This is a genomic window from Bartonella birtlesii IBS 325, from assembly GCF_000273375.1.
Classification (GTDB): Bacteria; Pseudomonadota; Alphaproteobacteria; order Rhizobiales; family Rhizobiaceae; genus Bartonella; species Bartonella birtlesii.
This window is the reverse complement of record NZ_CM001557.1, coordinates 1327687-1375288: the sequence shown is the minus strand read 5'-3', so window position 1 is coordinate 1375288 and position 47602 is coordinate 1327687. Positions and strand designations below refer to the sequence as shown.

Annotated in this window: 37 protein-coding genes, 1 tRNA gene and 9 pseudogenes (1 of these 47 cut by a window edge); 23 read left to right on the top strand and 24 right to left on the bottom strand. The window is 35.7% G+C overall.

All coding sequences use genetic code 11. The features are described from left to right. The first annotated feature begins 64 nt into the window (after positions 1-64). Together QWU_RS10025 and QWU_RS10390 are read left to right on the top strand one after the other, a co-directional pair. The gene (locus QWU_RS10025) at positions 65-238 is read left to right on the top strand and encodes a hypothetical protein (protein ID WP_017196445.1); all 174 of its coding nucleotides are present in this window, start codon (positions 65-67) and stop codon (positions 236-238) included. Between the two features lie 71 nt (positions 239-309). Further along, positions 310-610: pseudogene (locus QWU_RS10390) on the top strand (XRE family transcriptional regulator). Positions 611-717: 107 nt separating this feature from the next. Here the strand turns inward: QWU_RS10390 and accC are convergent. From accC to QWU_RS06620, 3 genes are all read right to left on the bottom strand, one after another. Beyond that, entirely contained in the window at positions 718-2076 is a 1359-nt protein-coding gene (gene accC / locus QWU_RS06630) for an acetyl-CoA carboxylase biotin carboxylase subunit (protein ID WP_017196444.1), read from the bottom strand. 14 nt (positions 2077-2090) lie between these two features. Continuing rightward, complete coding sequence (accB, locus tag QWU_RS06625; protein WP_006589607.1) at positions 2091-2579, bottom strand: acetyl-CoA carboxylase biotin carboxyl carrier protein; 489 nt, start codon at positions 2577-2579, stop codon at positions 2091-2093. A gap of 253 nt (positions 2580-2832) precedes the next feature. Beyond that, positions 2833-3702, bottom strand: coding sequence for a DsbA family protein (locus QWU_RS06620; RefSeq protein ID WP_017196443.1), 870 nt, complete (start codon positions 3700-3702; stop codon positions 2833-2835). 348 nt (positions 3703-4050) lie between these two features. On the opposite strand from QWU_RS06620, the gene glpD reads away from it, so the two are divergent. The 3 genes from glpD to cobT all read left to right on the top strand — a co-directional run bounded on the left by glpD (position 4051) and on the right by cobT (position 8553). Next, positions 4051-5583 (top strand): glycerol-3-phosphate dehydrogenase, encoded by a 1533-nt coding sequence (gene glpD / locus QWU_RS06615; RefSeq protein ID WP_017196442.1) that lies wholly within the window; start codon positions 4051-4053, stop codon positions 5581-5583. 589 nt (positions 5584-6172) lie between these two features. Further along, positions 6173-7153 (top strand): tRNA dihydrouridine(20/20a) synthase DusA, encoded by a 981-nt coding sequence (gene dusA, locus QWU_RS06610; RefSeq protein ID WP_006589610.1) that lies wholly within the window; start codon positions 6173-6175, stop codon positions 7151-7153. A gap of 392 nt (positions 7154-7545) precedes the next feature. Further along, entirely contained in the window at positions 7546-8553 is a 1008-nt protein-coding gene (gene cobT / locus QWU_RS06605; RefSeq protein ID WP_006589611.1) for a nicotinate-nucleotide--dimethylbenzimidazole phosphoribosyltransferase, read from the top strand. Positions 8554-8587: 34 nt separating this feature from the next. Here cobT and QWU_RS06600 read toward each other — a convergent pair whose 3' ends face one another. The 6 genes and pseudogenes from QWU_RS06600 to topA all read right to left on the bottom strand — a co-directional run bounded on the left by QWU_RS06600 (position 8588) and on the right by topA (position 16600). Next, entirely contained in the window at positions 8588-9070 is a 483-nt protein-coding gene (locus QWU_RS06600; RefSeq protein ID WP_006589612.1) for an Lrp/AsnC family transcriptional regulator, read from the bottom strand. A gap of 20 nt (positions 9071-9090) precedes the next feature. Next, positions 9091-9726 carry a uracil-DNA glycosylase family protein gene (locus QWU_RS06595; protein ID WP_006589613.1) on the bottom strand — a complete coding sequence of 212 codons (636 nt, stop codon included), beginning with the start codon at positions 9724-9726 and terminating at the stop codon, positions 9091-9093. A gap of 26 nt (positions 9727-9752) precedes the next feature. Next, positions 9753-10309 (bottom strand): annotated as a pseudogene (locus QWU_RS09310) (thermonuclease family protein). A 340-nt stretch (positions 10310-10649) separates the two neighbouring features. After that, the gene (gene rpmG / locus QWU_RS06585) at positions 10650-10817 is read right to left on the bottom strand and encodes a 50S ribosomal protein L33 (protein WP_006589615.1); all 168 of its coding nucleotides are present in this window, start codon (positions 10815-10817) and stop codon (positions 10650-10652) included. 903 nt (positions 10818-11720) lie between these two features. After that, complete coding sequence (gene rnr, locus QWU_RS06580) at positions 11721-13964, bottom strand: ribonuclease R (RefSeq protein ID WP_006589616.1); 2244 nt, start codon at positions 13962-13964, stop codon at positions 11721-11723. 47 nt (positions 13965-14011) lie between these two features. Further along, entirely contained in the window at positions 14012-16600 is a 2589-nt protein-coding gene (gene topA, locus QWU_RS06575; RefSeq protein WP_017196441.1) for a type I DNA topoisomerase, read from the bottom strand. Positions 16601-16865: 265 nt separating this feature from the next. On the opposite strand from topA, the gene QWU_RS10385 reads away from it, so the two are divergent. Continuing rightward, positions 16866-17072, top strand: a complete 207-nt coding sequence (locus QWU_RS10385) for a hypothetical protein (protein WP_006589618.1) — start codon at positions 16866-16868, stop codon at positions 17070-17072. Here QWU_RS10385 and dprA read toward each other — a convergent pair. The 4 genes and pseudogenes from dprA to QWU_RS09305 all read right to left on the bottom strand — a co-directional run bounded on the left by dprA (position 17002) and on the right by QWU_RS09305 (position 21093). Further along, positions 17002-18204, bottom strand: a complete 1203-nt coding sequence (gene dprA, locus QWU_RS06570) for a DNA-processing protein DprA (protein ID WP_017196440.1) — start codon at positions 18202-18204, stop codon at positions 17002-17004. The two genes, QWU_RS10385 and dprA, sit on opposite strands and share 71 nt — an antisense overlap. Further along, positions 18197-18832 carry a glycerol-3-phosphate 1-O-acyltransferase PlsY gene (gene plsY, locus QWU_RS06565; RefSeq protein WP_006589620.1) on the bottom strand — a complete coding sequence of 212 codons (636 nt, stop codon included), beginning with the start codon at positions 18830-18832 and terminating at the stop codon, positions 18197-18199. Before plsY ends, dprA begins: the two co-directional genes overlap by 8 nt. Next, on the bottom strand, positions 18825-20132 hold the full coding sequence (locus tag QWU_RS06560) for a dihydroorotase (RefSeq protein ID WP_006589621.1): 1308 nt from the start codon (positions 20130-20132) through the stop codon (positions 18825-18827). Before QWU_RS06560 ends, plsY begins: the two co-directional genes overlap by 8 nt. Further along, positions 20129-21093: pseudogene (locus tag QWU_RS09305) on the bottom strand (aspartate carbamoyltransferase catalytic subunit). Before QWU_RS09305 ends, QWU_RS06560 begins: the two are co-directional and overlap by 4 nt. Before the next feature lie 129 nt (positions 21094-21222). Between QWU_RS09305 and QWU_RS06550 the strand changes: the two are divergent. Further along, the gene (locus QWU_RS06550) at positions 21223-22851 is read left to right on the top strand and encodes an acyl-CoA dehydrogenase family protein (RefSeq protein ID WP_006589623.1); all 1629 of its coding nucleotides are present in this window, start codon (positions 21223-21225) and stop codon (positions 22849-22851) included. Here the strand turns inward: QWU_RS06550 and ruvX are convergent. Then, positions 22836-23315: a Holliday junction resolvase RuvX gene (gene ruvX, locus QWU_RS06545; RefSeq protein ID WP_017196438.1), complete on the bottom strand. Its 480-nt coding sequence runs from the start codon at positions 23313-23315 to the stop codon at positions 22836-22838. The genes QWU_RS06550 and ruvX overlap by 16 nt on opposite strands. A gap of 135 nt (positions 23316-23450) precedes the next feature. Between ruvX and gatC the strand changes: the two genes are divergently transcribed. Together gatC and gatA are read left to right on the top strand one after the other, a co-directional pair. After that, a complete protein-coding gene (gene gatC, locus QWU_RS06540) occupies positions 23451-23738 on the top strand; it encodes an Asp-tRNA(Asn)/Glu-tRNA(Gln) amidotransferase subunit GatC (protein ID WP_006589625.1) in 288 nt (95 codons plus the stop codon). Between the two features lie 31 nt (positions 23739-23769). Next, positions 23770-25254: an Asp-tRNA(Asn)/Glu-tRNA(Gln) amidotransferase subunit GatA gene (gene gatA, locus QWU_RS06535; RefSeq protein WP_017196437.1), complete on the top strand. Its 1485-nt coding sequence runs from the start codon at positions 23770-23772 to the stop codon at positions 25252-25254. A gap of 78 nt (positions 25255-25332) precedes the next feature. Here the strand turns inward: gatA and QWU_RS06530 are convergent, their stop codons facing one another. From QWU_RS06530 to QWU_RS06510, 5 genes and pseudogenes are all read right to left on the bottom strand, one after another. Beyond that, positions 25333-26043, bottom strand: a complete 711-nt coding sequence (locus QWU_RS06530) for an ABC transporter ATP-binding protein (RefSeq protein WP_017196436.1) — start codon at positions 26041-26043, stop codon at positions 25333-25335. Continuing rightward, positions 26030-26811, bottom strand: a pseudogene (locus QWU_RS09300) (ABC transporter ATP-binding protein). Before QWU_RS09300 ends, QWU_RS06530 begins: the two are co-directional and overlap by 14 nt. Further along, on the bottom strand, positions 26808-27866 hold the full coding sequence (locus tag QWU_RS06520; protein WP_006589629.1) for a branched-chain amino acid ABC transporter permease: 1059 nt from the start codon (positions 27864-27866) through the stop codon (positions 26808-26810). Before QWU_RS06520 ends, QWU_RS09300 begins: the two are co-directional and overlap by 4 nt. Then, a pseudogene (locus tag QWU_RS09295) lies at positions 27866-28943 on the bottom strand (branched-chain amino acid ABC transporter permease). The gene QWU_RS06520 and the pseudogene QWU_RS09295 overlap by 1 nt, the downstream one beginning before the upstream one ends. A 116-nt stretch (positions 28944-29059) precedes the next feature. After that, complete coding sequence (locus tag QWU_RS06510; protein ID WP_006589631.1) at positions 29060-30193, bottom strand: ABC transporter substrate-binding protein; 1134 nt, start codon at positions 30191-30193, stop codon at positions 29060-29062. A 310-nt stretch (positions 30194-30503) separates the two neighbouring features. Here QWU_RS06510 and QWU_RS06505 point away from each other — a divergent pair, with 310 nt between their 5' ends. From QWU_RS06505 to QWU_RS06490, 4 genes and pseudogenes are all read left to right on the top strand, one after another. Further along, positions 30504-31079 (top strand): cold-shock protein, encoded by a 576-nt coding sequence (locus tag QWU_RS06505; protein ID WP_006589632.1) that lies wholly within the window; start codon positions 30504-30506, stop codon positions 31077-31079. 250 nt (positions 31080-31329) lie between these two features. Further along, a pseudogene (locus QWU_RS09290) lies at positions 31330-31847 on the top strand (DUF192 domain-containing protein). Next, the gene (locus tag QWU_RS06495) at positions 31844-32629 is read left to right on the top strand and encodes an alpha/beta fold hydrolase (protein WP_006589634.1); all 786 of its coding nucleotides are present in this window, start codon (positions 31844-31846) and stop codon (positions 32627-32629) included. Before QWU_RS09290 ends, QWU_RS06495 begins: the two are co-directional and overlap by 4 nt. 650 nt (positions 32630-33279) lie before the next feature. After that, positions 33280-33486, top strand: a complete 207-nt coding sequence (locus tag QWU_RS06490; protein WP_006589635.1) for a DUF3126 family protein — start codon at positions 33280-33282, stop codon at positions 33484-33486. Between the two features lie 48 nt (positions 33487-33534). Here QWU_RS06490 and radC read toward each other — a convergent pair whose 3' ends face one another. Genes radC through sfsA form a run of 3 tightly spaced genes read right to left on the bottom strand, consistent with a single transcriptional unit; the run spans position 33535 to position 35886 of the window. Next, positions 33535-34329: a RadC family protein gene (gene radC, locus QWU_RS06485; protein WP_006589636.1), complete on the bottom strand. Its 795-nt coding sequence runs from the start codon at positions 34327-34329 to the stop codon at positions 33535-33537. 17 nt (positions 34330-34346) lie between these two features. Beyond that, the gene (gene map, locus QWU_RS06480) at positions 34347-35177 is read right to left on the bottom strand and encodes a type I methionyl aminopeptidase (RefSeq protein WP_006589637.1); all 831 of its coding nucleotides are present in this window, start codon (positions 35175-35177) and stop codon (positions 34347-34349) included. Continuing rightward, a complete protein-coding gene (gene sfsA / locus QWU_RS06475) occupies positions 35170-35886 on the bottom strand; it encodes a DNA/RNA nuclease SfsA (RefSeq protein ID WP_006589638.1) in 717 nt (238 codons plus the stop codon). Before sfsA ends, map begins: the two co-directional genes overlap by 8 nt. A gap of 303 nt (positions 35887-36189) precedes the next feature. Between sfsA and QWU_RS06470 the strand changes: the two genes are divergently transcribed. The 4 genes and pseudogenes from QWU_RS06470 to ttcA all read left to right on the top strand — a co-directional run bounded on the left by QWU_RS06470 (position 36190) and on the right by ttcA (position 39781). Beyond that, positions 36190-37026: an RNA methyltransferase gene (locus QWU_RS06470; protein WP_006589639.1), complete on the top strand. Its 837-nt coding sequence runs from the start codon at positions 36190-36192 to the stop codon at positions 37024-37026. Further along, positions 37019-37833: pseudogene (murI, locus tag QWU_RS09285) on the top strand (glutamate racemase). Before QWU_RS06470 ends, murI begins: the two are co-directional and overlap by 8 nt. Before the next feature lie 175 nt (positions 37834-38008). Next, positions 38009-38626 carry a 30S ribosomal protein S4 gene (gene rpsD, locus QWU_RS06460; RefSeq protein WP_006589641.1) on the top strand — a complete coding sequence of 206 codons (618 nt, stop codon included), beginning with the start codon at positions 38009-38011 and terminating at the stop codon, positions 38624-38626. A gap of 276 nt (positions 38627-38902) precedes the next feature. Next, on the top strand, positions 38903-39781 hold the full coding sequence (gene ttcA / locus QWU_RS06455; RefSeq protein ID WP_017196432.1) for a tRNA 2-thiocytidine(32) synthetase TtcA: 879 nt from the start codon (positions 38903-38905) through the stop codon (positions 39779-39781). Between the two features lie 38 nt (positions 39782-39819). Here the strand turns inward: ttcA and rimO are convergent, their stop codons facing one another. After that, entirely contained in the window at positions 39820-41133 is a 1314-nt protein-coding gene (gene rimO / locus QWU_RS06450) for a 30S ribosomal protein S12 methylthiotransferase RimO (protein WP_017196431.1), read from the bottom strand. 236 nt (positions 41134-41369) lie between these two features. Then, positions 41370-42082: pseudogene (gene lexA, locus QWU_RS09280) on the bottom strand (transcriptional repressor LexA). A gap of 534 nt (positions 42083-42616) precedes the next feature. On the opposite strand from lexA, the gene QWU_RS06440 reads away from it, so the two are divergent. From QWU_RS06440 to metG, 6 genes and pseudogenes are all read left to right on the top strand, one after another. Then, positions 42617-42692, top strand: a tRNA-Lys gene (locus QWU_RS06440). 475 nt (positions 42693-43167) lie between these two features. Next, the gene (locus QWU_RS06435; protein ID WP_017196430.1) at positions 43168-43977 is read left to right on the top strand and encodes a septal ring lytic transglycosylase RlpA family protein; all 810 of its coding nucleotides are present in this window, start codon (positions 43168-43170) and stop codon (positions 43975-43977) included. A 331-nt stretch (positions 43978-44308) separates the two neighbouring features. Next, positions 44309-45472, top strand: coding sequence for a D-alanyl-D-alanine carboxypeptidase family protein (locus tag QWU_RS06430; protein ID WP_026017322.1), 1164 nt, complete (start codon positions 44309-44311; stop codon positions 45470-45472). 30 nt (positions 45473-45502) lie between these two features. Further along, the gene (gene tmk, locus QWU_RS06425; RefSeq protein WP_006589647.1) at positions 45503-46150 is read left to right on the top strand and encodes a dTMP kinase; all 648 of its coding nucleotides are present in this window, start codon (positions 45503-45505) and stop codon (positions 46148-46150) included. Continuing rightward, positions 46143-47186 carry a DNA polymerase III subunit delta' gene (locus tag QWU_RS06420; RefSeq protein WP_006589648.1) on the top strand — a complete coding sequence of 348 codons (1044 nt, stop codon included), beginning with the start codon at positions 46143-46145 and terminating at the stop codon, positions 47184-47186. The genes tmk and QWU_RS06420 overlap by 8 nt, the downstream gene beginning before the upstream one ends. Positions 47187-47260: 74 nt before the next feature. Further along, a pseudogene (metG, locus tag QWU_RS09275) lies at positions 47261-47602 on the top strand (methionine--tRNA ligase); it runs 1219 nt beyond the window's last position.

The following is a 47602-nucleotide window of genomic DNA, read 5'->3' as shown; positions in this document are numbered from 1 at the left end:
TCCCAAGCTTTAGAAGCGTTAACGAAATCTGGAGAAGCAAAGGCACTAGCAGAAGAGGCAATATATGGGTATAAAAAGTGAACTTATAGTAGCTAAAGTAAATATAAATTTAAAAAGCGTGTTTATGGCTATAGCTGAAAAAAAACACCGTCCAGCATCTCAAATTTTACGTGATCTTATTCGTGCTTACGTTGATAATAACAGATTATGCCTTTTAAAAAGAACTTTTGATTCGTAATAATTGAGGAAAATCATAAAAAGATTTGTTAGAATCAGAAGAAATGTTTCTTCTCTAACGGGTCTTTTTTGATGCTTACATCTTTTGGTAAAATTTTACATAAACTTCGTATTGATGACTCCAAACGCCTCTTAGATATGGCTAAGAAGTTAGACATATCTGTATCATTTTTATCTTCTGCTGAGATTGGCAGAAAGTCTATACCGGTTCACAATAAAGCCTTCTAATCCGTTGAGTCGTGAAATTGTTGGCATATTTGTTAGAAATTTACATAATCTTTCATAAGAGGATTTAGAAGCATTCAAAAAATTATTAGAGATGATTAGTGAAGCGCAAAGAAAAGAAAATGCTACTGTCGTAGAGAAATGTTAAAAATCTTATTCCCTTACTTTTATTTACGCATCCCTCACCTTAAAAAAGATATATAATATTAATATGTTATATGAATAAAAAAGAAAGTTTATCACTCTGTTATCGGGTTATAAATCTGAAGAAGTTGGTTGCTGGGAAAGATATTTTTCTAGCCAGTGAATATTATAGTTACCGTCTGCAATCTCTTTATTGTTAATGAGATCACGAAAAAGAGGCAATGTGGTTTTGACTCCATCAACTACAAATTCATCCAAAGCACGCCGTAAACGCATCATGCATTCCAAACGAGTTCGTCCATGAACAATCAGTTTGCCAATCATGCTATCATAATAAGGAGGAATTCGATAACCTGAATAAGCACCTGAATCAACACGAATTCCTAAACCTCCAGGTGTATGAAAATGTGTAATAATTCCCGGTGATGGTGTAAAGGTAAGAGGATCTTCTGCATTAATACGACATTCTATAGCGTGACCAGAAAAGCAGATATCCTCTTGTGCAATCGAAAGTTTGTTACCTGATGCAATATAAATTTGTTCATGAACTAAATCTATACCTGTAATTGCTTCAGTTACAGGATGCTCTACTTGTAAACGTGTATTCATTTCAATAAAATAGAATTCACCATCCTCATAAAGAAACTCAACGGTACCCGCTCCACGATATCCAAGTTGTGCACAGGCATTTGCAACAATATTACCAATTTTTTTTCGTTCAGTTTCATTAAGTGCAGGTGATGTTGCTTCTTCCCATATTTTTTGATGACGCCGTTGAAGAGAACAATCGCGTTCTCCTAAATGAATGGCATTTCCTATACCATCACCTATAATTTGAATTTCAATATGACGGGGCTTTTCCAAATATTTTTCAATATAAACTGCATCATCACCAAAAGCGGCCTTTGCTTCAGAACGAGTCGTTTTGAGAGCTATGGCAAACTCTTGTTCAGAATGAACAACTCTCATACCGCGCCCACCACCACCAGCAGAAGCCTTAATAATAACTGGATAACCAATTTCATGGGCGATGCGCAAAGCATCTGTTTCTTCACTGACAGCACCATCTGAACCAGGAACAACAGGAATTCCAAGTGTTTTAGCAGTTTTTTTTGCTTCGATTTTATCGCCCATGGTTCGGATATGTGTCGCCGTTGGACCAATGAAGGTAATATTATGGGCTTCTAAAACATCTGCAAATTTGGCATTTTCAGAAAGGAAACCATATCCTGGATGAACAGCATCAGCTCCTGTAATCTCGCATGCAGCAATAATTTGATGGATACTTAAATAAGAATCGCGTGCTGGGGGAGGGCCAATGCAAACACTTTCGTCAGCTAATCGAACATGCATTGCATCAGCATCGGCAGTGGAGTGAACGGCTACCGTTTTTATACCTAGTTCTTTACAAGCTCGCAAAACACGAAGAGCAATTTCTCCCCGATTGGCGGTAAGAATTTTTTGAATCATAGCTACCCCTCACCTCATTCAACGACAATAAGTGGTTCACCAAACTCAACGGGTTGGCCATCTTTAACAAGAATAGTGCTTACCTTACCTGAGCGTGGTGATGGAATTTGATTCATTGTTTTCATTGCTTCAATGATAAGCAAAGTTTGTCCTTCTATGACATTTTGTCCTATTTCTACAAAAGGTTGTGCACCTGGCGAAGGTGCAAGATAAGCTGTTCCAACCATTGGAGATGTTATCGCATTTTTTGATTTATCTTCTTGTATAGAAGTTGCAGTTGTTAGGGCAGGGGAAGAAGATATAGCAACAGTAGGAGAAATGGGGGCATAAACTGCTTGTTTAGGAGTAACAGAGATATTTTGACGTGACACACAAATACGAAGTTCACCTTGTTCAAGTTCAATGTTCGTTAAATTTGTATCATTTAAAATTTCAGCAAGGTCACGGATAATTTTTGTATTAATTGCGGTATGTTTTGCCGCATCTACTTTTTTTGTTGTCATTTTATTTCTAACTCCTTGATCAATGAAGGTCGTCATTATTTAATTTTTATGCCCTGAATATTTTTAGACTAGGAATGACCTTTATGAGCTTTTTAAAAAAGCCTTTTACTTTTTTAGAATTATACTTTGCAATTTAAAATCATTATCCACTATGCGAGATTGTATTTATAAACCTGTTATCAAAAAAGAGAAAGCGTAAAATTATTTCATTTACGGGATTCTGCGCAAAATTGATGAGGTCAGGAAAAGATATTTATTGTATATTTTCCAAAGCTTCTTCCAAAATATCTTGATCCACTCCGGTCAATACTTTATCACCAATGATATAAGAAGGTGTTCCTGTAATATTGAGTTGAGAAGCAACTTGAATATTCTCTTTGAAGAAATTTCTAAGATTAGGATCTTTTATTGCATTGCGTAGTTTTTTTTCATCTACTCCTAATGAAATTGCTATTTTTATGGCTTTAGCTTCATTTATGCGGCTTTTACTCGCTAAAAGAGCTTTATGAAACTGAAGGTATTTTTCTGGAAATTGTTTGCGAAAAGCATAAGAAACAGTGTGCGCCGCTATAGAATCAGATCCTAAGATTGGTAAATCTTTTATAATCACTCGGAGGTCTGAGTGTTTTTTAATTAAGTTTTCTATGTACGGATAGGACATTTTACAATAGCCACAATTGTAATCAAAGAAACTAACCAACACTTTTTTACCATTTGGATTTCCTAAAACAGCATCGTAAGGGGAGTGGAAAATTCCCTGTTTCAACAAATTGATAATTAAGGCTTGTTTTTGAGCTTTTTGTTCACTTTTCTTTTCCAACTTTTCTTGAAGAACTAACTGCATTTCTATCATAATTTCCGGATGAGTGAGTAAATAGTCTCTTACAATCCTTTGAAGATCATAATCATCAATGGGTGGTACAATCTTTTTTTTGAGTTCAGATAAAAAAGTAGGATCTTCTAAAAGTTGTATTTTAAGTTTTTCTATACTTAAATAGTTTGCTGTTTTGGTATTTGACTGTGCGTTTGATGAAGAAAATGAAAAGGTTAAAATTCCCAACATAATCGTTGTTAAAAATTTTATAATGAATGTTACTTTTGAGTGTTGAGACTGATGGATCATTTATATGCCTTCATATTTCTATTGTTATGTTGGGTAAACTATATGAAAACTATTTCTTATGTGCAATAAAACATTTAACTATAGTCTACATCCAGTAGGTTGCAGGAAAACATAAATTTTTTCTCTAAGAAAATATTATATAATGCATATTTGCTATAATTGTGTTCTTTAATGGTGGAGAATTTTCTCTCTGTTTTATAAAATGTTATTTGCATCTATGATAGTATCATAATTTTTTTGATGCATATTTTTTATTGTGGAAAAAAGCACGGCGATAATCTAACTGGGAGTATTTTTATTGACTTTTTACTGTTGCTTTATTGATCACAGTAGAACAAATTAAATTTAATGATGAAAAGTAAAATTATGAAAACCACAACGCATTATGACCTGTTTATCATTGGTGGAGGGATAAACGGATGTGGACTAGCGAGAGATGCATCTGGACGCGGATTTAAAGTGGGATTGGCGGAAATGAATGATCTTGCCTCGGGGACATCAAGTGCATCGACAAAGCTTATTCACGGCGGTCTTCGTTATCTTGAACACTATGAATTCAGATTGGTTCGAGAAGCGTTAAAAGAACGTGAGATCATTTGGCGTATGGCTCCCCACATTGTGCGTCCTTTGCGTTTTCTTCTCCCTTATCATAAAAATTTACGTCCTGCTTGGATGTTACGTTTTGGACTTTTCATTTATGATTATCTAGGGAACTGGAATCAAAAACTGTGGCGCAGTAAAACGGTTAATTTTTCAAAAAATTTTTGCTCTACACTTAAGGAAGAGTATCAAAAAGGTTTTGAATATTCTGATGCAAGAGTAGATGATGCGCGTCTAGTCATTGCTAATGCTCGTGATGCAGAAAAATATGGTGCCCATATAAAAGTACGGACAGAAGTTCTCTCTTTAAAAAGAAAAGAAAAAAAATGGCTTATAATGCTCCGAAATAAATTAAGCGGAAAAGAATATTGTGTTACGGCTCTTTATGTTGCGAATATGACGGGGCCTTGGATTAATCATATTCTGGCAAATGTATTAGACTGTAAAGAGAGTCCACCCATACGACTTGTTAGAGGGTCTCATATTCTGGTTCCTAAGCTATATGCCCATAATCGTGCTTATATTTTTCAAAACAGCGATGGGCGTATTATATTTTCCATTCCGTATCAAGAAGAGTTTACATTGCTTGGAACAACAGATTGTGATTACCAGGGAGATCCTGCCCATGTTCATATTACAGATGCAGAAATTGACTATATCTGTTCAGCAGCAAGTCAGTATTTCATACAACCCGTATTGCGTGAAAATATTGTCTGGACTTATTCTGGAGTTCGTCCGCTTTATGATGATGGAACTTCAAAAGCGCAAGAAATCACACGTGATTACGTTTTGAAAGAAATGGGATCAGAAAGTGTGCCACGGATTCTTAATCTTTATGGCGGCAAGATTACAACTTATCGCAAATTGGCAGAAGATGCGATGAAATTTGTTGAAAAAGCACTTGGAAAAAAGAGAGCCCCTTGGACAGAAAACTCAACGCTTCCAGGGGGTGATTTTCCATATAATAGGCTAGATATAATCGAAAATAAAATCGCTCTTTTAATTCCAGATTTAGATGCTTTTACATACCGCAGACTTGTACGGTCTTATGGTTCTGAGGCACTAGTGATATTTGCAAATGGTAAAGCAGATAAAGGAAAAGATTTTGGGCATGGGCTCTACGAAATAGAAGTTAAATGGTTATTGGAAAAGGAATGGGCTAAAACATGTGAAGATGTGTTATGGCGCCGTTCAAAACTTGGGCTTTTTTTTAATAAGAAAGAAATTAATGCTCTTTCTGCCTATATGCAAAGTCAAAAAGAGATCAAACAAGATTTATAATAATATCAATTTACTGTAAAGTTTATCTGTAATCCTCTAAACATTCTCTTTGAAGATAGTGATATAAAAAACATTTATATATATAAAAAGAGAATTCTTGTCTATTTGTTTTCTTTTACATTACTTAAATATAAAATACTAAAGCTAAGTGAAAGTTTCAGAACAAAACTTGCCTGTAAATTTTACAAAATAAAATACATAAGAATGGCTAGTAGGAAAAAGCAATTTGATAAAGAGCTAATCTGATTAGAAAATGTATAGAGAAGAAGCCTTTCTTTCTCTTTAGGATGAGGATGCATAAGTATCTTAAACCGCATTTTTTTGTGCAAAAATTGAAAAATATTAAAGGAAAACAAATTATAATGATGCAACTCGTGTAAAGATTTCTGCTTATCAGCTATATGGATATAATATATGAAAATCAGTGTATTAGAAGAAATACATTATGCTTATTTTATATGATTTTGATAAATTTTAGATCAATTGAAAAAAACGGAGAAAGAGAATAAAATTTTCTGTAGGTAAAAGAAGATAGAGATTTTGTATTATGAATGAGAGGCGCTTAATGGAAATGAGAAAGTAATTTTTTATGATATTATATGGTCCTCCATCATCAATAAAATTTGCAGTTGCTCCAATGTTGGGCTGGACAGATCGGCATTGTAGATTTTTGTATCGTCTTCTAACAAAAAAGGCACTTCTTTATACCGAAATGATTGTCGCTGATGCTGTAATCCATGGTGTTCGCGAACAAATGTTGGCTTTAAATGATAAAGAACATCCAATTGCATTGCAATTAGGGGGAGCAGATCCCCAAAAATTAGCAGAGGCTGCGCAAATTGCTGAAGAATTTGGTTATGATGAAATAAATCTTAATGTTGGTTGCCCATCAAATCGTGTTCAAGCGGGTGTATTCGGTGCTTGTTTGATGTTGCATCCTGATATTGTGGCAAGTGCTGTGGAAGCGATGAAAAAAGTGGTTAGCATACCTGTTACCGTCAAATGTCGTGTTGGTGTGGATGAGCAGGATGAAGAATTAACTTTAGATCTTTTTGCTGATCAAGTTTGGAATGCTGGGTGTGATGCATTCTGGGTTCATGCACGCAAAGCATGGTTGAAAGGATTAAGTCCGAAAGAAAATCGTAATATTCCTCCACTTAATTATGAAAGAGTTTATAAATTAAAACGTAAATATTCTCATAAATTCATTGGGATAAATGGTGGAATTAAATTGATTGATGAAATAAAAGAGCATTTAATTTTGTGTGATGCTACTATGGTTGGTCGACAAGTGTATCATGATCCGATGTTGTTAAAGCATATTGATTTTGAAATATATGGTGAACCGCAGAGTGGACTGAGTGATAGTGAGCTTATTGAGGTCATGTGTGATTATGCTGCTCGGCATATTGCATTAGGAGGGCGGCTTTCTCATGTAACGCGTCACATGATTGGTTTATTTCATGGCCGAGACGGGGCACGTCAATGGCGGCAAATATTATCAAATGATGCAATAAAAGCTAATGCGGGTGTGCACGTTTTGAAAGAAGCTTTTTCTGCCCTCATTTAAAAATAATTTATAGATTAATCTCTGTTAAAGTTTAAATTTTTAAGAAGTTTTTCTTTTTTATAAAGATCTAAAAAAAATCCAGATTATTAACTTCAGCAAGCCATCCTCTTTGTTAAAAAGATAGATGCACCATGTTAAACAATATGCTCATCATATGTTATTCAATGATGAAAATATTTTAAGAAAATAATATTAAAAATATATTGATGATTTTTTATAATTGGCCAGCTACCTAAAATAACCACTTTGTTAGAAAATTAAAGTACAAAATAATTTAGCAAACAATATCTAATATTTTAAAAATACTTTTTAAAAAAGCCAACAAACTATTCATATCTTGTATATATGACGAGATTCTCATGAAACATTATAGATTTTAATAAGGTATCTTCATGACTGTTAGTCCATTTGATGATTTTCGCGCTTTACTCGCAAATTTACCTACTGCTGATGCATTTTCTATAACTTTGGCAAAAAGACGGCAAGAAAAATTAACAAAAGCTCAAGGAGCTTTAGGAAAGTTAGGAGATATTGCAGTTTGGTATGCAGGATGGAGAGGAGCAGAGAAGCCTACTGTAAAACGGCCTTTAGTTGCTATTTTTTCTGGTAATCATGGGATTACAGAAGAAAATATTACACCATTTCCGCAATCTATGACACAAAAGATGGTGGAAAATTTTGCAACTGGTGGTGCTGCTATTAATCAAATTTGCATAGCTTATGATCTTGGATTGAAGATATTTGATTTAGCACTAGAATACCCCACAATAAATATTACCAAAGATGCAGCAATGGATGAGCGTAGTGCAGCAGCTACAATGGCATTTGGGATGGAATCCATTGCTGGTGGAACAGATCTCTTATGTATTGGTGAAATGGGTATTGGAAATACAGCGATCGCTTCAGCTTTGTGTTTAGCGTTGTTTGGTGGTGATGTTGAGGAATGGACAGGAAGCGGTATGGGCTCGGAGGGAGAATTTTATCAGCGTAAAATAGCCGCCGTTAAGACAGCAATTTCTTTACATAAAGATCATTTTCATGATCCCTTTGAAATAATGCGACGCCTTGGAGGCCGTGAAATTGCTGCTATGGTTGGTGCTATTTTGGCAGCAAGAATGGAAAAAGTGCCGGTTATCTTAGATGGTTTTGTAACAACAGCAGCAGCTGCAATTCTTTATAAAATGCATCCAAGAGCACTTGATCATATCCTTGTTGGACATGTTTCATCTGAGAAAGCACATCGTAAACTTTTAAAAAAGATTGATAAAGAACCAATTTTAGATCTACAAATACGCCTTGGTGAAGGAGCAGGAGCAGCTATTGCAGCTGGTATCGTCAAAGCTGCTGTTTTAACACATGCACAAATGGCGCTTTTTGAGCAAGAAAACTTAATCGCTTAAAGCGATAATAATATGTTAGAAAGTTTTAAGAATTTTATTCGCTCGTTTTGTCTTGCAATTTTATATAATTGAGTGGAAGTTCTGTTGTATATTTAATTTGTTCCATTGCAAAAGAAGATGAAACGTCACAGATATCAATTTTAGCAATTAATTTCTTATAAAAAAGATCATAAGCTTCAATATTGGGAACAACAATACGCAATAAATAATCAATATCTCCACTCATTCGATAGAATTCAATGACTTCGCGGAATTCTTGAACAATTTTTGAAAAACGCTTAAACCATTCATGGCTGTGTGTATTGGTGCGGATAGAAACAAATACAGTAAGATGAGCATTTACTTTTTCTGGGGAAAGAACGGCAACACGACGTTGAATAACACCATCTTCTTCAAGTTTTTGAATTCTGCGCCAGCAAGGAGTGGTTGAAAGCCCAACTTTTTTAGCAATATCAGCAACAGAAAGTGTAGCATTTTCTTGTAAAAGATGTAAAATTTTACGATCAAGACGATCCATATTTTTTCTCAATATTCAGTTTATAAAAATTTACGCACTAAACTGCGCAGATATACAACAAGCTCATCGTTAAACCATGGATTTTTCTGTAACCAAAAAGTATTTCGCCATGACGGATGAGGTAAAGGCATGACATTATAACCTCTAGGTTGATGTATGGAAAGAATATTCCTCCAATCTTTGACGGTTGCTGAAACAGTTTTATGTTTTAATCCTATAATATGCCACTTTTGCGCATAACTTCCAATAGCAAGTACCAGCTTTATTTGTGGCATTGCTTGAAATATTTTTTCATGCCATATTTCTCGACATTCACGTCTTGGCGGCAAATCAGAATTATTTTTATCATAGCCTGGAAAACAAAATCCCATAGGAACAATAGCAAAGAGAGATCTATTATAAAATTCTTCTTCCGTGACATTTAGCCAATCACGCAATCTTTTACCAGAACGGTCATTAAAAGGGATAGAAGTTTCATGAACACGCAACCCTGGTGCTTGTCCTGCGATTGCAATCAAAGCTGTATTGGATAAATAAACTACAGGTTTTGCTTCATGAGAAAGAGGAGGAAGATAAAGTGGCTGTTGGCTGCAAACACGACACGAATAAATTTTTTTTTCAAGTTCGATAATTTGGCTACGGTATGGTTTTTTCATTGGCAAAGAAAATTAAAGAATATTTTCTACTCTGTTCGAGGATGTGCTTTTCTCCATTCTCTTGGACGTTGGAAGTGTGATTGCCACATTCCTTTTTTTTCTCTTTTGCTTCTCGCTCTTCTTTAGTATAATCGTCATAATAGCTTACAGCCCAACCGTTACGTACAAGCGTTGCATTGATATTACTGATTTGTTTTGTTTTACATGTTGCAAGAACACGATGATATTTATCTTTTTTATTCCAATAACACGTAACAGGCTCATTTGCTATGAGTTCTTTTAAATATTTTTTTGCTTCGAGCCCACATGGATAACGAGTTTCATTTTTACCACAAAATTGCTGGAGTTCAGGAGCATCAATTCCTATAAGACGAATCATAACAGAAGAAATTATGATTGAGTCACCATCAATAATTGATGCATGCCCTTTTATCATTGTTTTAGAAGAAAGATCTCCTTTTTGAGGGGATGTTTGGGTGTATTTAAAGCAAACCGTTACAATGGCAATCACAATGAAAATAGCAAAGCCAATAATTTTTAGATTAAAACTTTTTTGATTTAAATAGAGAAAAAAATTTTTCATGAAATTAAAAGAAATACTACTATAATACGTTCAATTTAGCGAAAATTACTTATAATTTTTGTAAAAAACTTCTATTCCCCTCATACCCCCCATTATCATGGGGAAAGCTTCATTATATGCAATTATTTTACATATTAAAATAGGTCACATACACTATTGCAACAAGTTTTATGACCATAATTTAGATAAACAATTAAAAAACAAATCACTCCATTCTATAAACAACGCACAAATTATAAATAGATTGTCTTTTTTACTAAAAAACAAAAAAATTTGAAAAGTAAAAACTCACATTTTTCTAGTTTGTAAAACCACCATGTGAGTCAAATGATATGACCTGTTATTTAATTTTTGTTTCTTTAAATTCGACATGTTTTTTTACGACTGGATCATATTTACGCTTGCTCATTTTATCTGTCATTGTACGACTGTTTTTTCTTGTTACATAGAAAAAGCCAGTATCTGCAGTTGACAGAAGCTTGATCTTAATAGTTGCTGCCTTAGCCATAATTTAAGTTTCCTATTTTTATCGAAAACAACATCATTTTGTTATCAAAATCTATTTTTAATGTAATTAAATTTTGCGGCAACACTAAGGAAGTTATAAAAAAAGTCAAGAGCAGATTAATTTCCTTATAAGTTATACAAACATCAAAATCACATATAAGCCAAAAAATAAATCGTAGCGGTTAAAAATCAAAGAGTTTGAAGACATCCATGTTTTGAGCAATAAAAGCTTGTCCAATACGTATTTGATTTCATAACAAAAAGTGAAAGCAAAATTAGCGTGAGCAAGTTCATGTTCTTTAAAATGTGCATCTAGGTGTGTGAGTCAAATTGTATAAAGACCGAAAGATACACTTCTAAGAAGAAAGAGAGCAAATATCAAAAAACATTGCTGTTTTGTTATTCATGATATCATAAAAGTTTCAACAAAACCTAAGAGAGCGCAACTCACAAGAAGAAAATATTACCCAGTGCGAATGTTGTCATAAATTGTGCAGATTTATTTTCATTTCATCCAATGTATAAATCCTCGTGTTCCTGCATAGCATAAATGGAAAGTATTAAACCACGCTTTTTAGGTGGAGTATAACTGTTTATCCAAAACTCTACAGAATAAACAGAACTGTCATAGTGAAATGTAATATAAATTTTAAAATAACCAAATCTACAGGGGGGGGGAAATTGAAATACCTTTTTCTTTCATGAGAAGTGAAACAAGTTGTTGTCCCATTTTCGAGGCTATTTAAACTGTACCAATAATTGTAATTGCTTCTACGATTACACGCAAAGAATTATTGTAAGGATTCAATTTTTTTATTATGATAATAGCTATATTAGTAGAGATCTTCCTAATTATTAATATTTGATTTTATGAGATAAAAAATTATAATAATATTTTTTGGTCTTATTGAAGATTCTTTTTTCTATAAAAAGCGTGTTTTTGTTTTTTTGTTATGAATTTGCTTTTATAATAAAATTTAGATGAAAAGGCTAGTGGTCGAGGTTGTGTTAACAGCTCAAAGCATAACGCACCGGCAAAAGGTTGTACTGTTATAAGTTTTACCTCTACGATATCACTTAATTGATAGCCATTGTGGCTGTGCTTTCCTACAAGAATATGTCGTATTTCATCAAAATAATAATAATCATTTTTAAGTGTAGAAATATGTACGAAACCGTCTGTATTAAATTTATCAAGCGAAATAAAAAGTCCTGCTTTGGTAACGCCAGAAACACGACCTGTAAAAGTATGCCCGATTTTATTCGTTAAATAGTGAGCGACAAGTCGATCTATGGTTTCTCTTTCAGCCGTCATTGCGCGGCGCTCATATAAAGAAATTTCTGTAGCAATCTCTGCAAGATTTTGTTCTTGTTTTTCGGTTAATTGGTCATTTCCTAATTTTAGAGATTTAATGAGTGCACGATGAATAATAAGATCCGCATAACGACGGATTGGTGATGTAAAATGTGTATAGTTATGTAAATTCAAACCAAAATGGCCGATATTTTTAGGATTATATTCTGCTTGAGATTGTGCGCGTAAAATAACCTGATTGATCAATTCTTGTTGCTGACTATTCATAACTTTTGCTAAAATGCCATTAAAGCGTGCTGATGTAAGCTCTGAACTTCGAGAGAGTGCTATCCCAAAACTTTGAAGAAAAGTTCGCAGAACTTCTTGTTTTGCAAGAGAGGGCTTGTCATGGATACGATAGATGAAGGGCTGATGATGTTCTTTTAATGTTTCAGAAGCTGCAATATTCGCTTGTATCATGAATTCTTCAATCAAACGATGTGCTTCTAGATGTGGTTCGCTTACCACATTTTTGATGCCTCCATTTTGATCAAGAATAATCTTTTTTTCTGCTATTTCTAATTCTAGTGGCTGTCGACGATTGCGTGCAATTTTGAGACACTCATAAGCTTGCCATAAGGGCTGCAAAACACTCTTGATAAGAGGAGCACTTTTTTCATTTATTTTTCCTTCAATGGCTTGTTGTACTTCTTGATAAGAAAGTTTAGCTACTACACGCACCATAATACGATGAAAACTATGTTTTCGTTTTTTGCCATTTGCATCAAAAATCATGCGAACGGCTAAAGCAGGTCTTTCTTTTCCTTCACGTAGAGAACATAAATCATTAGAAATGCGTTCTGGCAACATTGGTACAACACGATCAGGAAAATAAACAGAGTTTCCTCGTTTTAATGCTTCTTTATCTAAAGCACTTCCTGTTTTTATATAGTAAGAAACATCTGCAATTGCGACGATAATAATCCAACCGCCACTATTTGCGGGATCTTTATCTTTTGTTGCATAAACGGCATCATCATGGTCTTTGGCATCTGGTGGATCAATTGTAACTAAAGGTAATTGCCGCCAATCTTCGCGATTTTCTATGCTGGCAGGTTTTATATTTTTCACTTGCTCCAAAACATCTTCAGGAAAAATATAAGGAATTCCTTTTGAAAGAAGAGCAATCATTGACAGTGTTTTTTCACTACCAATATGTCCTAAAACATTCTTTATTTGTGCGCTTTTTAGTCCATAACCAGTATTTTTTTTAATTTCAATTTCAACAAGATCTCCAGATTCTATCTTCATTTTTGAAGATAAGTCAGAGATATCAAGAATCAATTCGTTTGTTTTGCGATCTATAGGTTCTAGTCGCCATTGGTTAGTGTTTAATTTTTGTACCACTCCAAATGTGCTTCTTGGAGATATATCAATTTTACGAATGATTCGTCCTGTATAAGGAATGTTTTGAGGAGTTTTATTTCGAAAAATTTTTACAAGAATATGGTCTCCAACACCAATGCTCGCCCCTTTTATAGGATGAAAAGGGCGTATTTCAATATTTGGTTTTGGATCCCCTTCCCATTCAAGAGGTTGTGCAATAAAATTGCCATCTTCATCTCGCCCACTAATTTTGACTAAAACAACCGGCGGTAATTTTGCTTTTTTGATTGCCCTTCTATACTGTTTTGATATGTGGTTTTGGTCCTTTAGCTCACGCAATATATCCCTTAACCAGATACGAGAATTGCCTTTCAAGTTAAATGCTTTAGCGATTTCACGTTTACTTGATCGATCAGGATTTTCATAGATAAAAGAAAGTATTTCCGCTTTGTTAGGCAGTTGTTCCATATTCACTGATTGGAAATATTTTGTTTTTTTTCATCTTTAGCCAAAATTTATGTTTCTTTTCTTTTGGAAGGAGCTCTTTTGGTGGTCACTTTTTTACTGGAAGCTTTACCGGTTATTTTTTTACTAGATGCTTTAGCCGATATAAGTTCTAATGCTTCTGAAAGTGTTACACTAATTGGTTCTTTATCTTTTGGCAATGTTGCATTAATTTTACCCCAATTAACATACGGACCATAACGCCCATCGCGTATAGTTACAGTTCCTCCATCTGGGTGATCTCCTAATGTTGCAAGGGTTGCGGATGCTGTTCTGTTTCGCGTTTTTTTATTTTCTTGTTTTTCGGCAAGCACTGTAACAGCACGATTGATGCCAATATCAAAAACTTCATCTGCATGAAGAAGGGGGGCTGATTTGCTATCATGACTAAGGTAAGGACCATAACGTCCAATTGTGGCTGTAATTATTTTACCTGTTTCAGGATGTGTTCCAATTTCACGGGGAAGTGATAGTAAGGCCAAAGCTTTATCAAGAGTTATATTTGCTGTTTGCCACTCCTTTGGTAGTCCTGCACGCTTCACTTCTTTGCTTTCACCAAGTTGAATATAGGGGCCAAAACGACCATTGCGAAGAGAGATCTCTTTTCCTGTTTTAGGGTCGACACCAAGTATAACAGGTTCATCATTACGCATGGCTTCATTCTCTTCTCCTGTATCTGTTCCAAGTTGGTGTGTGTATTTGCATTCGGGATAATTAGAACAGCCAACAAATGCACCATAACGCCCAAGTTTTAAGGACAATCGACCGTTTGTACAGAGAGGACAAGAGCGGATATCACTTCCATCTTCACGTACAGGGAAAGCGAGAGGCGCTAATGTCACGTTTAAAACGTCAAGGACATTGGTGATACGTAGTTCTTTGGTATTGGTAATAGATGCGTTAAACCCATCCCAAAAATCGCGCATTACATCTTTCCAAAAAAGTTTTCCATCCGATATAAGATCCAGCTTTTCCTCAAGATCAGCTGTGAAACCATATTCTACATAGCGATTAAAAAAATTTTCAAGAAAGGCTGTAACAATACGTCCTTTAGCATCAGGAATAAGCTTTCGTTTATCAATTACAATATATCCACGATCGCAAAGTGTAGCCAATGTCGATGCATAAGTTGAAGGACGCCCAATTCCTAATTCTTCAAGCTTTTTAATTAAGGAAGCTTCAGAATAACGGGGAGGTGGCTCTGTGGTATGTTGTATAGATTCAACTTTTTCTTTTGTAAGCGTTTCACCAGAATTTACTTTTGGCAAACGTGTTGTTTCATTTTCCTCATTGTTTTCCTCTTCTCTTTGGTCAGTATAGACAGAAATAAAGCCATCAAAACGAATAACAGAACCTGTTGCACGTAGATTGGCACGATTTTTCTCTTGCTGTGCTTCAATTTCAACAGTTGTGCGTTCAATTTCAGCAGAACGCATTTGGCTGGCAATAGCGCGCTTCCATATCAGTTCATAAAGCTTTGCTTGATCACCATCGAGAAAATTCCGTACTTGACTGGGAATACGTTGAAAATCTGTTGGGCGTATAGCTTCATGTGCTTCCTGTGCATTCTTTGCTTTTGTTGAATAAAAGCGCGGTTTTTCAGGAACATAGTCACTACCAAAGGATTCATGAATGACTTTTCGTGCTGAATCAATTGCTTCCGGTGCTATTTGCACACCATCGGTACGCATATAGGTAATAAGTCCAGCCATTTCACCATTAATTTCAATACCTTCATAGAGTTTTTGAGCAGTTTGCATGGTGCGAGAGGCTGAAAATCCTAGCTTTGAAGAAGCTGCTTGCTGTAAAGTGGATGTTGTAAACGGAGGAGAAGGATTTCTCTTTGTGGGTTTTGCTTCAACACTAAGTATACGATATTTTGCTTCCTCCAATATAAGGCGAATTTGATCTGCTTGCTCTTGAGATTGAATGTCGAGTTTACCAATCTTTTTTTGATTAAACATTGTTAATCTTGCTTGAAAACTATCATTTCGGATGGTTTTTAAGTTTGTTGTAATGGACCAATAATCTTCTTTGACAAAATGCTCTATTTCTGATTCACGGTCACAAATAATACGTAAAGCAACGGATTGAACACGACCAGCTGAACGTGCACCGGGAAGTTTACGCCATAAAACAGGTGAGAGTGTAAAACCTACAAGATAATCAAGAGCACGACGTGCAAGGTAGGCATCTACAAGTGATGTATCAATATCACGTGGATTGTTCATAGCATCAAGCACAGATTTTTTGGTGATGGCATTGAACACAACGCGTTTTACAGGTTTATCTTTTAAAACTTTTTTTTGACGAAGAATATCCAGAATGTGCCAAGAAATAGCTTCCCCTTCACGATCAGGGTCCGTTGCTAAGATGAGGCTATCGGCTTCTTTGACTGCTTTTGCTATTTCATTCAAACGTTTAGTAGCAGCAGAATCTATATCCCATTTCATAGAAAAATCTTGATCAGGTAGAACAGAACCATCTTTTGCGGGTAAATCACGAACATGTCCAAATGATGCGACTACTTTGTATTGAGATCCGAGATATTTATTGATTGTTTTTGCTTTTGCTGGAGATTCAACGATAACAATATCCATAATTTTACCCGAATGTTAAAATAAAAGACTTTTTTATAACTCTCTTTCATACGAATAGCCAACGACAATTGATCAAGAGCACATAAAAAAACATTTGTCATACAAAAAACATTAATATTGTACAACTTGTAATTGTTATTATTTAAATACACCCTATATGGAGTTGCACGATTTATTTTTCCACTGTTAACACAAAACATATGGCAGAATACTAAGAGAACATCTGTTGAGAAGTAGGAGGGGAAATGCTCAAGGATAGAGGATTATGTTTATAAATCACTTAAAAGTTATCCAATATATTACAGATATGTCAAAACAAATGAATCAAATGGCTCGTCAAGCGCACAGTCCGCTTTTAGCACTGCTTTTGGATATGGTCGCCAAAGAGGGGCAAAGCATTATTAATAGTGCTGAGACTCTTGGAGAAGATCAAAATTCGACAATGACACATAACCACCAGAGTGTCGAATAAGCTTTCCAGCAAGCTCAAGCTCCACCAGTAAGAGGTAGAGGTTTGGGAGTGGAACGCCTGAATGGGTACTTAGTGTATCTAAGTCAATTGGTGTTATTGAAAGGACGGAAAGAACAGCCGCACGTTCTGCGTCATTTTCAAGAGAAGAAGGATTGTTGTCTTTTGCATCAGATTCATAAAACTTGCTTTTTTCAAATTGTAAGGAGACTGCTTCTCCTTCTTCAAAAAAGTTGAGTTGAGAATTTGGGGATGGTGTTGTTAATGGTGCAAGCGTTTCTATGATATCGGAAGGATGGGTGGTAAGTTGCGCCCCATCCTTGATAAGGTTGTTTGTACCAACAGATCTTGGATCAAGTGGAGAACCAGGAATGGCAAAAGTCAAACGTCCCATTTCAGCAGCTTGGCGTGCGGTAATTAAAGACCCTGATCGCAATGCAGCTTCTACAACTAACAGTCCGAGTGATAGACCTGCAATAATACGATTTCTTCTTGGAAAATCAATGGCGCGTGGTTTCCAAGCAATAGGCATTTCACTAATAATTACTCCACCATTAGCAACAATATCTTCGTGTAACTTTTTGTTTTCAGGAGGATAGATGTGATCAATCCCACCAGCCATTACTGCAACTGTGCCTGTTAATAGACTTGCTTGATGTGCAATACTATCAATGCCACGCGCTAATCCAGAAATTGTTGTAAAGCCAGCATTTCCAAGAAAATGTGCAAATTGAGCGGTGAGCTTTTTGCCGGCTGCTGAGGCATTTCGAGATCCAACAATTCCAACAGAAGGTTTCTTAAAAACCGAAATATTGCCTTTTACAGCAATAAGAGGGGGTGATGCTTCCATCACTTTAAGAAAGGCTGGATAATCTGGCTCTCCTACACCTATAAACCGAATACCTAATCTTTCAGCTGCTTCCATTTCTTTTTCTGCATCTTCTATCGTTGTGATTCGAATAGATGTAGAAAGACCACCTTTTTTACTAAGCTCAGGAAGTGCTATTAGAGCATTTTCTGCTGTTTTATAATGATCAATGAGATTACGAAAACTTACTGCTCCGATATTTTCACTGCGTAACAACCGCAACCAATTTAGACGTTGACGGTCAGTGAGTAGAATTCCTTTATTCATTCTTGTTTTTCATACCAATCTTGCTTTCTTTCCCAGCGAACAATCTAGTGATATTTGTATGATGTTTTATAATCACCAATATGCTCATTGCAATCAACATACAATTCGCATAGAGAGAAGGATAAGAAAAATAACCAAATACTGGAGTAATAATAACAGCCATAAGTGCAGATAATGAAGAATAACGTGTGAGAAAAAAAAATACTATCCATACAATAATGAAAACAATTGCCGCTGGCCAATAAATTCCTAAACAAACTCCTAGATAAGTAGCAACGCCTTTACCACCTTTAAATCTAAGCCAAACAGGGAAAAGATGCCCCAAAAAAGCAAAAAAACCAGTAAGAAAAATAACAACATCATTTTCTATTGGATTATTTAAAAATTTTATAACAAGAATAACAATGGTTCCTTTCAACATATCACAAAGAAGCGTGAGAGCAGCAACTTTTTTATTTCCTGTTCGTAAAACATTTGTAGCTCCAATATTTCCAGAACCGATTTTCCTTATATCACCAAGCTTGGCCATTCGCATAAAAATAAGACCAAATGGAATAGAACCAATGAAATAGGATATCAGAAAGATAAACCATGGAGTGAACTGAAAAAGCATTTCTATTTTATTCATCAACAATCTCATGACGTTTAAAAATTGATTGTCCTTTAACAAAAGTTTGAACAACACGTCCTTGGAAGCGTGCATTCTCAAAAGGTGTATTTTTTGAGCGTGAATACAGCCTCTCTGTAGAAACGACCCATGGCTCCTCAAGATCAACCAAAATAAGGTCTGCATGAACACCTTTTTTGAGTGTTCCTGCATTAAGTCCAAAGAGTTTTGCAGGTGTGGTTGATAAAAGTTCCGTTAATCGTAGAAGGGATATACTTTCATCATGGTAAAGGCGTAAAGCGGCACTCAATAAGGTTTCCATACCAATGGCGCCTGCGGCCGCATCGTTAAATGGTAAACGTTTTTTGTCAATACTCTGGGGATCATGGGAAGAGACGATAATATCGACTGTTCCATCTTTTATTGCTTCAATCATCGCTATACGATCTTCTTCTGTACGTAGCGGGGGCATAAGACGGAAAGCAGTACGATATTCACCAATATCATTTTCATTAAGAGACAAGTGATTAATAGATACGCCGGCTGAAATCTTCTCATTTTGTTGCTTTCCTAAACGAAGTGCATCGGCAGATAGTTTTGTCGATATTTGTGCAGCATGATAGCGTGTTTTTGTTAATGCGGCTAAGCGCAAATCTCTTTCAAGTGGGATGACTTCTGCTTCGCGAGGAATGCCAGAAAGACCAAGCCAATTCGCTAGTAGACCTTCATTGATAACACCTTTTCCTGTAAGGTCCTTATCTTGCGTTTCGTGCATCAATGGAACATCGAAGTCACGTGCGTAAGTCATTGCACGACGCATAACAGATGAATTTTGAAGTGTTTTTTTCCCTTCACTAAAAGCAACTGCTCCTGCATCTTTTAACAAACCAAATTCAGTTATTTCTTGTCCGTTAAAACTCTGAGTTATTGCAGCAACAGGATAGACATTAACCGATGACATTTTCTCAGCTATATGTGTAATGAATTTAACAAGTGCTACGTTATCAATAATTGGGTTTGTGTCTGGCATCATAAGGAAGGAAGTAATACCACCTGCTGCTGCTGATTGGCTTGCTGATGCAATTGTTTCAAGGCGTTCATTTCCTGGTTCTCCAACAAAAACGCGAGCATCAACAAGTCCGGGTAGAATTGCTTTATTTTGTGCGTTAATAATCTCTGCCCCATCTGGAATTCCCTGATTCAAGGCTTCTTTTCCAGCAGCTGTAATTAGTCCATTTTCAACAATAACTGTGCCAATTTCGTCGATTGTGCGTGAAGGATCAATAATGCGGGCGTTTTGAAAGACAATTGGCTTTGTCATATTTTATCTCCACTTGGCTGAAGGCGTGAATCCAATAAAGCTTCCATGACAGCCATACGCACAGCAATTCCCATTTCTACTTGTGTATGAATCATACTTTGTGGTCCATCTGCTATATCAGATGCGATCTCTACACCACGGTTTATTGGACCAGGATGCAGAATAATGCAATCATTTTTAGCATAGGCTAAATTTTCTTTATGTAAGCCAAAATAATGAAAATATTCACGAATGGAGGGAATAAAGGAACCTGTCATACGTTCATGTTGTAAGCGTAGCATCATAATGACATCGGCACCTTTAAGGCCTTCTTTCATTGTGTTAAAAACCTCAACGCTCATATCAGCGATTCCTGTGGGTAAGAGTGTTGAAGGAGCGATAGCACGAACCCGAGCTCCCAAAGCATTGAGACTGAGGATATTGGAGCGCGCAACACGTGAGTGTAAAATATCTCCACAAATTGCAACGGTTAATCCTTCAATATGGCCTTTTGTTTTTTTTATGGTCAAAGCATCTAATAAAGCCTGTGTTGGATGCTCATGGGCACCATCACCTGCATTAATAACACAACAATTCACTTTTTGTGCCAACAAAGCGGCTGCTCCCGCACTACTATGGCGAATGACGAGTATATCTGGTTTCATTGCATTGAGAGTTGTAGCTGTGTCAATCAATGTTTCTCCTTTTTTTACAGATGAATTGCCAATGGCTATACTTATCACATCTGCTCCTAACCGTTTTCCGGCTAATTCGAAGGAAGATTGTGTTCGCGTAGAAGCTTCAAAGAAGAGATTAATTTGGGTACACCCAAATAACAGAGATTTTGTTTTATCAATTTTTTTAGAAAGGGTAACATACGCATCTGCACGATCAAGTAGTATGATAAGGTCTTGTACACTTAATCCTTTAATGCCTAAAAGATGTTGGTGGGGAAAAAGGGGAAAAAAGAGTTTTGAGTCATAGCATTCTTTTTTATCTCTCTCTAAACAGATTAAACAAGCATTTGTTTGGATATAATAAATGTTTTTTTAACTGCAAAACGACAAATAGTCTATGTTATGAATGATTTTTGAATAATAGGAATATGCCTATGAGTGCTGTCTTTGCGCAAAATGTTCGCCGAAAAAATGCGTTTCTCAGTGATACGCTTATGTTTCGTATTGCTTCTACTTTGCCTAAATTTTTATTAACAAGTTTTGAAGAAGTAGGAGATTTTGTAGCAAGTCGTGAAGCGTGGGAGCTTTCCTGTCTGGCGAATCGTTACCAACCACTCTTGCGCTATAATGACGAATGGGGGCAACAGGCAGAAAAACTAGAGATACATTCTTCTTATCAGGCTCTTCAACAATATTCTAGACAAGCAGGTTTGGTCACTTCGCTTTGGGAAAATTCTACCTCAGAAAGTGGAGTACGTTATCAAGCACGTGCTATTCGTTTAGCTTTATCTGCTAGTTTAGAAACAGGGCATTTAAATGAGGTTATTATAGCAAGTGCAGCTATTGCAGTCTTAATTAGTGATGTTGAGCTTTTCAAAAAATGGCAAAATGTACTCTTATCACGTCAATATGATTTATCTTCAAAACCTATTCACAGCAAAAAAGCGGCTTCAATTACCTGTGCTTTTGATGATGTTAAACAAGGAGAAAAATATGCTTTTAATTTTCCTAGTGTTAAGAAAATTTCTTTTGATGAAAAAATGGGGCGTGATCTGTATCGTTTAAATGTTGTGAAAACCAATGTTGTTAATCCTATAGTGGATGGATATCTTGTAAGTGCAGAGTTAGATGGGCATTTGAGTTGCTTTTTAATTCCCCGTATACAGGAAAATGGTGCATTAAATGGTTCCATAAAAATTCGTCATTTACTGCAACGTTCTGGAGAATTCTTAACACCAGAAGGTGTTGTTGATTTTCAAGGGAGTTATGGTTGGCTGTTGGGAAATATTGGAGAAGGACCTAAAGTCATTAAGGATATCGAAACTATGATGCGTTTCGATCAATCTGTTGTATCGGCAGGTGTTTTACGGGCTGCACTTCAATTGGGCATAGATTTTTTTCGGCAAAAAAGGCCTGATCAGCCTTTGCCACCGCTAACGGAGCGTATTTTTGCAGATATTGCTCTGGATATTGCTGCCACACAAGCGTTGGTTTTGCGTTTAGCACGGGCTTTTGACAATGCTGCTAATGATCGTTCTGAAGCTGCTTTTGCAAGAATTATGACCCCTATTATTGCTTATCACGTAAGTCAATTAGTGGTACCCATTATTGGCGAAATTATTGCACAGCTTGGTATTGAGAGTTTTGTAGAAGACAATCCATTATCACAAATGCTATGTAATAGCCCTGCACGAATTGTGAGAAATATTTCTGCTAATCAATTGGTTAAGGATGCAATTCTCATCGCTGAAAAAGCACCAGGATTGTTCCATAAATTGTTAGAAAAAATTGCTCTTGATATTGGTCCAGCAGGTCCACGGGCAATAGAGATCATTCAATCTGCTGTCGAAATGGCATTAGCAAATGAGGGAGCTGGAAGATTCTTTGTTGAACAAGTGGCATATGCGGCTGCAGCTGCATCATTACGCTCTACAGATATAGAAAATGTAGCAAATGCCTATATGGAAAGCCGCCTTGGCGGACAATGGAGATCTTCTTATGGGATGCTTATTGCGCGATATAATGCCGGACATTTGCTCAATGTCCTTTATCCTTCTATATGATGAAGACTTTGAATTCTGTTAAGAGCGCCTTGCAATATGAAAGCAGCAGCAGCAGAATCAATGAGTTTTGCTCTTTTAGTACGCGATACGTCCATTGCTAGAAGAAAACGTTCAGCAGCAATTGTTGATAAGCGTTCATCCCAAAAAATAAATGGAATTTCTGTATGTGCTCTCATATTGCTCACAAAAGTTCTGGTTGCTTGAGCACGAGGACCGCTGCTGCCATTCATGTTAAGCGGTAAGCCAATGATAATAGCGCCAACATTTTCACGATCAAAAATTTTTATAAGTGTATGGGCATCTTCCATAAATTTTTTTCGCTGTAACACAGGGCGAGGATTTGAAAAAATTAGTCCCATATCAGAAATTGCAATTCCGATAGTCTTTGTACCCAAATCCAAACCTGCTATTGTTTGCCCAGGTAAGAGATGTGTAATAATTTCATTTATGTTAATAATAGCCATAAGATTTATAATTTAGGTCTTTACGTGTTTCAGGTCCATGTTATATTTTATTTTCGTTATCAATATTCTTGTGCTTACAGGCGCATCCTTGTATAGCCGATAGATGATCAAATAAAAAACAGAAAGGCATAGTATATGTCTGTTGATAAAGAAGCAGTCAAGCGGGTAGCACATTTAGCACGTATTGCTATCTGTGATGATGAAGCTGAACGTATGACAAAAGAGCTTAATGTTATTTTAGGTTTTGTGGAGCAATTGTGTGAGGTTGATGTCGGTTGTGTTGAACCATTAACCTCAGTGATACCAATGACTTTACGGATGCGTGAAGATCATGTCACAGATGGTAATAAAGTGACCGATATCGTAGCAAATGCACCTGTTACAGAAGAGAATTTTTTTCTTGTCTCAAAAGTCGTCGAGTAACTTTTTATATTTTAAAAACTTGAGAATTAATATGACTGATTTAACAACCTTCACAATTGCACAAGCTCGTAACTCTCTTGTAAAAAAAGAGTTCACGGCAATTGAATTAACAGAATCTTATTTAAAAGCAATTGAATTGGCTAATCCAACTTTGAATGCTTATGTAGCAGTAACAGCAGAACAAGCAAGAAAAATGGCTGTTGAATCAGATAACCGTTTGGTGAAAGGGCAGGGTGGGCTTTTAGAAGGTATTCCACTGGGAATTAAAGATCTTTTTGCGACACATGGTGTTCACACTCAAGCTTGTTCTCACATTCTTGATGGTTTTAAGCCGCATTATGAATCAACAGTAACTGCTAATTTATGGAAAGATGGAGCGGTTATGTTAGGTAAGCTTAATATGGATGAATTTGCTATGGGTTCTTCCAATGAGACATCGTATTATGGTCCAGTTATTAATCCATGGAGAAAAAAAGATTCCCATGAAAAGCTTGTGCCGGGTGGTTCTTCAGGTGGTTCTTCTGCTGCTGTTGCAGCAAGGCTTTGTGCTGGTGCAACAGCAACAGATACAGGCGGTTCAATACGCCAACCTGCAGCATTCACTGGAACGGTGGGGATTAAACCAACTTATGGACGTTGCTCACGGTGGGGAACCATCGCTTTTGCCTCATCACTTGATCAAGCAGGACCTATTGGGCGGGATGTTCGCGATTGTGCTATCTTACTTCAATCAATGGCTTCTTTTGATGAAAAAGATTCTACTTCCGTGAATTTACCAGTTCCAGATTATGAAAGTTATCTTGGTCAATCAATCAAAGGAATGAAAATTGGTATTCCAAAAGAATATCATATGGAAGAAATGTTTCCTGAAATTATTGAGCTTTGGCAAAAAGGCATGAGTTGGCTAAAAGAAGCGGGTGCTGAAATATGTGATGTTTCATTACCCCATACAAAATATGCTCTGCCTGCTTATTATATTGTTGCTCCTGCAGAAGCGTCTTCTAATTTAGCACGTTATGATGGAGTCCGTTTTGGTCTCCGTGAACCGGGAAAAGATATCATTGAAATGTATGAAAATACCCGTTCAGTGGGTTTTGGTGATGAAGTTAAAAGGCGAATTTTGGTTGGTACTTATGTTCTCTCCTCAGGTTATTATGAGGCCTATTATCTTAAAGCACAGAAAGTACGAACACTCGTAAAATATGATTTTGATCAATGTTTTGCTTCTGGTGTTGATGCTATTCTCACACCTGCAACACCAACACCGGCTTTCAGCATTGCTGATGAAAGAATTAAAAATGATACTGTAGCGATGTATCTCAATGATATTTTTACTGTTCCAGTTAATATGGCTGGTTTACCAGGTATCTCTGTTCCTGCTGGTTTCTCATCAAATGGTTTACCACTAGGATTGCAATTGATTGGTAAACCTTTTGCTGAAGAAGTTATTTTTCAAGTAGCACACATTATAGAACAAGCCGCTGGAATATTTAATCCTGAAAAATGGTGGATATAACCATGAAAAAGTATTTTTCTTAATATTAAGAGAGGTACTTTTGAAAAATGTAAGTTATTTCTTTTATATTGATAGTTCCTATCCGCCAAGATATGCCTCTTTAACACGCGGATCTGAAAGCATAGTTTTGCCTTCACCGTGAAATAAAACATGTCCTACCTCTAGAATATAAGCGTAGTGCGCAATGGAAAGGGCTGCAAATGCATTTTGTTCGATAAGAAGAATAGTTTTCCCCATATCATTAATTTTGCGGATAATTGAAAAAAGCTCTTTTACAAGAAGTGGTGCTAACCCTAGAGAGGGTTCATCTAATATTATCATGTCAGGGTTGCTCATGAGTGCACGACCCACAGCAAGCATTTGTTGCTCACCGCCTGACATTGTTCCACCCAACTGTTTTGCTCTTTCACGCAAACGCGGGAAAAGCTCAAATATCCACTCGATATCACGGGCAATCCTTAGTTTATCATGGCGGATATAAGCACCTAGATAGAGATTTTCTAAAACAGTAAAATGGGGCATAATGCGCCGTCCTTCAGGACTTAAAGCAATCCCCAACTGCAAAATTTTTTCTGGTGATTTTTTAATAATTGATTCGCCTTTATAGGTGATCTCCCCATAAACAGACCGATTCAGCCCTGTAATAGAGCGTACGATACTGCTTTTTCCTGCTCCATTGGCTCCTATCAAAGTTACTATACTTCCCTTTTTTATAGACATCGAAAGATTTTCGATAGCTTTAATGGCGCCATAATGAACGTGAAGATTTTTGATTTTAAGAATATCCATAGACATCTCCGCCAAGATAAGCTTCAATAACTTTAGGGTTGTTACGAATTTCATCTGGTGTGCCATTGGCTATGCAACAGCCATACTCCATTACCCAAATATATTGACAAAGCCCCATAACAACTTTCATATCGTGTTCGATAAGTAGGATAGTAAGATCGAAGTCTTTTTGCACTTTTGCTATGAATTTTCTAAGATCTTCACTTTCCTGTGGATTCATACCAGCAACAGGTTCATCAAGAAGAAGTAATTTTGGCTTTGTTGCTAATGCGCGTGCAATTTCTAAACGTCGTTGCACACCATAGGGCAGAGATATTGCTGGTTGATTGGCAAGATGATCAAGTTGGAGTCTTTCCAGAAGTTCCATTGAATTTTTATAGATTTCTTTTTTTCTTTCACCGCTTTTGGAAACAATAAAGCTGAAGAAAACCATGAATGCCTTTGTCGAACATGTGCCCCCACCATAACATTTTGTAAGACCGTCAATCCTGAAAAAAGGCGAATATTTTGAAATGTTCGAGCAATATGGCGTCGACATATAATATAAGGAGGAGCTCCAGAAACTTTATGCTCATCAAAAAGAATGGTTCCACTTGTGGGGGCGTAAAAACCAGAAATCATATTAAAAACAGTAGTTTTTCCAGCACCATTGGGACCAATTAATCCAGTAATTGTTCCTCGCTTAACTGCCATATTAACATTATTAACAGCAACTAATCCACCAAAACGCATCACAATATCATTAAGTGAAAGGATAATATCGTTCATAGCTCTCCCTCAGTATTAGAGAGCTTTTTACGTTTTAGAAAGCAATAAATCCCATTCCATGAAAATTCACGTTGTCCCAACAAACCTTTTCTCCAAAATAAGATAATAACGAGCAATAAAAGAGAAAAAATAACCATCCGAAGTCCTGGTGTCTCTGGAATATGTATAAAACCTAAGTCAAATGGACTTTCAATAATGCGAAGCCATTCAAGCACAACTGTAATGATAATGCTCCCAATAATGCTCCCTGTAATTGAGCCAAGACCACCAGCAACAACAATCATCAAAATATTAAAAGTGAGCAAAAAGTTGAACATTTTAGGATCAATCGTTGAGATAAGAGCAGCCATCAATGCTCCTCCTATACCTGCAAAAAATGCACCGACAGTAAAAGAAAAACTACGGTAAAAAAAAGCATTAATCCCCATTGTTTTTGCGGCAATTTCATCATCACGAATAGCACGCAGCACATTACCGGTATTGCTTCGCAGTAAAAGAGTAATAAAGAGAACTGTAAATGCTAGCCAACCATAGTTCCACCATAATGTTGCTTTTTGAGGAATTCCTTTAATTCCCAAAGAACCATTTGTTAACGATGTAGCATTTGTAATCACAATGCGGATAATTTCTGCAAATCCTAATGTTGCAATTCCAAGATAATCACCACCAAGACGCAATACTGGCAGAGCAATCAATAAACCTACAACTGCAGCACACAGACCACTTACAATAACAGCGAGAAAAAAAGGCAACTGCAAATGATGCAACGGTTCAGCTATAGAATCAAGAATCCACATCATTTCTTTTTGTTCGGGAGAAAGAAGTAAAATTGCGCATACATAAGCACCTATAGCCATAAAACCAGCATGTCCAAGAGAAAACATACCTGTAAAACCGTAAATTAAATTGAGCGAAATTGCTAATATCGCATTAATAGCAATAAGATTGATGATACGAAGCGTATAATCATTAAAATGATTATTAGCATAAAATAAAAAACTGATAAGAATTAAAATACTGATACATGATAAAAAAGTTGTAGCTGATTTTACCATTAGATTTTCTCCTGGCTTTTTTTACCCATTAAGCCCGTGGGCATTATCAATAAAATCAGAATTAACAAAACAAAAGCGAAGGCATCTCTATATCCAGATAACGTGGGGAAAAATGCGATAATCATAATTTCAATAAATCCGAGTAACAATCCTCCCAACATTGCTCCTGGAATTGAACCAATACCTCCAATAACAGCGGCGATGAATGCTTTAAGCCCTGGGAGAACACCCATATAAGGATGAATTTGAGGATAACGCAGAGACCACATAATACCTGCGATAGCAGCAAGCGCTGAGCCTATTCCAAATGTAAATGCAATGACTTTATTGACAGAGACGCCCATCAAACGTGTTGTTTCAATATCATGAGAAATTGCACGCATAGCAAGACCAGGTTTTGTTTTATAGATAATCCACAACAGCAAAATAATAAGAATAGAGGAAACTATAGGAACAATAAGAGACATGGGAGCTATTCTAATGATTTTATCTGCTCCTAATTCTAAATGCCATAAGAATGGTATTACAAGAAAATCTGGTTGTTTTACACCTTTTGGAACACCACTAAAGAGTACGGTTGCAAGATTTTCGATAAAAAAAGAAACGCCTATTGCTCCGATAAGTGCTGAGATACGCGGAGCATGACGTAAGGGTCTATAGGCAAATTGGTCAATAGTAATTCCTACAGCACTTGTGATAAAAATTGAAAAACAGAGAGCCAGTACCCAAATCGGCGTAAAATCTTGTGGAGAAATTTTAAAATAATAAATGAACCCTAAAGCAAAGATTAAAAAAACAGCAATCCAAAAAGTTGAAGGACGTTTTTTTGAATCCTATAAACACCGAATAATAGATAAGAATAGCTATTAATAGAAGAAGAAGTGCTGCCCAAGCCGGCATAAAGCTAATCGTAGAGAAAAAAACAAAATATGCTCCCAACATGAAGATATCGCCGTGAGCAAAATTAATAAGTCTCAATATACCATAAACCATTGTGTAACCAATAGCGATAAGTCCATAAAGAGATCCCAACGCCAGTGCATTAAAAAAATACTGGATGAACATTTCAGTGCTCATCTCTTATCCTTCCACATTTGTTAATTCACATAGGATAAAATAAGAAATCTTCAGATTTTAGTTGAGAAAAAATCCTCAACTTTTCTTGAATTTTTATTAGGAAAATTTCCAATTTTTTAAAAAGCAGGTTTGACTTCATCTAAATAGACACGTTTCCCACCCTTGATTTCAATTATACCGATGGGAATTTTAGGGTTATGATTTTCATCCATAGACATATCACCAAAAGGTGTTTGAAAATCTTTTAACTGACTAAGTGCAATAGTGATTTTTTCACGATCAGCACTGCCAGCATTTTCAATAGCTTTCATGAACATCATATAACTTGTGTATCCCAAAACGGAATTAATATTTGGCTCTTTATCAGGATAAGCTGTTCTCCATTCATTTGTAAACTCTTGCGCAGCTACTGACATATTTGGCATATTTTCACTGTAGGGAAGTGTTGTATGTAAAAAACCTTCTGCAGCTTTTCCTGCGATTGTAATAGTTTCTGGATTATCCATAGCATCTCCACCCATAATTTTAAACTTTGCACCTAATTCACGTGCTTGTTTCATAATGATGGCACCTTCAGAAAAGTAAGAGGGAATAAATAAAATATCAGGCTTTTGTGCTATAATCTGTGTAAGAACAGCTGAAAAATCCTGATCTCCGGAATTGTAGTTTAAATTTGAAATAACCTCACCACCCAATTTTTTAAAAGCACGCGCAAAATAACTTGCAAGACCAATTGCGTAATCATTTGATATATCTTTAAGGATAGCCGCTTTTTTAGCCTGTAAAGTTTGTCTTACATAAGTTGCAATCCCTATGCCTTGATAGGAATCAATGAAGCAAGCGCGGAAGTAATATTTCTTATCCTGTGTAACAAGCGGATTTGTTGAAGAAGTTGCAATAGCTGGAGTCTTTGCTTTCTCAGATATTTCTCCACCAGCCAATGAGAGTGAAGAGCCATAACTACCAATGATTCCAATCACTTTTTCACTTGCAGTTAATCGCATAACCGCATTTGCGGCTTCTACTTTATCAGATTTATTATCAATAATAATAAGCTCCACTTTACGTCCTAATATTTCTGGAACTTTTTTATGTGCCAACTCTATACCTCTAATTTCAAGTTGGCCTCCAAAAGCATTTTGACCACTTAACGGAAGGTAAACACCAATTTTAATAGGCTCACTCGCATAGACATTTGCTATAAGTGCCATGACAGCTGTGAGTGTAGTGAGGATTCTCTTCAATTGCATTACACACTTTCCTTAATTCAGTTGTGATTTTTGCACCTTATCTTGAACTTCTTTATCATGCAAGTTACACATTAATGAAAATATCATTGTGTGAAAAACCTGTTTATATGATTTGTTGAGCGTTTGCTGTAAGGTATGTGGAGTATAGGATCAAATATTTTTGTCAATATTCGTATTGATATTAACATTAGGAGGCACGACAATATGGGGAAATCTTATCTTGGGACTTGCGTGTTGAGGCAAGAGCAATGTTTACTTAAAGCTAGAGAATCAATATCGTAAATTTAGAGCTACAGGATCACGATTTATTATGACAAGTAAGGATACATTAAAAAATTGTTCCCTAGCGGAGGAGAGTGTAGGTACTTGTGGTGAGATTATTGAAATTAGTGGTGTTATTAAGTGGTTTGATGGTAGTAAGGGGTATGGGTTTATTGTACCTGATTTGCCTCATTTCCCTGATATATTATTGCATGTTACGGTAATGCGTAGAGATGGTTTCCAGACAGCTTTGGAGGGTGCTAAAGTTATATGTGCTGTGGAAAAAACTGAACGAGGATTAAAGTGTGTTCAAGTGAAGTCTATAGACTGTTCTTCAGCAATTCATCCATCGGAAATTCCAGCCCGTACCCATGTTGTTGTTACTCCAGAAAGTGGTTTAGAGCGTGCAATTGTAAAGTGGTTTAATCGCGATAAGGGTTTTGGTTTTTTGAGCCGTGGACAGGGAACAGAAGATATCTTTATTCATATGGAAACATTGCGTCGTTTCGGTCTAGCAGAGCTTCGCTCTGGTCAAGTTGTTCTTGTCCGTTTCGGTAAGGGTGAAAAGGGCTTGATGACAGCGGAAATTTATCCAGATATAGGGATTCCGTTTGCTACGCACTAAATTATGCTTTTGTAGTCTTGTCCGTTCTTTCTTTTTTAGAGAGATTCTTGCATGGGTGTAAAGAGTAACGTGTCCAAGTGAAATCTCTTATTAAAGTTGTTTGTTTATATGAAGCAGATGATTGCTGTTGCACCAATATTACTCAATGTTGCATTGAAAGTAATTGAAAGGATAACTTTATTTATCTTTAAGTTTTGGTGCTTTTTATTTTATACATAAAACCAAAAATTTGTCTGTAATGGAGATAAAAATGTTAAAGCCTTTTAGAAGGGGAATCATCATTGTATTGGCACTGCTTTTTATATTAGAAGTGAGTGTAGCCATAGCAAAAAAAAGCATGGAATTTCCTGTCCATCCTGTTCCTTTAGAAATACAGACAAAGCAAGGTATGGTCTCTTATAGGGTAGAAATTGCTTTTACGCCGACTCATGCAGCAGCAGGTTTAATGTACCGTACTGATTTTCCACGTGATCGTGCGATGATTTTTAGAAACCAAGCAAACAATAAAGTAAAAAATGAGCAAAAAATGTTTATGTGGATGGCAAATACGCCTTTGCCTTTGGATATGATTTTTTTAAATGCTGAGGGAATTATTGTATCGATCGTTCAAAAAACATCGCCATTTTCAACAGATATTATTTCATCAGAGGTTCCTGCAACTTTTGCGATTGAAGTTAATGCCGGGGAAGTTTCTGAAAAAAAATAGAAAAAGGACAGCGTGTTCTTCATCCTGAAATTTGCGGAAAATGCGAAAGTGATACAAAATGACAGCAGAAAATATTCGTTTTTTTGAATATGATGGTTTGCGATTTGCTTATCGGGAAGATGGGCAGGGTGCACCTATTTTATTGATTCATGGTTTTGGTTCTTCTGCACGTGTGAATTGGTATTCAACGGGTTGGTTTCGCGCCCTTACTGAAGCGGGATATCGTGTTATTGCTCTTGATAATCGTGGACATGGAGATTCAGTTAAAAGTTATGACCCTTCTTTTTATACGCCTCAAGCTATGGCTGGCGATGCAGTGAGATTGTTGCAGCATTTGAAATTATCTAAAGTGCATGTCATGGGATATTCTATGGGAGCTCGGATTAGTGCATTTATGGCTCTTTTGTATCCAACATATGTACACAGTGTTATTTTTGGTGGCTTAGGTATTGGTATGGTAACAGGAGCAGGGGATTGGAAACCTGTTGCTGAGGCTCTTTTAGCAGAAGATATTTCTACCATTACCAATCCACGCGGTTTGATGTTTCGTAAATTTGCAGATCAGACTAAAAGCGATAGGCGTGCTCTGGCTGCTTGTATTGTCACATCAAAACAAGAGTTAACAGCATTTGAGGTTTATAAAATTAAACAACCAGCACTTGTTGTCGTAGGTTCGTTAGACGAAATTAGCGGTAAAGCAGAGCCATTAGCAGCTTTATTGCCTTGTGGCGAAGCATTATCGATTCCTGATCGGGATCATATGCTTGCTGTAGGAGATAAAGTTTATAAAAAGGGTGTTATTGATTTTCTTTCTCGTTATCCTATCGTTGAAAATTATTCATAGGTTTTAGAACTCATAAAATATTCGATATTTCTTATTTTGGATAAGGTGAAAAGTTTCTTCAAAATTTGGTTATTGTAGTGCAGAATTTTATGAAACTGGCATATCTTTTAAGAATATTCTAAATATTAAGTTTTTCAAGCACACGTAATGCTGGCATCATAAATGAGTGTATTTTGTACAGAAGTAAATTTTTTTATAATTGAACTGCGTATACTATATAAGTAGTTAAAAGAGTTCCTTTTTAATTAGGAATAGAATTGTTTAGTAAACAAATAAGCTATACAAAAAGGCAGTGTCTTCATTCTATGAAATTCTACTTTTAAGAGTAGAAAAATTATAAGTTCTCAGTCAATATTTTATCAGAATATGTTTATAAGCATAGATGCTGAAATTTGGGATAAAATAAAAATTGTTTAAAACTGATGATCTGCTAACTGTTTTTTTACTTTTCAATCTATACGGTTATATTTAGTGATGATAAACCCTTTTAGTAAAGGTACTTTAGTAAATATGTTGAGATAGTGTTATTTTGGTTAGAGATAATATAAGTAAAAATTGAAACTAAGTTTACTATCTTTACAGAATCTTAGGAGTGTCTTGTTTGCCCTTTTAGGATTTGATTTGAAAATCTCAAAATAGAGGAGAGCATAGTGAATGCTGATGAAATAAAAAAACTTGATAGTTATTTTAAAAACATATTCCAAAATTCAGCATTGCAAGTAAAAGCACGGCCTAAAAAGGATGATTCTTGTGAGCTTTATATTGGAAATGAGTTTCTAGGTGTTATCTATCGTGATGAAGATGAGGACGAATTGTCTTACAATTTCTCAATGGCTATATTGGATATTGATTTATGAAATCGATTCGTTATGAGTAATTAAGTTAATTTTTTCAATTTAATAAGGTCATATGAGCCTTAATGTTTTAAAGCTTGTATACTCGTTTCGTGCGATAATAAGATGATCATGGATAGTAATTCCTAGTGCGTTTGCCGCATCTTTTAACATATGTGTCATTGTTATATCTGCTTTAGAAGGCTTTGCGTCACCAGAAGGATGATTGTGTACTAAGATAAGGCTTGATGCGGATAATTCCAAAGCGCGAGAAATAACTTCACGCGGATAGACAGGAGTGTGATCGATGGTTCCAGTTTGTTGCACTTCATCAGCAAGCAAGCCATTTTTTTTGTCAAGAAATAAAATACGAAATTGTTCGCGTGTCTCATGAGCCATAACGGCTTTACAGTAAGCCAATACTTTATCCCATGATGAAAAAATATCACGTTTAAATAATTCTGCACGAGCAAGGCGTCCGGCAACATCTGAAATAATTTTTAAATCAATCGCAGTGGCTGGTCCACATCCTTGAACCTCTTGCAGTCGGTGAATATCAGCACCCAATACGTCTGCTAATGAACCAAAACGCGCTATTAAGTTTTTAGCTATTGGTTTTGTGTTTGCGCGAGGAATCGTGCGGAAAAGTAATAATTCAAGATATTCATAATCTTCAATTGCATTTCCTTTGGACTTTAAATAGCGCTTACGGAGACGTTCACGATGCCCTTGGTAATGCTTATCTGTCTGTGCATTCTTTTGTAGCTTTTTTGTTTTTATTTCTGATATTGGACTAAGTGATGAGTCTGATATCAATGCGAGATAATCATTTTTGGTGTCTTCCTTTTTATTTATTTTTTTAGCCATGATATTTCTACATTTATTTAGGTGCTTGAGCTTGGAATATAAAAAATATTTTTAGGAGATTGCGTAAAAATTTCACATCCTTCACTTGTTACACCAAGCGTGTGCTCATACTGTGCAGTAAGAGATCTATCACGTGTAACAGCAGTCCAACCATCAGATAAAATCTTAACTTGTGGTTTCCCAAGGTTGATCATTGGTTCAATTGTAAACATCATACCTTGTTTTAGTTCTATTCCTTCTCCAGGATTTCCATAGTGGAGAATATTGGGTGCATCATGAAAAAGCTGACCAATTCCATGTCCACAAAAATCTCTTACAACTGAGCACCGTTCAGATTCTGCATAATATTGAATGGCTGCCCCAATATCACCTGTAGTTGCACCGGGTTTGACTACGGAGATTCCTCTCATGAGACTTTCATGTGTTATTTTTAGCAAACGTTCCGCGGCACGTCTGACTCTTCCAACAGGATACATACGACTTGAATCTCCATGCCAGCCATCGAGAATAAAGGTCACATCAACATTGATAATATCGCCTTCTTGTAAGGTTCTTTTATTGGGAATACCATGACACACAACATGATTGATGGATGTACAGCACGAATGACCATATCCATGGTAATTTAAGTCTGCAGGAAGAACACCTTTTTGGGCACCAAAAATAAAGACAAAATCATCAATTTCTTGGGTAGTAACGCCAGGCTTAATAACATCTATAAGTGCATCAAGGCATTCCGCAGCAATACGACCAACTTCACGCATTTTAGCGAAAGCATACTCATCAAAAATGCGAATTTGTCCATTAAATTTTAAGGGTATTTTATTATATTCAATATAGTCAGTCATTACTTTTTCTGTTTTCTATTTTCACTCGGTGGATCGGAAAAATACCTTCTACACTTACGTGGCATTTTACGGCATAAAATTCTACCCCTGATTTTAAAGCTAAATCAACTTTGCGTCCATAGATTGGATCAAGGTCACGGCAAATTGTAAAAGATGAGCAATCTTCTCGTTGAATGACATAAAGCATAGCGGCCCGTTTCCCTTGTTGTACAATTTTTATAAGTTCTTCAAGATGACGTGTACCACGTTTTGTAAAGGTATCAGGAAATTCTGCTAGTCCTTTCTGGCGAATAAAATGCACATTTTTGACTTCTAAATAACAGTCAGGGAGGGTGGCATCACATAGAAGAAAGTCAATCCGTGATTGCGTCCCATAACATTGTTCTTTCAAAATTGTTTTGTATGTGCTTAATTCCGGTAATAGCCCATTTTGAATTGCTTCTAGTGCAAGTTTATTTGGTAAAGTTGTATTGATACCAACCAAAGTATTTTCTGTCTCGACGATTTCTAATTGATATGCATATTTTCGTTTGGAACTGTTATGATATGAAAGCCAAATATTGGAGTTTGGGGTTGTTAAACCAAGCATCGAGCCTGTATTCGGAACAGATACAGTGAGGATGTGTTTATCATCCCACTTAACATCCGCGAGAAAACGTTTATAACGACGGATAAGTTTTGCAGGAAAAAGTTTGGGAATAAAGAGCATCTTGCTTTTTTATTAAAGTGTAATTTTATAATTCAATTCATATTATGATTTATAAATGTTATAATATATTAAATGATGCACATTTAAGGTTAAGGTAACCTAACATAATCACCTTAAAACCAAAGGTTGTTTTCGTTTTTACAATTCATTGTTAATCCTTTTCATCATAAACTTTGTATACAAAAATAATATTAACCGCAATTTGTTTAGTGAGAAAACTATTTATTAGAATATTTTCTGAAAATGGTTGTATTTAAAAAATCAACTATAAGAGGCATATATAGAGAGAATTAGGTAGGATTGATGGCTGGAACTAATAAGAACCGTAAAAATTTAACAGATGGTCCGATTATTATTTTAGTCGAACCGCAACTGCCTGAAAATATTGGTATGGTAGCAAGGGCAATGGCGAATTTTGGGCTCTCTAAGCTTCGATTAATCAAACCTCGAGAAGAGTTTCCAAGTGAAAAAGCCATAGCTGCAGCAAGTAAAGCAGATCATGTCATTAACGATGCAGTAATTTTTGATACATTACGTAACGCAATTGCAGATTTGCACTATGTTTTTGCAACGACAGCACGTGAAAGATGTGGTTTTAAAACGGTAAGAAGTGCTGTAGAAGCCGCGGGGATCTTACGTCAGCGTGAAAATATCGGGCATAGGACGGGTATCGTCTTTGGAAGAGAAAGGTGGGGACTGGTAAATGATGAAATCAGTCTTGTTGATGAAATCATTACTTTTCCGGTAAATCCCGCTTTTGCATCACTTAATATCGCACAAGCAGTTTTGCTTATATCTTATGAATGGATGAAGTCAGGTTTGGAAGACGTGAGTGATACTGCTTTTCGTGCAGTAGAGCTTGAGCCAGCTAATAAAGCAACGTTTCATGGTTTTTTATCTCAATTAGAAGAAGCTTTGGATATACGTGGATATTTTAGACCTCAAGAACGCAAAGAAGTGATGCTTTCGAATCTGCGCTCTGTTTTTACACGTGCTCATTTTAGTGAATCTGAAGTTCACTTGCTACGGGGGATTATATCTTCACTAGAGCATTTTTCGCCCAAGTTTCCACGAGGAAGTGGTGCACCCGTAAATCGTAATTGTAAAAAACTAAAAACAAGTGTGCAAACTGATGGATGAACGGCCTATTCTTTTTTTGATAGTGGTATTGGCGGTTTAACAGTATTAAGGGAAGTACGTTTTCTTATCTCCGAAACACAATTTATTTATGTTGCGGACGATGCAGGATTTCCTTATGGCAATTGGGAAGGAAATGTCTTAAAAAAACACATTTTAAAAGTTTTTACAAATCTTTTAACACTCTATAATCCCATCTTATGTGTGGTCGCTTGTAATACTGTTTCTACATTAATGATAACAGATTTACGAAAACAATTTCCCCATATTCTTTTTGTTGGAACAGTTCCTGCGATTAAATTAGCAGCTGAACAAACAAAATCTGGTTTTATTTCAGTATTAGCTACTCCTGGAACAGTGAAATGTGCCTATACACATGAATTAATCAATACTTTTGCTAATCAATGCCATGTTCAGCTTGTTGGAAGTAAAAAGCTTGCTGGTTTTGCTGAAGATTATTTACGTGGAAAATCTATCAATTTAAAAGAATTACGTGATGAAATTCTTCCGTGCTTCATTGAAAAAAATGGTAAATATACCGATATCATTGTGCTGGCTTGTACACATTATCCTTTTTTGATTGATTTCTTTCGTGAACAAGCTTTATGGCCTGTTAAATGGATTGATCCAGCAAATGCTGTAGCTAAATACACAAGATCATTATTACCTGAAAGAATGCATCACCAAAATAAAAAAAAGCATAGTAAAGATTTTGCGTTGTTTACATCGCAAAATATCACTTCTTCAACGAAGCATTTGTTAAAAAGGTTTGGCTTAAATATTGTGAAAAGAATTGACTTTTTGGTATGAGATCAATAAAATTATCCCAGCTATTTTTTTGAAACAATAGTGTTAATTGACGTGTCCCGTGGATAACTTTGTATATTATATAAAGTATCCTGTCAGTCTTTGTGTTTAAAGGCAGAGGAGGGCGCGTTTCCTTGGGGCCTGATAAGGCCTTGTATTTTATTTTTAGGGAAATGCGATGAGTAAACGCGAAACAACAAAATATAAAATTGACCGCCGTATGGGAGAAAATATTTGGGGTCGTCCTAAATCTCCTGTTAACCGTCGTGATTATGGCCCAGGTCAGCACGGCCAACGCCGTAAAGGAAAACTTTCTGATTATGGTGTGCAATTGCGTGCCAAGCAGAAACTGAAAGGTTTTTACGGTGATATTTCAGAAAAACAATTTCGTAAAACTTATGCAGAAGCTTCTCGTCGGCGTGGTGATACCGGTGAAAATCTTATAGGTCTTTTAGAATCGCGTTTGGATGCGATCGTTTATCGTTCAAAATTTGTACCTACAATTTTTGCTTCTCGTCAATTTATCAATCATGGTCATGTTAATGTAAATGGTCGGCGCACAAATATTCAATCGTATCGCTGTAAACCAGGTGACGTTATTGAGGTTCGGGAAAAATCAAAGCAGCTTGTTTTAGTTTTGGAGTCTGTGCAATTAGCAGAGCGTGATGTACCTGAATATATTGAAGCGGATCATAATCAGATGAAAGCAATATTTACGCGTATTCCTGCTTTTGCAGATGTTCCGTATGCTGTGCAAATGGAACCCAATTTGGTGGTTGAGTTTTATTCTCGGTAAATGTTTTAAGGGGATATTACTCTCTCTGTTTTTCACATGCTCAAAAATATTATGGCTTTATAGTCTTTGAAATTGTTGAGCAGTTTTATGGGTGGTGCTGTATAAAGTTTGTTATTATGATTTATAGCAGTATAACTTGTATAGCTCCATTCCTTTTTTACACACCTCATTTCATACGCAAATGAGTATAAGTTTGAGCTGTGCTGCACTCTATATCTGTTGTTACATTGATCACTCTTTCAGAGTAAGGTGTTTATTGTGTAAAATTATGGCATCATGGGTAATGTTTCAGTCGAATATCAGGAAATGGAAGAGAATATAGAGAAAAATGGCCTTTTGGCGAAAGAAACTGATGATTGTCATCCAATATTTCGGATTGCTCCATCAACGATAGAGTTTAATAAATTACGTAAACGACTTTTGCGTCATATACGGCAGGCATTTGATGATTTTTCCATGCTCTCTTCAGGAAAAAAATGGCTTGTTGCTTTATCGGGTGGAAAGGATTCTTATGGTTTACTAGCGCTTCTTCTGGATTTAAAATGGCGTGGGCTTTTACCTGTTGAAATTTTGGCCTGTAATCTTAATCAAGGACAGCCGGGGTTTCCTGAACACATTCTTCCAAACTTTTTAAACTTTTATCAAATTCCATATCGTATTGAATATCAGGATACTTATTCCATTGTTACAGATAAATTGGTGCATACGCAAACATATTGCTCTCTTTGTTCTCGGTTGCGACGTGGCAATTTATATCGTGTTGCACGTGAAGAAAAATGTTCGGCACTAGTTCTTGGACATCACCGTGATGATGTTTTGGAAACATTTTTTATGAATTTGTTTCATGGAGGCCGATTAGCAGCTATGCCTGGAAAGTTGATAAATGACGAGGGAGATCTTTTTGTTTTGCGCCCTCTTGTTTATGCTGCTGAGGAAGATATGGAAAAATTTTCTCAAGCAATGAAATTTCCTATTATTCCTTGCAATCTTTGTGGTAGTCAGGATGGTTTACAACGCAACATAATGAAAGAAATGCTAAGTGATATCGAAAAAAGAATGCCTGGACGTAAAGACACTATGATTCGCGCTTTAACAAATATTCGTCCAAGTCATTTGCTCGATAAAAATTTTTTTGATTTTAAAAACTTATTATAAAGCTTAATTGTTGAGTACAATCAGTCTAAACTTTATATTCAGATTGCAGTACCATAAAGATCATAGGCATCAGATTGTTCGATTTTAACGGTGGCAAATTCACCAACACGTAATGGTCGCCGTGACGATATATATACAGCGCCATCTATTTCTGGAGCATCGTATTGGCTGCGGCCTTTAGCCTTTTTTCCTTGACTTTCATCAATCAATACTTGGAGTCTTTTTCCGATTTTTTTCTTTAAAAGAAGAGCTGAAATCTTTTGTTGTTTTGCCATAAAGCGATGCCAGCGGCTTTCTTTTACTTCTTCAGAAATATTTTCTAATCCCAAATTATTTGCAGCAGCACCTTTTACTTCTTCATATTTAAAACAACCAGCACGTTCAATTTTTGTTTCTTCTAACCATTCAAGGAGTATATTAAAATCTTCATGAGTTTCACCTGGAAAACCAACAATAAATGTTGATCGTAAGGCAAGATCTGGACAAATTGTTCTCCATTTTTCAATTCTACGGTTTGTTTTTTCCATAAGAGCAGGACGTTTCATGTTACGTAAAACAATTGGTGAGGCATGTTGAAAAGGAATATCCAGATAGGGAAGAATTTTTTTTGCAGCCATAAGTTCAATAACTTCGTCAACATGAGGATAAGGATAGACGTAATGCATGCGTACCCAAATGCCCATATCACCTAATTCGCGACAAAGATCAAAAAATTTTGTTCTTACTGTGCGGTCTTTCCAAGGGCTTTCGAGATGTTTAATATCAATACCATAAGCACTTGTGTCTTGTGAGATAACCAAAAGTTCTTTTACACCGGCTTGTACGAGTTTTTCAGCTTCGTGAAGGACATCATTGATAGGACGTGAAATAAGACTACCACGTAGAGTAGGGATAATACAAAAACTACATTTATTAGAACACCCTTCAGAAATTTTTAAATAGGCATAATGGCGAGGAGTTAAACGAATACCTTGTGGGGGAACTAAATCAATAAAGGGACTATGAGCTGGGGGAATCGCTGCATGAACAGCTTCTATAACACTTTCATAAGCTTGTGGTCCTGTAATAGCTAATACATGAGGATGTGTTTGAAGGATAACATCGGGATCCGCACCAAGACACCCGGTTACAATAACTTTTCCATTTTCTTTGAGGGCTTCATCAATATTGGCTAATGATTCATTTCTAGCTGAATTAAGAAAACCACAAGTATTCACAATCACAAGATCAGCTCCTTGATTCTTACGTGAGATTTCATAACCTTCAGATCGGAGCTTTGTAATAATTCGCTCAGAATCTACCAGTGCTTTTGGGCATCCAAGAGAGATGAAACTAATACGAGGTGCTGCCATGATAAATTCTGCAACTTTTTGATGATTAAACTTTTATTTGCTGTTTTTACTTAATTGAAAGTAAAAAATACTCTTTTCGATACATATGCAATAGAATTTACTACAAATTTGTTTTTTTCTTACTAAATATTTTATGCATACATATGTTTTATCATTAAATGTGGCATAATACGAACAAAAATACTAAATAATTTTTTACTCAACGTATCAATAGGCTGAATAAACTTTTTTAATTTTCAATATTTTCGGATAAGTCCAATCAGTTTACCTTGTATTTGTATACGCTCAGATCCATATATCCGCGTTTCATAATGAGGGTTTGCTGCCTCTAAGGCAATGAAAGCTCCTTTACGTCGATAACGTTTTAAAGCTACTTCTTTGTTATCAATGAATACGATAACAATTTCACCTGATATTGCTGTTTTTTGACGTTTGACAATTATAATATCCTTATCAATAATACCAGCTTCAATCATAGAATCATCTCTGACCTCTAATGCATAATGTTCGCCAGAATTAATCATATCTTGTGGTAAAGAAAGCGTGTCTGTTTGTTGCAATATAGCGAAAATAGGCATATTTGTAGCAATGCGGCCCATAATAGGAATAGTAACATTTTTTGTTTTTTTTCCTCAAAATTATCAAGATCACCAAAATTTTTTGATATTTTTCTTTTATTATTCTCTATCATATCGGGAGAAATCTTGCGCGCTAAAGAAAGATTAAATGTTATTTTATCGGGTAATCGCAGCACTTCTATTGCACGGGCACGATTTGGCAAACGACGTATAAAACCTCGCTGTTCTAAGGCTATCATGAGCTTATGAATGCCAGACTTTGAAGAAAGCTCTAATGCAATTTTCATTTCATCAAAGGAAGGAGGAATACCAGTTGCTTTCATATGATTATGAATGAACAACAGTAGTTCATATTGTTTACATGTTAGCATTCAATATTCCCATTAAAAGAACAAAAAATGACAATAAGATAAAATAAAGATATTTTGTTTATCTTTATTTTATAATGTTTTAATAAGTTAATAATTTTTATTTATATTAATTATATATCATAATATAGATTTTCTTGTCCTATATTAAATTATTTCTACTATATTGAGTACCGTGTATAAATGTTACACGTAAGAAATAAGATTTTAAAACATGTCTCTCGTCATAAGACGTATTAAAATTAAAATAAATTATATAACCTGTTGAGAATAAGATATTCTCAGCTCTTCTTATAATTTTCGAATATTCATTCGTTCATGTTTTAAAAGTTATAATGCATTTGATATCTAATTTCTTTTTTTTATTCGAATTTAAAAATGGAAACAGGATTGTATCCACAATGATGATACAGGAGAAAATCAGAAAAGTATTGATAACTAAACCGAATAATAATATTTTTTTCAAAAGGTGTTGACCAAATGAAAAGTCAACCGTATGTTCCACTTAATTTCTACATAGCAAAATAGCTTTTGTGGGAGCGCGTAGCTCAGCTGGTAGAGCAACTGACTTTTAATCAGTAGGTCCAGGGTTCGAATCCCTGCGCGCTCACCAATTATCAATAAAATCAATAGTTTATATAAAAATTCAGGGAATTTTGCTTCTTTTCTGTTTATCCAAAAGCTTTTTATTACTTCCACTAAGCGTTTCTGATTAAAGTCATACCATGAGAATATAATCGTTTTCTATCAGCATTTTTTCATAATCAGAATGACTGCCCATTCAGTAATTGATTTCTTTTTTTATTCACTCGTCTTCTCTATGACAGATGCATTTCTTTTTTGTAGAAATATAAAAATATTAACGATATATTAATTTCTTGATAAATAGTTAATTTTAGGGCTATTATAGGTGCGCGAGGGGAATCATCAAAAAAATGTGAATTTCTCTATCGTATACAGAAGGTGCGATGTGATTTTTTGCAGTAAATATTCAATTAGAAATAAGCGGGCAGACAAATGCTTTTTAATAGCAAAAAAAATTTACTTCCATTCTTAATTTAACATTTCAATTTCTTTCTGTACTCGCTGTGTCCCAGTTATTAGTGTCTTGCTGTGCAAGCCAAACAGCACATTTTGTTATAAAAAGTTTTTATAATAGTAAAGCGACTGATACAAAAACTGCTGTCCTTTCTAAAAAAAAATTAAGTGAGCAAAATCAATCAAAAGAAAAGAAAAAAAATGGGCGAGCTGTTGTCGGTAAACCTTATCAAATAAAAGGGAAGTGGTATTATCCCCAAAATGATCCAACTTATCAAAGTGTTGGAGAAGCATCATGGTATGGTTCAGATTTTCATGGGCGTTTGACCGCGAACGGTGAGGTTTATGATATGAATCTTTTGACTGCCGCTCATCCCACAATGCCATTACCTAGCTATGCTCGTGTTACGAATTTAAAAAATGGTTCTTCACTCATTGTTAGAGTAAACGATCGTGGTCCTTTTATGAAAGATAGAATCATTGATTTATCAAAACAAGCTGCGGAAATACTTGGTTATGCAAATGCAGGTGTAGCAAATGTTAAAGTAGAATATATTTCTGAAGCACCTGTTGGTTATTATGATGGTGCCTATTTAATGGCTTCTTACACATCAGGGAATAATACATCCCCCTCACTCGCCTTGGCAGGTATTTCGAAAGAAAAAGAAAATATCATGCTAAAGAGATTTACTACAAATAGTCAAGAACGATCAACTGAGTCTGTTATTGCTCGGAAACATTCTTATAAAACTCCTTCAATAGAATTGCCAAAAAATGGGCCGATTTTGCTTAATAAGCCGACATTATTTAAGCAAGTTGCTTTATTGAATAAGCTAACTAAAAAAATAACAATTAACTGATTACAGTTATCTCAAGATAAAGTAATATTTATGCCTGATCATCTATAAATTAAAGATTATAGATGATCAGAGCTTGCCAATATGATAAGATCTTCATTACCAATAAAAAGTGAGATTATTTCTTATTTTGAACTTTACTTACCGTTAAAACGTGAGAAATAGATCCCATACGAGAGATGAAAGAGAAAGTATATTGATTTATTTTGATGATACTGATCAAAATAGGAACCTGCTTTGATTTCATGGTATGATTCTTAATTCTGTAAAAAACAACTCTTTTCTTGTATAGGAAGATTCTTTATGCTGATCTCCAAATATGGGAGAAATGGCTATGCACGCAGCATTAAGGGTTTTATTCACCTTCGTTTGGATGTTGACCTTAAGCGAGTGGGGTAGAGCACAAGATTTGCAAAATTCTGCATCACAATTGTTGTTACTTGATAATGACACAGATACAATACTTTTTGAAAAACAAAGTGATATTACTTTTTTTCCGGCCTCATTAACAAAATTAATGACAGCTGAAGTCATATTTCATCAATTAAAAGAAGGTTTATTAAGCAGCACACAAAAGTTCAAGGTTAGTGAAAATGCTTGGCACAAAGGTGGAGCACCTTCTGGCACCACCACTATGTTTGCAAAAGTAAAAACAGAAATTAGTGTTTTTGATCTTTTGCGTGGTTTAATTATTGTTAATGGAAATGATGCAGCGATTATCCTTGCTGAGGGCATAGCCGGAAGTGAGGCTAATTTTGCAAAACTGATGAATCAGAGAGCCAAAACACTCGGATTATCGCATAGTCATTTTGTTAATGCGACGGGGCTTCCTGAAGCGGGACAATTTGTAACATTGCGTGATATGATTATATTAGCGCGTCATATTGTTCATGAATATCCTGATTATTATACGCTTTATAGCGAGCCTCATTTTACTTGGAATAATATTTTTCAACGTAACAAAAACCCTCTTATTTCTAAAAAAATTGATGTAGAAGGATTTGCTTTTGGTTACAGCAAAGATAAGGGCTTTTCAATGATTGTTTCTGTTTATAAAAAGCATCGGCGTCTTTTTTTAGCAGTAAATGGTTTGCAAGATGGTAAAGGACATACAGAAGAGATAGAACGCATCCTTCAATGGGGAATGACAGCTTTTGATCTTAAAACGATTTTTAGACAAGGAGAAACTGTTGGCCATGCTTCTGTTTATGGTGGGATAAAAAATTCTGTTTCTGTTATTGTTCAAGAGCCTATAAATCTCATGCTTTCGAATGAAAAAAAAATGAATGTTAAAGCAAAAATTAAATATCATGGTCCTTTGAAAGCTCCTATCGTTTTAGGGCAACCAGTTGGTGTTATACAAATTTTAGAAGATAAAAAGATTCTTCTCGAAAAAACAGTTCTTGCTGGAAACAATGTTCAGGAAGGCGGTTTTTTTATAAAGGTAAAAAACGCACTCTATGAAATAACAATTGGCTGGTTACGAAAATATTTATAGTGTGTGCTCAATAAGGGTTGAGGTTTATACGTGTCAGGTTATTTTATTACGTTTGAAGGAGGGGAGGGAGCAGGAAAAACAACACAAATTTCTTTGCTTAACCAATATCTCTCTTGCAAAGGCTACGATGTTATTACAACGCGAGAACCCGGTGGAACAGAAGGGGCTGAGGCAATACGCTATATTTTGTTATCAGGTCAAGCACAACAATATGGGTCGTTAGTTGAAGCGGTCTTATTTACAGCTGCACGTGCTGACCATGTTAGCGAAATTATTATACCAGCGTTACAAAAAGGCAAAGTTGTTTTATGTGATCGCTTTATTGATTCTACACGAGTTTATCAAGGACTTAATGATGCAGTGGATTCTTCTATTCTTACTATTTTAGAATCTATTGCTCTCAATGAGATAATACCTCATCTGACATTTTTATTAGATATACCAGCAACATATGGTATGGAACGCGCAAAAGTACGAAGAAAAAAAACAGAAACAATTGATTATTTTGAGAAAGATAATTTAAAGATTCAAGAGCAAAGGCGCCAAGCTTTTTTGCAATTAGCAAAACAGGAGCCTGGTAGGTTCCAAGTGATTGATGCTACAGCTGCAGTAGAAATCATTGCACAAAAAATAAAAGATATTTGTCATCAACTATTGTTGGATCAACCCTATGAGTGATGTAAATATTCTACATAAATATGATGATATTGATACGGTTTTATCACCTTCACAGAATAATGTGATCTTTGGCCATGAGGATGCTCGTCGTTTTTTTGCGCATATGCTTGAAGAAGGGCGTTTACATCATGCCTTATTATTTGAAGGGAAACATGGAATTGGAAAGGCTACATTGGCATTTCATCTCGCTTGGAATATTTTAAGCTCTCAAAGGGGTCATTTTTTTCAACCGGAGCGTAACTCTATTACATGGCACAAAATTATGCAAGGCTGTCATCCTGGTCTGTTGCATATTTCACGACGTTTTGATTTTAAAACACGAAAATTCAAAACAGGTATACTTATTGACGATATCCGCGATGTGATGCATTTTTTAAACCAAACATCGCAAGATAATGGATGGCGTATTGTTATTATTGATCCTGCAGAAGATATGAATAGAAGCTCGGCTAATGCAATTCTTAAAATGCTTGAAGAACCTCCTACAAAGACTTTATTCATCATTATTACGCACTCTTCGGGAAAGTTACTCTCAACAATTCGTTCACGATGTCAACAGATTTCCTTGCGGCCATTATATGATAATGAGATGAAAAAAGTCATTAGACATATTTTTTCAAATCAGGATTTACCTGATGAAGAAACTATTGAAATGATTATTAAGAAATCCAAAGGAAGTCCTCGAAAAGCTGCTTTACTTATGTGCCATGGTGGTTTTGAAATTATTAAAACCATTGATACTCTTTTAGAGCAGTCTGTTTGTAATCTTTCTGTTGTACACGCTCTTGCACAAACACTTTCATCTCTTTCTTCTATGCTCCAGTTTCAACAATTTTGTGATGAAATTCTTGATAAAATTCAAAAAAAAGCTATCCTATTTGCTGAAAGAGAAGAGGTTGCTCTCTCAAAGAAATGTGCGCAAGCGTGGCAGGAGATCGATCAAGAGATAGGAGAAATGCAATTATTTAATCTTGATAAGAAGCAGTTTATTATTAATTTGCTTTTAAAAGTCCATAAGATCATTCACAATGGGTGAGTTTTTTCCGTGACAATGTGATTAACAGACGTTATGTCAGTGTATTTTTTATTGCATTTCACAATGAGTATGACATGCGTGACACATATTACATAACAACTCCAATTTTTTATCCTAATGGCACTCCACATATTGGGCATGCCTATAGTGCGATTACAAGCGATGTTTTGGCCCGTTTTCAACGATTAGATGGGAAAAATGTATTTTTTCTTTCTGGTACGGATGAGCACGGTTTAAAGATGCAACAAACAGCAGCAGCGTTGAACATGACAGCTCAGCAACTTGCAGATCGTAATAGCGCTGTATTTAAAAAAATGCTTGCAGTTTTAAATTGTTCTAATGATGATTTTATCCGCACAACAGAAGAGCGCCACTATAAAGCCTGTCAAGAAATTTGGAAGAGAATGGAAGCGAAT

Excerpts from the sequence above, each read along its gene's own strand:
- QWU_RS10025 (WP_017196445.1), top strand. The coding sequence starts at position 65 with ATGGGTATAAAAAGTGAACTTATAGTAGCTAAAGTAAATATAAATTTA.
- accC (WP_017196444.1), bottom strand. The coding sequence starts at position 2,076 with ATGATTCAAAAAATTCTTACCGCCAATCGGGGAGAAATTGCTCTTCGT.
- accB (WP_006589607.1), bottom strand. The coding sequence starts at position 2,579 with ATGACAACAAAAAAAGTAGATGCGGCAAAACATACCGCAATTAATACA.
- QWU_RS06620 (WP_017196443.1), bottom strand. The coding sequence starts at position 3,702 with ATGATCCATCAGTCTCAACACTCAAAAGTAACATTCATTATAAAATTT.
- glpD (WP_017196442.1), top strand. The coding sequence starts at position 4,051 with ATGATGAAAAGTAAAATTATGAAAACCACAACGCATTATGACCTGTTT.
- dusA (WP_006589610.1), top strand. The coding sequence starts at position 6,173 with ATGATATTATATGGTCCTCCATCATCAATAAAATTTGCAGTTGCTCCA.
- cobT (WP_006589611.1), top strand. The coding sequence starts at position 7,546 with ATGACTGTTAGTCCATTTGATGATTTTCGCGCTTTACTCGCAAATTTA.
- QWU_RS06600 (WP_006589612.1), bottom strand. The coding sequence starts at position 9,070 with ATGGATCGTCTTGATCGTAAAATTTTACATCTTTTACAAGAAAATGCT.
- QWU_RS06595 (WP_006589613.1), bottom strand. The coding sequence starts at position 9,726 with ATGAAAAAACCATACCGTAGCCAAATTATCGAACTTGAAAAAAAAATT.
- rpmG (WP_006589615.1), bottom strand. The coding sequence starts at position 10,817 with ATGGCTAAGGCAGCAACTATTAAGATCAAGCTTCTGTCAACTGCAGAT.
- rnr (WP_006589616.1), bottom strand. The coding sequence starts at position 13,964 with ATGGAACAACTGCCTAACAAAGCGGAAATACTTTCTTTTATCTATGAA.
- topA (WP_017196441.1), bottom strand. The coding sequence starts at position 16,600 with ATGGATATTGTTATCGTTGAATCTCCAGCAAAAGCAAAAACAATCAAT.
- QWU_RS10385 (WP_006589618.1), top strand. The coding sequence starts at position 16,866 with ATGTTTATAAATCACTTAAAAGTTATCCAATATATTACAGATATGTCA.
- dprA (WP_017196440.1), bottom strand. The coding sequence starts at position 18,204 with ATGAATAAAGGAATTCTACTCACTGACCGTCAACGTCTAAATTGGTTG.
- plsY (WP_006589620.1), bottom strand. The coding sequence starts at position 18,832 with ATGAATAAAATAGAAATGCTTTTTCAGTTCACTCCATGGTTTATCTTT.
- QWU_RS06560 (WP_006589621.1), bottom strand. The coding sequence starts at position 20,132 with ATGACAAAGCCAATTGTCTTTCAAAACGCCCGCATTATTGATCCTTCA.
- QWU_RS06550 (WP_006589623.1), top strand. The coding sequence starts at position 21,223 with ATGAGTGCTGTCTTTGCGCAAAATGTTCGCCGAAAAAATGCGTTTCTC.
- ruvX (WP_017196438.1), bottom strand. The coding sequence starts at position 23,315 with ATGGCTATTATTAACATAAATGAAATTATTACACATCTCTTACCTGGG.
- gatC (WP_006589625.1), top strand. The coding sequence starts at position 23,451 with ATGTCTGTTGATAAAGAAGCAGTCAAGCGGGTAGCACATTTAGCACGT.
- gatA (WP_017196437.1), top strand. The coding sequence starts at position 23,770 with ATGACTGATTTAACAACCTTCACAATTGCACAAGCTCGTAACTCTCTT.
- QWU_RS06530 (WP_017196436.1), bottom strand. The coding sequence starts at position 26,043 with ATGGATATTCTTAAAATCAAAAATCTTCACGTTCATTATGGCGCCATT.
- QWU_RS06520 (WP_006589629.1), bottom strand. The coding sequence starts at position 27,866 with ATGGTAAAATCAGCTACAACTTTTTTATCATGTATCAGTATTTTAATT.
- QWU_RS06510 (WP_006589631.1), bottom strand. The coding sequence starts at position 30,193 with ATGCAATTGAAGAGAATCCTCACTACACTCACAGCTGTCATGGCACTT.
- QWU_RS06505 (WP_006589632.1), top strand. The coding sequence starts at position 30,504 with ATGACAAGTAAGGATACATTAAAAAATTGTTCCCTAGCGGAGGAGAGT.
- QWU_RS06495 (WP_006589634.1), top strand. The coding sequence starts at position 31,844 with ATGACAGCAGAAAATATTCGTTTTTTTGAATATGATGGTTTGCGATTT.
- radC (WP_006589636.1), bottom strand. The coding sequence starts at position 34,329 with ATGGCTAAAAAAATAAATAAAAAGGAAGACACCAAAAATGATTATCTC.
- map (WP_006589637.1), bottom strand. The coding sequence starts at position 35,177 with ATGACTGACTATATTGAATATAATAAAATACCCTTAAAATTTAATGGA.
- sfsA (WP_006589638.1), bottom strand. The coding sequence starts at position 35,886 with ATGCTCTTTATTCCCAAACTTTTTCCTGCAAAACTTATCCGTCGTTAT.
- QWU_RS06470 (WP_006589639.1), top strand. The coding sequence starts at position 36,190 with ATGGCTGGAACTAATAAGAACCGTAAAAATTTAACAGATGGTCCGATT.
- rpsD (WP_006589641.1), top strand. The coding sequence starts at position 38,009 with ATGAGTAAACGCGAAACAACAAAATATAAAATTGACCGCCGTATGGGA.
- ttcA (WP_017196432.1), top strand. The coding sequence starts at position 38,903 with ATGGGTAATGTTTCAGTCGAATATCAGGAAATGGAAGAGAATATAGAG.
- rimO (WP_017196431.1), bottom strand. The coding sequence starts at position 41,133 with ATGGCAGCACCTCGTATTAGTTTCATCTCTCTTGGATGCCCAAAAGCA.
- QWU_RS06430 (WP_026017322.1), top strand. The coding sequence starts at position 44,309 with ATGCACGCAGCATTAAGGGTTTTATTCACCTTCGTTTGGATGTTGACC.
- QWU_RS06420 (WP_006589648.1), top strand. The coding sequence starts at position 46,143 with ATGAGTGATGTAAATATTCTACATAAATATGATGATATTGATACGGTT.